The 57,671-nt window shown below is 63.3% G+C and carries 42 protein-coding genes (2 of these 42 cut by a window edge); 14 read left to right on the top strand and 28 right to left on the bottom strand.

Annotated elements, in window-relative coordinates; translation table 11 throughout:
* On the top strand, positions 1–7,787 hold the 3' portion of the coding sequence (locus BLR66_RS13830) for a hybrid non-ribosomal peptide synthetase/type I polyketide synthase (RefSeq protein WP_093288133.1). Its footprint begins 4,897 nt before the window's first position; only the last 7,787 of its 12,684 coding nucleotides appear in the window; the start codon falls outside the window, past its left edge; its stop codon occupies positions 7,785–7,787.
* Between the two features lie 20 nt (positions 7,788–7,807).
* Here the strand turns inward: BLR66_RS13830 and BLR66_RS13835 are convergent, their stop codons facing one another.
* On the bottom strand, positions 7,808–8,626 hold the full coding sequence (locus BLR66_RS13835; RefSeq protein WP_176943887.1) for a methyltransferase, TIGR04325 family: 819 nt from the start codon (positions 8,624–8,626) through the stop codon (positions 7,808–7,810).
* A 36-nt stretch (positions 8,627–8,662) separates the two neighbouring features.
* Here BLR66_RS13835 and BLR66_RS13840 point away from each other — a divergent pair, with 36 nt between their 5' ends.
* Entirely contained in the window at positions 8,663–9,568 is a 906-nt protein-coding gene (locus tag BLR66_RS13840; protein ID WP_093288143.1) for a cupin-like domain-containing protein, read from the top strand.
* 6 nt (positions 9,569–9,574) lie between these two features.
* Here BLR66_RS13840 and BLR66_RS13845 read toward each other — a convergent pair whose 3' ends face one another.
* The 8 genes from BLR66_RS13845 to BLR66_RS13880 form a co-directional block, all read right to left on the bottom strand.
* Positions 9,575–11,089 carry an oligosaccharide flippase family protein gene (locus BLR66_RS13845; protein WP_176943888.1) on the bottom strand — a complete coding sequence of 505 codons (1,515 nt, stop codon included), beginning with the start codon at positions 11,087–11,089 and terminating at the stop codon, positions 9,575–9,577.
* 505 nt (positions 11,090–11,594) lie between these two features.
* Entirely contained in the window at positions 11,595–12,752 is a 1,158-nt protein-coding gene (locus BLR66_RS13850; protein WP_255402609.1) for a Gfo/Idh/MocA family protein, read from the bottom strand.
* On the bottom strand, positions 12,749–13,798 hold the full coding sequence (locus tag BLR66_RS13855) for a sugar phosphate isomerase/epimerase family protein (RefSeq protein ID WP_093288151.1): 1,050 nt from the start codon (positions 13,796–13,798) through the stop codon (positions 12,749–12,751). The genes BLR66_RS13850 and BLR66_RS13855 overlap by 4 nt, the downstream gene beginning before the upstream one ends.
* 113 nt (positions 13,799–13,911) lie before the next feature.
* The gene (locus BLR66_RS13860) at positions 13,912–15,096 is read right to left on the bottom strand and encodes an MFS transporter (protein WP_093288155.1); all 1,185 of its coding nucleotides are present in this window, start codon (positions 15,094–15,096) and stop codon (positions 13,912–13,914) included.
* Positions 15,097–15,131: 35 nt separating this feature from the next.
* A complete protein-coding gene (locus BLR66_RS13865; RefSeq protein ID WP_093288161.1) occupies positions 15,132–15,773 on the bottom strand; it encodes a 3-keto-disaccharide hydrolase in 642 nt (213 codons plus the stop codon).
* Positions 15,774–15,882: 109 nt separating this feature from the next.
* Complete coding sequence (locus BLR66_RS13870) at positions 15,883–16,506, bottom strand: gluconate 2-dehydrogenase subunit 3 family protein (RefSeq protein WP_093288165.1); 624 nt, start codon at positions 16,504–16,506, stop codon at positions 15,883–15,885.
* On the bottom strand, positions 16,506–18,308 hold the full coding sequence (locus BLR66_RS13875) for a GMC family oxidoreductase (protein WP_093288169.1): 1,803 nt from the start codon (positions 18,306–18,308) through the stop codon (positions 16,506–16,508). Before BLR66_RS13875 ends, BLR66_RS13870 begins: the two co-directional genes overlap by 1 nt.
* Positions 18,309–18,327: 19 nt before the next feature.
* Complete coding sequence (locus BLR66_RS13880; RefSeq protein WP_176943889.1) at positions 18,328–19,281, bottom strand: sugar phosphate isomerase/epimerase family protein; 954 nt, start codon at positions 19,279–19,281, stop codon at positions 18,328–18,330.
* A gap of 119 nt (positions 19,282–19,400) precedes the next feature.
* Between BLR66_RS13880 and BLR66_RS13885 the strand changes: the two genes are divergently transcribed.
* The 3 genes from BLR66_RS13885 (at position 19,401) to BLR66_RS13895 (ending at position 22,682) form a co-directional block, all read left to right on the top strand.
* Complete coding sequence (locus BLR66_RS13885; RefSeq protein WP_093288179.1) at positions 19,401–21,086, top strand: GMC oxidoreductase; 1,686 nt, start codon at positions 19,401–19,403, stop codon at positions 21,084–21,086.
* The gene (locus BLR66_RS13890) at positions 21,083–21,712 is read left to right on the top strand and encodes a gluconate 2-dehydrogenase subunit 3 family protein (RefSeq protein ID WP_255402611.1); all 630 of its coding nucleotides are present in this window, start codon (positions 21,083–21,085) and stop codon (positions 21,710–21,712) included. Before BLR66_RS13885 ends, BLR66_RS13890 begins: the two co-directional genes overlap by 4 nt.
* Before the next feature lie 61 nt (positions 21,713–21,773).
* Entirely contained in the window at positions 21,774–22,682 is a 909-nt protein-coding gene (locus BLR66_RS13895; protein ID WP_093288184.1) for a 3-keto-disaccharide hydrolase, read from the top strand.
* Between the two features lie 219 nt (positions 22,683–22,901).
* Here the strand turns inward: BLR66_RS13895 and BLR66_RS13900 are convergent, their stop codons facing one another.
* Positions 22,902–23,819: an AraC family transcriptional regulator gene (locus BLR66_RS13900; RefSeq protein ID WP_093288189.1), complete on the bottom strand. Its 918-nt coding sequence runs from the start codon at positions 23,817–23,819 to the stop codon at positions 22,902–22,904.
* Positions 23,820–23,902: 83 nt separating this feature from the next.
* On the opposite strand from BLR66_RS13900, the gene BLR66_RS13905 reads away from it, so the two are divergent.
* Both BLR66_RS13905 and BLR66_RS13910 read left to right on the top strand, forming a co-directional pair.
* Positions 23,903–24,439, top strand: coding sequence for a carboxymuconolactone decarboxylase family protein (locus tag BLR66_RS13905; RefSeq protein ID WP_093288194.1), 537 nt, complete (start codon positions 23,903–23,905; stop codon positions 24,437–24,439).
* Between the two features lie 108 nt (positions 24,440–24,547).
* Complete coding sequence (locus BLR66_RS13910; protein ID WP_093288196.1) at positions 24,548–24,844, top strand: hypothetical protein; 297 nt, start codon at positions 24,548–24,550, stop codon at positions 24,842–24,844.
* A 24-nt stretch (positions 24,845–24,868) separates the two neighbouring features.
* Here BLR66_RS13910 and BLR66_RS13915 read toward each other — a convergent pair whose 3' ends face one another.
* The 4 genes from BLR66_RS13915 to BLR66_RS13930 form a co-directional block, all read right to left on the bottom strand.
* Positions 24,869–25,546: a L,D-transpeptidase gene (locus BLR66_RS13915; protein WP_093289861.1), complete on the bottom strand. Its 678-nt coding sequence runs from the start codon at positions 25,544–25,546 to the stop codon at positions 24,869–24,871.
* Positions 25,547–25,701: 155 nt separating this feature from the next.
* Complete coding sequence (locus tag BLR66_RS13920; protein ID WP_093288200.1) at positions 25,702–25,968, bottom strand: hypothetical protein; 267 nt, start codon at positions 25,966–25,968, stop codon at positions 25,702–25,704.
* 592 nt (positions 25,969–26,560) lie between these two features.
* Complete coding sequence (locus tag BLR66_RS13925; RefSeq protein ID WP_093288203.1) at positions 26,561–28,306, bottom strand: putative bifunctional diguanylate cyclase/phosphodiesterase; 1,746 nt, start codon at positions 28,304–28,306, stop codon at positions 26,561–26,563.
* Positions 28,307–28,617: 311 nt separating this feature from the next.
* Positions 28,618–29,265: a TetR/AcrR family transcriptional regulator gene (locus BLR66_RS13930; RefSeq protein ID WP_093288208.1), complete on the bottom strand. Its 648-nt coding sequence runs from the start codon at positions 29,263–29,265 to the stop codon at positions 28,618–28,620.
* 138 nt (positions 29,266–29,403) lie between these two features.
* On the opposite strand from BLR66_RS13930, the gene BLR66_RS13935 reads away from it, so the two are divergent.
* The 3 genes from BLR66_RS13935 to BLR66_RS13945 all read left to right on the top strand — a co-directional run bounded on the left by BLR66_RS13935 (position 29,404) and on the right by BLR66_RS13945 (position 31,723).
* On the top strand, positions 29,404–30,297 hold the full coding sequence (locus BLR66_RS13935) for an NAD(P)/FAD-dependent oxidoreductase (protein WP_093288215.1): 894 nt from the start codon (positions 29,404–29,406) through the stop codon (positions 30,295–30,297).
* A gap of 27 nt (positions 30,298–30,324) precedes the next feature.
* Positions 30,325–30,798: a methyltransferase family protein gene (locus tag BLR66_RS13940; protein WP_093288219.1), complete on the top strand. Its 474-nt coding sequence runs from the start codon at positions 30,325–30,327 to the stop codon at positions 30,796–30,798.
* Between the two features lie 73 nt (positions 30,799–30,871).
* The gene (locus BLR66_RS13945) at positions 30,872–31,723 is read left to right on the top strand and encodes an alpha/beta fold hydrolase (RefSeq protein WP_093288224.1); all 852 of its coding nucleotides are present in this window, start codon (positions 30,872–30,874) and stop codon (positions 31,721–31,723) included.
* A 201-nt stretch (positions 31,724–31,924) separates the two neighbouring features.
* On the opposite strand, the gene BLR66_RS13950 is transcribed toward BLR66_RS13945, so the two are convergent.
* Both BLR66_RS13950 and BLR66_RS18985 read right to left on the bottom strand, forming a co-directional pair.
* Complete coding sequence (locus BLR66_RS13950; RefSeq protein WP_143014649.1) at positions 31,925–34,303, bottom strand: exo-alpha-sialidase; 2,379 nt, start codon at positions 34,301–34,303, stop codon at positions 31,925–31,927.
* A 27-nt stretch (positions 34,304–34,330) separates the two neighbouring features.
* Entirely contained in the window at positions 34,331–34,723 is a 393-nt protein-coding gene (locus BLR66_RS18985; protein WP_143014650.1) for a hypothetical protein, read from the bottom strand.
* Positions 34,724–35,010: 287 nt separating this feature from the next.
* Between BLR66_RS18985 and BLR66_RS13960 the strand changes: the two genes are divergently transcribed.
* Entirely contained in the window at positions 35,011–36,978 is a 1,968-nt protein-coding gene (locus tag BLR66_RS13960) for a glycoside hydrolase family 97 protein (RefSeq protein ID WP_255402615.1), read from the top strand.
* 1,659 nt (positions 36,979–38,637) lie between these two features.
* On the opposite strand, the gene BLR66_RS13970 is transcribed toward BLR66_RS13960, so the two are convergent.
* From BLR66_RS13970 to BLR66_RS13990, 5 genes are all read right to left on the bottom strand, one after another.
* Complete coding sequence (locus tag BLR66_RS13970) at positions 38,638–39,228, bottom strand: TetR/AcrR family transcriptional regulator (protein WP_093288242.1); 591 nt, start codon at positions 39,226–39,228, stop codon at positions 38,638–38,640.
* A 77-nt stretch (positions 39,229–39,305) separates the two neighbouring features.
* A complete protein-coding gene (locus tag BLR66_RS13975; RefSeq protein WP_093289862.1) occupies positions 39,306–40,109 on the bottom strand; it encodes an oxidoreductase in 804 nt (267 codons plus the stop codon).
* Between the two features lie 45 nt (positions 40,110–40,154).
* Positions 40,155–43,253 (bottom strand): efflux RND transporter permease subunit, encoded by a 3,099-nt coding sequence (locus BLR66_RS13980; protein WP_093288246.1) that lies wholly within the window; start codon positions 43,251–43,253, stop codon positions 40,155–40,157.
* Positions 43,250–44,353 carry an efflux RND transporter periplasmic adaptor subunit gene (locus BLR66_RS13985; RefSeq protein ID WP_093288249.1) on the bottom strand — a complete coding sequence of 368 codons (1,104 nt, stop codon included), beginning with the start codon at positions 44,351–44,353 and terminating at the stop codon, positions 43,250–43,252. The genes BLR66_RS13980 and BLR66_RS13985 overlap by 4 nt, the downstream gene beginning before the upstream one ends.
* Positions 44,354–44,426: 73 nt before the next feature.
* Positions 44,427–45,044: a TetR/AcrR family transcriptional regulator gene (locus BLR66_RS13990; RefSeq protein WP_093288253.1), complete on the bottom strand. Its 618-nt coding sequence runs from the start codon at positions 45,042–45,044 to the stop codon at positions 44,427–44,429.
* A gap of 310 nt (positions 45,045–45,354) precedes the next feature.
* Between BLR66_RS13990 and BLR66_RS13995 the strand changes: the two genes are divergently transcribed.
* From BLR66_RS13995 to BLR66_RS14005, 3 genes are all read left to right on the top strand, one after another.
* A complete protein-coding gene (locus BLR66_RS13995) occupies positions 45,355–45,933 on the top strand; it encodes a TetR/AcrR family transcriptional regulator (RefSeq protein WP_093288256.1) in 579 nt (192 codons plus the stop codon).
* Positions 45,934–46,021: 88 nt separating this feature from the next.
* The gene (locus BLR66_RS14000) at positions 46,022–46,849 is read left to right on the top strand and encodes an oxidoreductase (RefSeq protein WP_093288259.1); all 828 of its coding nucleotides are present in this window, start codon (positions 46,022–46,024) and stop codon (positions 46,847–46,849) included.
* Positions 46,846–47,847, top strand: coding sequence for an NADP-dependent oxidoreductase (locus tag BLR66_RS14005; RefSeq protein ID WP_093288262.1), 1,002 nt, complete (start codon positions 46,846–46,848; stop codon positions 47,845–47,847). The genes BLR66_RS14000 and BLR66_RS14005 overlap by 4 nt, the downstream gene beginning before the upstream one ends.
* Before the next feature lie 114 nt (positions 47,848–47,961).
* On the opposite strand, the gene BLR66_RS14010 is transcribed toward BLR66_RS14005, so the two are convergent.
* The 7 genes from BLR66_RS14010 to BLR66_RS14040 form a co-directional block, all read right to left on the bottom strand.
* Positions 47,962–49,605 (bottom strand): alkaline phosphatase D family protein, encoded by a 1,644-nt coding sequence (locus tag BLR66_RS14010; RefSeq protein WP_093288265.1) that lies wholly within the window; start codon positions 49,603–49,605, stop codon positions 47,962–47,964.
* The gene (locus BLR66_RS14015; RefSeq protein ID WP_255402616.1) at positions 49,602–50,708 is read right to left on the bottom strand and encodes a hypothetical protein; all 1,107 of its coding nucleotides are present in this window, start codon (positions 50,706–50,708) and stop codon (positions 49,602–49,604) included. Before BLR66_RS14015 ends, BLR66_RS14010 begins: the two co-directional genes overlap by 4 nt.
* Positions 50,709–50,833: 125 nt before the next feature.
* Positions 50,834–54,091 (bottom strand): TonB-dependent receptor domain-containing protein, encoded by a 3,258-nt coding sequence (locus tag BLR66_RS14020; protein WP_093288268.1) that lies wholly within the window; start codon positions 54,089–54,091, stop codon positions 50,834–50,836.
* A gap of 89 nt (positions 54,092–54,180) precedes the next feature.
* The gene (locus BLR66_RS14025; protein ID WP_143014651.1) at positions 54,181–55,182 is read right to left on the bottom strand and encodes a FecR family protein; all 1,002 of its coding nucleotides are present in this window, start codon (positions 55,180–55,182) and stop codon (positions 54,181–54,183) included.
* Complete coding sequence (locus tag BLR66_RS14030; RefSeq protein ID WP_093288274.1) at positions 55,145–55,756, bottom strand: RNA polymerase sigma factor; 612 nt, start codon at positions 55,754–55,756, stop codon at positions 55,145–55,147. The genes BLR66_RS14025 and BLR66_RS14030 overlap by 38 nt, the downstream gene beginning before the upstream one ends.
* Before the next feature lie 489 nt (positions 55,757–56,245).
* Positions 56,246–57,652 carry a sensor histidine kinase gene (locus tag BLR66_RS14035; RefSeq protein WP_093288277.1) on the bottom strand — a complete coding sequence of 469 codons (1,407 nt, stop codon included), beginning with the start codon at positions 57,650–57,652 and terminating at the stop codon, positions 56,246–56,248.
* A protein-coding gene (locus BLR66_RS14040) for a response regulator transcription factor (protein ID WP_093288280.1) crosses the window boundary here: on the bottom strand, positions 57,652–57,671 show its final stretch. It continues 646 nt past the right edge of the window; the window shows 20 of its 666 coding nt (coding positions 647–666); its start codon lies beyond the right edge, outside the window — the gene reads right to left on this strand; the stop codon is at positions 57,652–57,654. Before BLR66_RS14040 ends, BLR66_RS14035 begins: the two co-directional genes overlap by 1 nt.

Here is a 57,671-nt window from a genome sequence, read left to right on the forward strand (position 1 = left end):
GGCCGCTCGCCTACGACGTGAAGAAGGCCTTCGGCGCGATCGCGCGCATCCACAACCATGCCGACGCGATGACGCCCTTGCAGCGCGAACGGCTGGATGCGCTGGTGGCGCGCTACACCTCCAAAACCGGCGGGTCCAAAGCCTACACCGCCAAACACCGTCGCCACATGGCCGATCCTCGCGTGGTCAACGGCTTCCGTCCGCTCACCAAGGAGCTGGCTTACCAGTTGGTGATCGAACGCTCGCGCGGTTCGCGCATGTGGGACCTGGACGGCAACGAGTACGTGGATGTGCTGTCCGGATTCGGCATGAACCTGTTCGGCTGGCAGCCCGACTTCCTGCGCGAGGTGCTGCACCAGCAGATCGAGGACGGCTACGAGATCGGTCCGCAGCACGTGCTCGCCGGCGAAACCGCGGAGCTGTTCACCGAACTCACCCAGGCCGAGCGTGTGGCGTTCTGCAATACCGGCTCCGAAGCGGTGATGGGCGCCATGCGCATCGCGCGTACGGTGACGGGCCGCAACACCATCGCCCTCTTCACCGGCGCCTACCATGGCATCTTCGATGAAGTCATCGTGCGCGGCACGCGCAAGCTGCGCAGCATTCCGGCCGCGCCGGGCATCATGGCCTCGGCTTCGCAGAACGTGCTGGTGCTGGACTACGGCACCGAGGAGTCGATGCGGATCCTGCGCGAGCGGGCGCACGAGCTGGCCGCGATCCTGGTGGAACCGGTGCAGAGCCGTCGCCCGGACTTCCAACCGGTGGAATTCCTGCGCCAATTGCGCGAGCTGACCCGGGAAAGCGGTTCGGTGCTGATCTTCGACGAGGTGGTCACCGGCTTCCGTGCGCACCCTCGCGGCATCCAGGGCCTGTTCGGCATCGAAGCCGACCTGGCTTGCTACGGCAAAGTGGTCGGCGGCGGTTTCCCCATCGGAGTCATCGCCGGCAAGCGTCCCTTCATGGATGCGCTGGACGGCGGCCATTGGGAATACGGCGACGATTCGGCGCCTACGGTCGGGGTGACGTATTTCGCCGGGACCTTCGTACGCCACCCACTGGCGCTGGCGGCGGCCAAGGCCAGCCTGCAGCGATTGCGCGACGCCGGGCCCGAACTCCAGGAAGGCTTGAACCGGCGTACCGCCGGGATGGTCGAGCGGATCAACGCAGCGATGCGCGAACTCGGCGCTCCTTTCAAGCTGGCCACGTTCGCCTCGTTGTGGCGGAACGTGTTCACCGAGGAAATGCCCTACGGCGATCTGCTGTATGTGATGTTGCGCGACCGCGGCATCCACATCCTCGACAACTTCCCCTGCTTCCTCACCACCGCGCACACCGACGAGGACATCGCCCGCATCGTTTCCGCCTACCGCGAAGCGGCGGCGGAAATGATCGAAAGCGGTTTCTTCCCGGTAGTGCCGGCAGAACCGCAATCGGAGATCGCCGCAAGCGGCTCGCGCGTGGTCCCCACGACCGAACAACAGCGGGAGGTATGGCTGGCCGACCGGATGGGTACCGAAGCCTCGCTCGCCTACAACGAATCCATTTCGCTGCACCTGCGCGGAACCCTGGACGTGGAGGCCTTGCGTGCGGCGGTCCGGTCGCTGGTTTCCCGCCATGACGCATTGCGTTCCACCTTCTCCGTCGATGGTATGAGCTTGCAGACGCATGCGGCCCTGCCTGCACTGGATCTTGAGTTGCACGATTTCAGTTCGGGCAGCCCTGCAGAAGCCCAGGCGCAGCTCGCCGCGATAGTCGAACAGCACGTTTCGCAACCCTTCGACTTGTCCGCGGGTCCGCTGGTGCGCACGGCGCTGGCGCGGCTGCAGGAAGCGCACCACGTCCTGGTGCTCACCGGCCATCACATCGTGCTCGACGGGTGGTCGTTCTGGGTGCTGGTCAAGGAACTGGCAGCCGAGTACGCGCGCTTCAAGCTGGGTTCGGGCGCCGCGCTGCCGGCCGCGCCCTCCTTCGCCGATTTCGCCGTTGAAGCCGCCCGCCAGGCCGGCAACGATGTTGAGGATCTCCAGTGGTGGTCGCAGCAGTTCGCCGACGGCGGCCCCGTGCTGGAATTGCCCGTCGACCGTCCGCGTCCGCGTCTGCGCACCCAGACTGCGGGCCGGCTCGATCACCTGCTTCCCGCGCCGTTGGTCAAGGAGATGCGCAAAGTCGGCGCCGCCCGCGGCACCAGTCTGTTCGCCAGCCTGCTGGCCGGCTTCTCCACGTTGCTGCATCGGCTGACCAGCCAGGACGACGTGGTGATAGGCATTCCCGTGGCCGGCCAGGCGGCGGGCAATGAAGGCCTGGTGGGGCATTGCGTCAGCATGCTGCCGCTGCGCCTGCGCATGCAGCCTTCGATGCCTTTCGCCCGGCTGCTGGAGTGCAGTCGGGTGGCGATGCTCGACGCTTACGACCACCAGCGCGTCACCTTCGGGCGCCTGTTGCAGTCGCTGCCGCTGCAACGCGATCCTTCGCGCTTGCCGCTGATCAGCGTGATGTTCAACATCGACCAGGCCATGACCCTGGAGCGCGATGCGGCGCCCGGCTTGTCTTTCGAGGTGCTGGGCAACGCACGCCGGTTCGAGACGTTCGAACTGTTCGTCAATGCCGTGGACCTGGGCGCCGAAGGCATGCGCCTGGAATGCCAGTACAACCGCGATCTGTTCGATGCCGAAACCGTGGCGCGCTGGATGTCTTCCTTCGAGCTTCTGCTGGCCGACGCGGCGGCCGATCCGGAGCGTGCGCTCGGCGCGCTGACGGTGCTGGGCCAGCAAGACGTGCGCAAACTCGAAGACTGGAACCGCACCGGAACGGCATACGCCAACGACCAGCGGGTGGAAGCGCTGATCCTCCAACAAGCGCTGCGTTCGCCTGCCGCCATCGCCGTGCGCGCCGGTGCGGACACATTGAGCTATGCGCAGCTGGACGCGCGTTCCCATGCCATCGCCTGCGCGTTGCAGGACGCGGGCGTGAAGCCGGCAGATCGCGTCGGCCTGTTGCTGGAGCGCGATATCGACCTGATTCCCGCGCTGCTCGGCGCGTGGCGCGCGGGGGCATGCTACGTACCCCTGGATCCGGCGTTCCCGCTGGAGCGCCTTGCCTACATGGCGGAAGATTCCGCTCTGCGCTTCGTGCTGAGCACGCAGGAATTGTCGGAACGGCTGGGCGAGGCGGTGCGAGGTGCGTCCGTCATCCGCCTGCAGGACATTCCCGCTTGCCTCGGCCGTGCATCGGCCCCGCAGGGATCGGCCGACGACGACGCCTACCTCATCTATACCTCCGGCTCCACCGGCCGGCCGAAGGGCGTGCGGGTGACGCACCGCTCGGTAGCCAACTTCCTGCAGTCCATGCGCCTGGCTCCGGGCCTCGATGCGCAGTCGCGCCTGGCGGCGGTGACCACGCTGTCCTTCGACATCGCGGTGCTGGAACTGCTGCTGCCCTTGCTGGTCGGCGCGGAGGTGCTGGTCGTGGGGCGCGAGCAGGCCATCGACGGCACCGCCCTGCGCGCTTTGCTGGAAAGACACGCAATCAACGCCATGCAGGCCACGCCCATGACCTGGCGGTTGCTGCTGGAGTCCGGCTGGGAAGGCGGAACGGATTGGAAAGCGTTGTGCGGCGGCGAACCGATGCCGCCCGACCTCGCCGCGGCATTGCTGCCGCGCACGGGCGAACTCTGGAATCTTTACGGCCCCACCGAAACCACGGTGTGGTCCAGCGCGCATCGCGTGATCGATACGGCCCTTCCGCTTCCCATCGGCAAGCCGATCGCCAACACCCAGCTGCACGTGATGGACGCCGCCCTGAATCGCGTTCCGATCGGCGTGGTGGGCGAGCTGTGCATCGGCGGCGATGGCGTGGCCCGCGGCTACCTGGACCGGCCGCAACTGACCGCCGAACGCTTCGTCGAAACCGGGCACGGCCGCTTGTACCGCACCGGCGACCTCGCCCGCTGGCGCAATGACGGCACCCTGGAATGCCTGGGTCGCAACGATTTCCAGGTCAAGCTGCGCGGTTACCGCATCGAGTTGGGCGAAATCGAACAGCAGTTGGCCAGCCACCCCGACGTCGTCCAAGCCGTGGCGGTTACGCGCACGTTCGCCGAGGGGGATGTCAGGCTGCTTGCGTATGTCGTGCCCGCACCGGGTTCGACGTTGGACGAGGAGGCTTTGCGCGCGCATCTGTCAGTGCGTCTGCCGACCTACATGGTGCCTGGCCGCTTGATCGCCCTGGAACGCATGCCGCTCACCGGCAGCGGCAAGATAGACCGCAACGCGCTGCCTGCGCCCGACCCTGCCGGCGCCACCGAAGAGCAGGACATTGCCGGGGCGTTTTCCGACCCGCTGCAGGCCCGGGTCGCCACCCACTATCGGCGCATCCTGGGTCTGGCCCAGGTCGGCGCATACGACAATTTCTTCAGCGTCGGCGGCCACTCGCTGCTGGCCGCGCAACTCACCGCCGCGCTGGGCAACGAACTGCGGATGAGCGTGCCGCTGCGTGCGGCCTTCGAACATCCGACCATCGCCGCGCTCGCCGGCTGGATCGCTACCGAGCAAGCCATCGACGCCAGCGTCGAAACCATCGTGCGCCTGCCCGTTGCCACCCGCGCACCGCTGTCGCTGATGCAACAGCGCCTCTGGTACCTGGAACAACTGCAGCCGGGCCGCACGGTCTACAACGTGCCTTCCGCGCATCGCCTGCACGGCGCCCTGGAGGTCGCTGCGCTGAAGCGCGCCTTGGCCAGGATGGTCGAACGCCAGGACGTGCTGCGCACCGTGATCGGCACGCACGAAGGCGAACCCTACCAGCAGGTGCTCGCGCAGCTCGACGCGGATCTGCCCGAGGAAGACCTGTCGGATCTGCCCGACACCGAGCGCGAAAACGTGCTCATGCAGCGGCTGCAACAGCAGATCGCGCGGCCGTTCGATCTGGAGCAGGGGCCGCTGTTCCGCGCACGCCTCTACAAACTGGCCAAGGACCAGCATGTGCTGTTCTTCATGGCGCACCATCTGGTCTGGGACGGCTGGTCGTTCGATCTCTTCTACGAAGAGATGTCGGCGCTGTACCAGGCCTATGCCGCCGGTGGCCAGGATCCGCTTGCCGCGCCCGCATTGAGCTATGCGGATTTCGCCGCCTGGCATCGCGACTGGCTGGACGGGCCGGAACTCACCCGGCAATTGCAGCACTGGCAGGCCAAGCTGGCCGATGCGCCGGAAGCGCTGGATCTGCCGCTGGATCACGCCCGTCCCGCGACTCCCAGCAATGACGGCGACACGGTCTGGCTGCGCATTCCGCAGGCGACCGTGGACCGCTTGCGTGTGCAGGCGCAGGCGCAGGGCGGCACGCTATTCATGACTCTTCTGTCGGCATGGTCGATGTTGTTGCATCAGCTCAGCGGACAACAGGACCTGGTTATCGGCACGCCGGTGCGCGGCCGCGGCCAGCCGGGTCTGGAATCGCTGATGGGCTTCTTCGTCAACGCGCTGCCGTTGCGGTTGCGCGTGGATCCCGGCGCCGCTTTCACCGCGCTGTTGCAGGATGTCCGCAACGAGGTCGTGGATGCCTTCGCATCCCAGGACGTGCCGTTCGAGCACCTGGTGCGGGCGCTGGACAAGCGCCGCGATCCCAGCCGCTTCCCGATCTACCAGGCGTTCTTCTCCTACCAGGATGCGCGGCAACGGCCGTCGCGCTGGGGCGGGCTGGCGCATGAAAACCTGCCGGTGTTCCAGGCGGCCGCGGCGCAGGATGTGGCGCTCTGGTTCCTGGAAGGCAACGACGGATTGGTGGGCGGGCTGAATTTCAACACCGACATCCTGCTGCGCCAAACCGCCGAACTGCTGAAGCAGCGCTACCTGTTCCTGCTCGACCGCATCGCCGCCGAACCCGGCGCGCCGGTGCGCGAACTGCTCGCCATCGATCCCCGCGAAGCCGCGCAGCTGGCGCAATGGAACGCGACATCCGCACCGGCGCCCGCCGCTACGGATATCGCCTCCTACCTGCAGGCCTCCTTCCTTGCCAACGCTTCCAGCACGGCAGTGATCCAGGGCGGGCAGACCCTCACCTATGCGCAATTGCAAAGCCAGGCCGAGCGGATCGCCGCGGCGCTGCAAGCACGCGGCGCGGGCGAAGGCACGCTGGTGGCGCTGCACCTGCAACGGACGCCGGCCATGCTGGCCGCCGTGCTGGGTGTGTTGCGCTCGGGAGCGGCGTACCTGCCGCTGGACCCGGAATTCCCCGCCGAACGGCTTGCCTTCATGCTGGAGGATTCCGCTGCCACCCTGCTGCTGCACGACGGTGCGTCGGCGCCTTTCGCGAATTTCAACGGCGCGCAGATCGGTCTTGAATCGCTGCTGGACCGTGGCGATGCGGAGCCTGCGGCACCTTCCGCACTGGGCGGCCTGTCCTCCGATGCGCTGGCTTATGTCATCTACACCTCCGGCTCGACCGGCCAGCCGAAGGGCGTGCGGGTAACGCAACGTTCGGTCGTCAACTTCCTGGAATCGATGAAGTCCGAACCAGGCTTCGATGCGTCCACGCGCCTGGCCGCGGTGACCACGCTGTCCTTCGATATCGCCGTGCTCGAACTGCTGGCGCCGCTGACCGTCGGTGGCCAGGTGGTGCTGGTTAGCCGCGAAGACGCCACCGACGGTGCTGCGCTGCGCCGCATTTGCGAACAGCACAAGGTCAACACCATGCAGGCCACTCCCTTCAGCTGGCGCCTGCTGCTGGAAGCCGGTTGGCGCGGCGGAAGGAAATGGAAAGCCTTGTGCGGCGGCGAACCGATGCCGGTGGAAGTGGCCGAGGCGCTGCTGCTGCGCGTGGGCGAGCTCTGGAACATGTACGGTCCCACCGAAACCACGGTGTGGTCGACCTGCACCCGCATCGTAGCGGGCCAGGGCGACATCGTCATCGGTCGTCCCATCGCCAATACGCGCGTGCAAGTGGTCGATGCCAACGGCAATCCCTGCCCTATCGGCATCGCCGGCGAACTGGTCATCGAAGGCGCTGGCGTGGCCCTGGGCTATCACGCCCGCCCGCAACTGACCGCCGAGAAATTCATCGCCGATAGCGACGGCAACGGCGCCGCGTACCGCAGCGGCGATCTGGGCCGTTGGCGCAGCGACGGACAGTTGCAGCACCTGGGGCGGCTGGACCAGCAGATCAAGCTGCATGGCTACCGAATAGAAATCGGCGAGATCGAAGTAGCCCTGGCCCGACACGCCTCCGTGGCCCAGGCGGCGGTGCATCTCGCGCCCGGCGCCGGTGGCGAGCGCATGCTGGCCGCCTACCTGGTGCTGCGCGACGGGCATGCGCTGCAACCGGAAGAACTGCGCGCCCACCTGCGCCATACGCTTCCGGCCTACATGGTTCCGGCGGTCTTCATCGCACTGGACGCACTGCCCACCACCAGCAACGGCAAACTGGACCGCAACGCGCTGCCGGCGCCGGTACGTGCGGTGGCTACAGCGCCGGCCGCCGCGCACCGGCGGCCATTCACGCCGACCGAAGCCACGGTCGCGGCGCTGTGGTGCGAATTGCTCGAGCTCGAACAAGTGGGCGCGCAGGACAACTTCCTGGACCTTGGCGGCCATTCGCTATTGGTGATGCGCGCCGTGGCGCTGCTGCAGACGCGCACCGGCGCAAGCCTCAGCCCGCGTGCGTTCGTGTTCCAGACGCTCGAGCAGATCGCCGCCGAATGCGATGCGATGGCCGGGGAGAAGCGGCCGGCGGATCAATCCCGCGGTTTGCTGGGAAGGGTCATCGCGCGGCTGGGGCGGAGTGCGCGGAAATGAAATACGGCACGGCGCTGCGATCAGCGCATGGAATCTTCGCGGACGAAGTAGTAACCGCTGTAGGCGTCGATGTCGCGGCCGCGGGTGAAAGGGATGCGGCAGTACTGCTCCCGATTGCTCCAGTGGTCGACGACGCGATAACCCAGCCCGGTGACCGAAGCCACGAATTCATCGCGGTTGTAGATGCGGTAAGGATGGAACGCGCGCCCGGTGGATTGCACGGTGACGAAGGTTTCGCCGTCGTACAGCGGCATCTTGTTGATCAGCAGGTGTTGCGGACGGCTGTTCATGCCGTCCAGGAGCTGGGGCATGTCCATGTCCACGTATTGCAGTGAGCCGGCCGCCAGCAGGACGTTGCACCGGCTTCCGTCGGCTATCGAGGAAGTGAATTCCAGGCCGGTCGCGCCACGCTCCTGCGCCAGCCGCGCGCCTTCCTCGATGATCGCCGGCACGTCGCATACGCGCCAGCGCATCCCCGGCGGATAACCCAGGTACTGTTCCCAACCGTAGAAACTGACGCCCACATGCCCGCCAAAATCGAACAGCACGGTGTCCGCATCCAGGATGCGCTGCAACCAGAACAGGACGGCGTAGTCGCTCTGGCAGGCGCGCTCCATCCGGTTGCGGTACATGCCGGAGAGGGCGTCGTGGTCGTAGCCGATACGGCGGCCGCGGAGGATGGACCGCTCGGCCTCGGCGAAGCCGGGAAACACGCCACGGAACTTGTTGGGGGGCATGCGCGCGAAGCTACGGGCGTAGTCCCAGGCCAGGACTTGGCCAAGAACGGGAATCCGCCATGCGTGACGGGCAATGCGTTCGCCGGTGTCGATGAGCCCCATGCGCCAAGGATAACAGCAGATGTATATTCCAGAGCCATGGCCGGACCGCTGATTTCCCTCGAATCCGATAGCTTCGATCCGTGGAAGCTGCAAGCCGTCAGCCACCGCTTGTGCGGGCATCCGCTACTGCAGATCGAATCGCTGGTGGCGCTGGGCCGCCGCCTGGAATCGCGCAAACTGGTACGTACGCACAGCGATACCGCCACCGCCGGCACCGCCTTCGGCGACGCTCCCTCGCTGCATCCCAACCAGCGCAGCGCGGAGGAAACGCTTGCGGGGATTGCCGAGGCGCGCGCCTGGATGTCGCTGCTCAATGTGCAGGCCGATCCGGTCTACCGCACGCTGGTCGATGAGGTGCTGGACGCGGTGCGGCCTTTCGTCGACCGCGTCGATCCGGGCATGAGCTTCCGCGGCGGATGGATCTTCGTCACTTCACCGGGAGCCGTCACCCCGTTCCACATGGACCACGAACACAATTTCATCCTGCAGATCCGCGGCAAAAAGCGTCTGTACACCTGGGACCCGCTGGACCGCGGCATCATCAGCGAGCGGGCCCAGGAACTCTTTCACGACCAGCATTCGCGCGAGGAAGTCCGCTGGGACGAATCCTTCCGCGCCAGGGCGCGCGTGTTCGATCTGGAACCGGGAATGGGCGGCTACATGCCCTCCACCGCACCGCACATGGTGGAGAACGGCGACGAGCCGTCGATCACCGTCAGCTTCACCTACTACACGGCGGCCACGCGCCGGCGCGAGTTGCTGTACCGCGGCAATGCGCGCATGCGCGCACATGGGATGAGCCCTTCACCGGTCGGTCAGTCGCCCTTGCGCGACAACGTCAAGGCCGCGGTCCTTTCCGCGTATATGGAATCCCGTGCGCGCCTGCTTCGCGCGCTGGGGCGCGGCGTGCGCGACAACAAGCTGGATTACGCGCCCACCTGAGCGGCGCTATTCGGCCTGGCGCCGGCCCAGGCGTCCACCCGAAAGACGATGCAGCAGCGCACGCGCGTAGGCCGCATCGGCTTCGTGCAGGCAACGCAATAGCCAGAGTGCGGCCACATAGGAAATCAGGAACAGCACGCCGCCAGCCGCCAGTGCGAGCAGCGGCGGATCCAGGCGCGTCGCAGGCCAGCTGCAAGCCGCAGCCAGCGCGGCCGCCAGGCCGATGCGCGACAGACGTCCCCAGTGCAGGGAAGAGCGCGTTTCGCGCAAGGCCAGCTCCAGCGTGGAGCCGGTGCCCAGGATCGCCAGCACGGCGCACGCCACCACCGCGCCGTGCAGGCCGAAATAGAACGTGCCCACGCCCGCTCCGGCGAACCGCAGAACGGTGAACAACAGGGTGAGCTTCATCAATGCGGTCTGGCGGTCGGCGCTCACCAGATAGGACGAGGCCCCTTGCCCCAGCGTACTGGCCACGCGCGCCACCAGCAGGATGCTCAAGGCCTGCGCGGCCGGCGCGTAAGCCGGTCCGTACAGCAGTGCGATGAGCTGCTTTGCGAACACCGCGCCGATGGCGATCAACGGCGCCCCCAGCACGAACAGCCAGGCAGTAGCGCCTGCGATCAGCGACGCCGCTTCCTGCCGGCTGCGCCCGTAGGCGCTGGCCATCATCGGCAGCAGCTGCGCGCTGACCACGCCCGGCGCCAGCAGTGCGGCGCCCATCGCCAACGCGTTGGCGACTTTGAACATGCCGGCCTGGTCGGGCCCGGCAAGCAGGTTGAGAAAAGGCAGTTCGATTTCGCTGGTGCCTATCGAACCCAGGATGATGGTGAAGGCGACCACGCGCAGATGATGGGCCACGCGTGCGGCCAATTCGGTGGGCAAGTGTGCCTCGCCCGCGCCCGCGGCGCGCAGCACTTCGGCTGCGCGCCAACGCGAAACCAGATAGAAAACGACCCCGGACACCGCGTAGATCGCGATGAATACGGGAAGCGAAGAACGCCACAGCCAGGCCACCGCGATCATCGCCAGGTTCAAGGTCGCGCTGACGCCTGCGATGACCGCGACCGAACGGAAATCCTGCGATCCTTTGGCCAGCGCGATGTTGAACATGTAAGGCGCGCGCAACAGCACAGAGGCCACAATGAGGCCCAGCACCCATAGTTCCTGACCGGCCGCGATGCGCGAACGCGTCGCGAAGAGCAGCACGCCGACGCTTGCCGCCACCACCACCAGCATCAATCGCTGCAGCCGCTGCAGCTTGCGTACCAGCGGCCCGATCAGATCGGTCCGCCTCGCCCCGTTCAATTCGGCCACGAACTTGATCGCAGCGGTGGTGATGCCCGCATTGGCCACGATCACGGCCGTGGACACGATCCAGACCAGCAGGCTGTAGACGCCCAGGTCCGCCGGGCCCAGGGCGCGCGCCACCAGGATCGAGGCGATCAGCCCGAACAGGTATTCGATGTAGAGGCCGGCCGAAGAATAGACCGCATTGGAAAGGGTCCTGCCGCGCTCGTTCATGCGCTCATCGCCCAACCGCGACAGCCAAGGGACAAGGCCGCGGGACAGCGAGGTGGCGCGGTACGCGCTGAAGCCATAACCCCTTCCCCGAGTCGTCAGGAGATTGAGTCTACCGGTCGGAAACCCATTGCTGCTACACGGCAGGAATGCGTCGAATGCTTTAACGCACGATGAGGCAGGGAGTTCTGGACCGACCACCCCCCCCGGTAAAGCGTAGTAAAGCAACATCGGCTCAAAGCGTTCGCTCGGCCAGGGTCGAGCGACCAGGCCTGTTGCTTTCAAGGGTCAATGCATCGCTTCCCGGCAGTTGAGCGGGTGATGCGTCATGTTCGATGACCAGGAGCATGGTCCGCGCCGCTGCCCTGCTTTCATCCGGTGTCCACTTTAGGTCGCGGATTCAACCAGTCGATACAGCATACTGAAGCTGCTCAGGCGGCTGGGGTGTGCGGCTAGCCGGTCACAACGTATGGCGCCTGTCGTTGCTCCCGCTGTTATGGAACGATTGCTACGAGGCGATGGGCACCCAGACCGCTCCTATTCGCGCGCTGGCCACCGCAGCCTCGATGAAGGCCATGCCGGCGACGCCGTCGTCGATGCCGGGGAGATCGAGATCATCCGGCGGCGGCTCGCCAGCGACTTCCGCGGCGATCGCACGGAAAGCTTCGCGGTACAGGTTGGCGAAGGCCTCCAGATAGCCTTCCGGATGTCCGGCCGGTATCCGCGTGACGCGTTGCGCGTCCTCGCCGACATAGCCGTTGCCGCGGCGCAGGATTTCGCGCGGGCGATCCGGGTATTTGACGATCAATTCGTTGGGATGTTCCTGTTGCCACTCGAGCGAAGCCTCGCTGCCGTACACGCGCAGGCTCAACTTGTTTTCTTCCCCCACCGCGATCTGCGAGCTGTGCAGCACGCCGCGCGCGCCGCCTTCGAAGCGCAGCAGCAGATTGCCGTCATCGTCCAGTCGGCGGCCGGGCACGAAGGTGGTGAGGTCGGCACACAGTTCGGCGATTCGCAAGCCGGTGACATAGCGCGCCAGGTTTTCCGCGTGCGTGCCGATGTCGCCCATGCACCCGGCCGCGCCGCTGCGAGCCGGGTCGGTGCGCCAGGAGGCCTGCTTGTGGCCGCCGCTTTCGATGTCGCTGGCCAGCCACCCTTGCGAATACTCCACCACCACCTTGCGCAGCGTGCCGAGCGCACCGCCACGCACCAGTGCGCGCGCCTGTTTCACCATCGCATTGCCGGTGTAGTTGTGGGTCAGCGCGAACACCTTGCCGCTGCGCGCGACCGTCTCGCGCAAAGCGCGCGCTTCGGCCAGCGTCAGCGTGACCGGCTTGTCGCAGACCACGTTGAAGCCGTGCTCCAGGAACAGCGTCGCGGCCGGGAAATGCTGGTCGTTCGGGGTGACGATGACGACGAAGTCCAACCGCTCGCCAGGCGGGCGCGCCGCCTCGGCCACCGCCATCTCACGATAGCTTCCATACGCACGATCGGCCGCCACGAACAAGTCGGCCGCCGAATCGCGCGATCGCTGCGGATCCGATGAAAAGGCGCCGGCGACGAGTTCGGCCTGTCCGTCCATCTGCGCGGCGATCCGGTGCACGGCGCCGATGAACGCGCCACGTCCGCCGCCGATCATGCCGAAGCGCAGCTTGCGTCCTGTCACGCCATTCCTCCGCGCCCACGACCCTCGAAAGCCGCGTCGAAGGCCACCGCGCTGGGCGGGAAATCGAGCCGGCGCACGAAGGCCGCGGCCTCGGTGGCGCCGTGCACGCGATCCATGCGCGCGTCCTCCCATTCCACCGACAGCGGGCCGCGATAACCGATGTCGTTCAAGGCGACGATGATGTCCTGGAAGCGCACGTCGCCGCGCCCGACCGAGCGGAAGTCCCAGTGGCGGCGCGCGTCGCCGAAATCGGTATGGCCGCCGAACACACCCACGCTGCCGTCGCCGCGCCCCCACCAGACGTCCTTCATGTGGACGTTGAAGATACGGTCGCCAAAGGTACGCAGGAAGCGGATGTAGTCCACGCCCTGGTAGGCGAAATGCGAGGGGTCGAAGTTGAAGCCGAAGCGCGGGTGGTGGTCGACCGCTTCCAGAGCGCGCTGCGCGCTGGCGATGTCGAATGCGATCTCGGTGGGATGCACTTCCAGGGCGAAATTCACGTCGACCGCGTCGAAGGCGTCGAGGATCGGGCGCCAGCGTCGCGCGAAGTCATCGAAGCCCTGCTGCAGATAGGCCTGCGAGGTCGGCGGGAACGCGTAGACGGCGTGCCAGATCGACGAGCCGGTGAAGCCGGTAACCGTCGCCGGGGAACCGATCGCCGCACCCGGCCGCGCATCGAAGAACGCGCGCGCGGCTTTGGCCGTGTCGATCATCCGCGCAGCGGCGCGCTGGCGCACGCCTTCCGGCTCGCCGTCGCCCCAGATTTCCGGCGGCAGGATCGCGCGGTGGCGCTCGTCGATCAGGTCGCAGACCGCCTGCCCGACCAGATGGTTGGCGATCGCATGACAGCACAGGCCCTGCGCCTGCAGCACGCTCCAGCGTTGATGCACGTAGTCCGGCGAAGCCAGCGCGCGTTCGACATCGAAGTGGTCGCCCCAGCACGCCAGTTCCAGACCGTCGTAGCCCATGGCGACAGTCTGTTTGGCCAGTTCGTCGAGTGTGAGGTCGGCCCATTGCCCGGTGAAGAGCGTGACAGGACGTGGCATGTGGAACTCCTGTTATTGGCGATTTGGTGTTTTCACACAGAGAACGGGGAATAAAGAATTGGGAATGGAAGTTTCACCATTTCCCCATTTCCGGTTCTCCATTCCCGCTGTTCTCATGCACCGACGCGTTCGATGCGATAGCCACCGCGGGCGCGATCGACCAGATGGAGAATGCCGAAGATCAGCGCGATCAGCACCGGCAGCACCGCCCACACCGGCAACACATTCGTTGCGCCGTAGTTGTTGTTGATCCACCCCATGACCGGGCCGGCGACCGCAGTCGAGAACGCGCCGGCGGCGCCGACCATCGCCAGCGCCAGTGCGCCGCCACGAGGGAAGCGCTCGGAAGTCAGTCCCAGCATGGTCGGCCACCAGAATGCAGTGCCTACCGCGAGCAATGCCGCAGCGGCGAACGCCAGCACCGGCGTATCGGCACGCCCGAACAGCCAAAGCCCGAGCGCCGCGATCGGCGCGGTCACCGCGATCAGCGTCACCGGCGACAACCGGTGCGCCAAGACTCCGCCGAACTGCCGCAGCGCGTACATGATGCCGTTGATCCACACCAGCAGCAGCACGCCGGCCTGCAGTGTGCTGTGCATGACCTCGTTGAAGATATTGCTGACCCATTGCCCCGGGCCGAGCTCGGTGGCCGCGGTCAACCACATGCAGACGAACACCACCAGGAACAGCGGGCGCTTGAGCTCGCCATACATCGCCGCAGTGGAAACGCCCGCCGCTTTGCGTTCGCTGTCGGGAAAACGCTGGGCGAAGAACATGGCTGCGTAGATCGCCGACGGCACCAGCATCAACAGCATCTTCGACTGCCAGCCCAGGCCCAGCTGGGTGAAGGCGAAGGCGAGCACGCCGCCGATCACGATGCCGCCCGGGAACCAGGCATGCAGCTTCACCAGCCGCGCGGTCTTGTCTTCGCGGTACAGCGTGGCGATGAGCGGATTGATGCCGGCTTCGACAAAACCATTCGCGATGCCGATCACCACCGTGGCCGCGAACAGCATGGTGAAATCGGTGGCGAACACCGTAAGCAGCACGCCTGCGATATGTCCTACCGCCGCAAGCTTCAGCAGCCGCCCCATACCCAACAGATCGCACAGCGTGCCGCCGAACAGGATCGACAGGCCGAAGCCCCAGAACGCGGCACCGCTGATCCAGCCCAACTGGATTTTGTCGAGCCCGAACGCGAGTTCCAACTCCCCCATGATGTCGCCACGGATGGCGAAGGACATCGCCGTGGCCAACAGGGCGATACAACTGGCGACGAACAGGCGCTGCGGGTTCATAGGTTTCTCCGCGAATGGCGAATGGGACGAAGGCTTCAGGGCAACGCACGCACCTTGATGTTGCGGTAGCGCACTTCGCTGTCCGGATCGTGCGCCTGCAGCGCGAAGGTGCCCGAGGATAGCACCCGGCCGCTCATGTCGGCCGGTCGCTCCGGTTGCTCGGGCTGCGTGTAGTCGACGATCGGCTTGTCATCGACGAAGGTGCGGATGCGGCGACCCTCGACGCGTATGCGCAGGGTGAACCAGACGTCGTCCTTGGCCGGCGCCTGGTAGTTGTCCTTGACTGCGTACAGGCCGCCGGTGCGCTTGGGGTCGCTCTGGCTGTTGTTGACCTGCACTTCATAGCCTTTGGCTGGCCAACCTTCGTCCTGCCAGGCAGTATGGAAGTAGACGCCGGAATTGGCGCCGGGCTTGGTCATGACTTCGAGCTGCAGTTCGAAGTTGCGGAAATCGTGACGCTCCACCGCGCCGACGTAGTACAGATGCGAACGCGGACCCCGCACCACGATCGCGCCGTCGCGCACGCTGAACGAACCCGGCGCCTCGCTGGCACGCCAGCCGTCCAGCGTCTTGCCATCGAACAACGATTGCCAGTCCTGACTCGCCGGTTCTGCGGCGTGCGCACTCGTGCAAATGGCCAGTGCCAGCAGGCAGGCGCCGAGTAAACGAAGGTACATGCGATATGTTCTCCAGGTAGACCGGCGCGCGGCCGGCATGGATCGGCACGATGCCGCGGTCAGCGTGAACATTGCGCTCATTGCGGCACGCGGCGTGTGATCAGCGTCATCAGCCCACTCCCACCAGCTTGAGCACTTCCGGTGGCGGCCCGTCGAAACTGGCCAATGGCACGTTGCCGACATAGCCCAGGTACTGCCGGCCCTGCGGCGATGTGCAGAACCCACCGATGGTCAGGTCGCGATAACGGGCGAAGAATTCGGCGGCCTGTTTGAACTCGGCGCGTGCCCTGGGCAGATAGCTGATGTCGTCGCAGATCGCGCTGCGCTGGCTCACGCTCGCTCCGCTGAAGCTGCGCGAAAAACGCTGCTCCGCCTGCTCGTCCAGCCAGTCGAATCCGGCCAGGATCAGCTTCCGATCGGCGGTCTGTTGTGGATACGGCGCGCTGACCCATTCGTTGATGAAATCGACCACGCCGACCGCGACCGCGCCCGGCCCCTCCGCATCGGCCGGGACGATCAGGTCGCACAGCGCGGTGGCGGTGCGCCGCTGCTGCTCGTCCAGCGTCAGCGGCCAGACCGAACCCGGTCCATAGACCTTGAGCAGGTCCGGGTCGGTGCCGTAGCCCACGCCCGAAGGCAGCTTCGGCGGCGGCTCGGAACTGCAGCCGGCCAGATGCATCATCGGCAGCGCGGCCGCGCTCAACATCCATTTCAGCGAAGTGCGGCGGTCCATCAAAGCTCCTTGCGGCGCATGCGCGCCAGCATGTGATCGGAGGCGCGCCAGGCCAGCGCCATGATCGTCAGCGTCGGGTTTTTGTCGGCATTGGACGCGAAGACTGCACCGTCGGTGATGTAGAGATTGTCAACGTCCCAGGTGCGGCACCACCGGTCCGTGACCGAGGTCTTCGGATCGGCGCCCATGATCGCGCCGCCCAGTTCGTGAATGATATAGCCGCCTGGTTTGATCGCCTTGGCGCCGTCCGTCTCGACCTTGCCCTGCACGCGCCCGCCCATCGACTCGATGATGTCGGCGAAGGTGCGTTGCATGTGCGCAGCCTGGCGGGTTTCATGCTCGGACCACTGCCAATGGAAGCGCAGCACCGGGATGCCCCACTTGTCCTTCACCTGCGGGTCGATCTCGCAGTACGAATTCTCGTTGGGAATCATCTCGCCGCGGCCGGCGAAACCGACGAAGGAGCCGTAGTAGCGACGCACGTCTTGCTTGAACTTCTGGCCGTAGCTGCCGCCTGTGAGCCAATCGAGCCCAGCGCCGGTGTTCAGCCCGGGCATGCGCCGGCCGCCGCCGAACTCGATGTGGTAGCCGCGCGCGAAACCGAGCTTGCCGGCCAGTTGCTCCTGGTAGAGCCACCACGGCGAATACATGTGGCCGCCGTCGGCACCGTCCTCGTTGTGCAGCGGCAGGTTCTCCAGCAATGGCACCTGCCCGCTCAGATCGGCGCCGACAGTGTCCATCAGATAACGGCCGACCTTGCCGCTGGAATTGGCCAGGCCGTTGGGGAACGAGGTGGACTTGGAGTTGAGCAGGATCCGCGCCGATTCGCAGGCGCTGGCCGCGAGCACCACCACACGCGCGGAGGCTGCGAACTCCTTGCCGCTGGTCCTGTCGATGAAGCGCACGCCATCGGCCTTGCCGTTCGCGCCCAGCACCACCTCGCGCACCATGGCATCGCAGACGATGTCCAGGCGGCCGGTCGCCAGCGCCGGCGGCAGGTGCACGGTGGTCGACTGGTAGTTGGCGCCGGTCGAGCAGCCGCGACCGCAAGGCGTCGCCCACCAACAGGCCGCGCGGCGCAGCATCGACTCGCGCAGGATGCGCTGCGCCTCCGGGTTGCCCGGGTGCAACTTCGCCGGCAGGTTGTCCGCATCCAGACGCCGGGTCAGCACCGCACGGTGGCCGGCGACCACCGGCACGCCCAGGCGCCCGGCACGCTGCTGCACCAGCAGGTCGCTGACCTTGGGCTTGGGCGGCGGCAGCAATACGCCGGCAGGCGAATCGGGCGTGTTCTCCAGGCCATCGTTGTCGCCGTACACGCCGATCAGCATCTCGACCTTGTCGTAGTACGGCGCCACATCGGCGTAATCGATCGGCCAGTCGAAGCCCAAGCCGTCGCGGCTGTAGGGTTTGAAATCGTAGGCGCCGTTGCGCAGCGAGATCCGGCCCCAGTGATTGGTGCGGCCGCCCAGCATGCGCGCGCGCCACCAGTCGAACCGGCCGGCATGGTCTTCCCGTGCGTTGACATACGGTTCGCCGGGCACCTGCCAGCCGCCGTCGATGGTGGCGTCGTAGAAACCGAACGCTTTTTCCGGTGTCGAGGTGCCGCGCAGCGGCGCCTGGTCCGGAGTCTGGAACATCGGCGTTTCGGTTTCCGGCGTGTAGTTGCGCCCGGCTTCGAGCATCAGCACCCGGGCGCCTTCCATGCACAGCGTGTAGGCGGTCTGGCCTCCGGCTGCGCCGGAGCCCACCACGATCACGTCATAGGTTTGTTTGATGGCGCCCGCAGTCAGGAAAGGCACGGCATGACCTCGGCGCGCGTCATGGTTTCAAACGGCTCAGGTAATCGAAGCTCAGCTTCGCGCTTTCCAGCGGCGGCCGCTCGAAATTCTCCTGCTCCACGAAATAATGCCGGATGCGCTGCGGATCCATGGCCGCGAACAGTTTCGGCCAGTCCACGCGACCGCTGCCGACCTCGGTGGTCTGGGTATCGACGCGGTCGACGCCCGTTTTTGCGTCCTTGCGCACGTCCTTGACGTGCAGGGAGGAAATACGGTCCGCATGGCGAGTGAGCAGCCGCAGCGGATCGGCGCCTGCAGCGGTAACCCAGCCGATGTCGAGCTCCATCGTCACCAACTCCGCATCCGTGAGCCGCAACAATTCGTCGTAGGCCACCACGCCGTCGTAGGAGCGGAACTCCATGTTGTGGTTGTGGTAGCCGCAGGTGATGCCCGCCTTGCGGGTGAGCTCGCCCATGCGGTTGAGCTGCTCGGCGTTCCATTTCCAGTCGTCCAGGGTCATGCCGGCGGCGAGCGCATTGCCGTCCTTGAAACGCTCGTCCGCGGTCGATGGAAACGAGATCACGAGGTATTGCGAGCCGATCGCCTTTGCGTAGTCGATGCGCTGCTGCAGGTCTTTCTGCGCGTCGGCCATGCCGCAGTGCATGCTGGGGGCGGTCAGGCCGTTGTCGCGAAGCATGGCCAACACCTCGGCGGCGGGCGCGTTCGGCACGCCTGCGAACTCGACCTCGCCATACCCGATCGTACTGACCGCCTTCAAAGCGCCCGCAAGGTCCTTTGCGACATCGTCCCGGATCGTCCACAACTGCAACCCGATCGGCTTGTTGAGCGGCCCGATGCGCGGTTTCGCGGCAAATGCATTTAGGGAAGTCATCGCCATAAGCGCAAGTGAGCCGTGTTGGAGAAATGCACGTCGGGTCAACATCGTGTGTCCTCGCCCCTCAGAAAAATATATCCGCTGGCATTCATCGAACAATGCTGCATTGCGACAACGCCTTCGCATTGCAAATGTTCGACGCCCGTCTTGATTGGCGTTTCGATATTACTCACTTTTCGCGGTAGAGTTCCATCGAGCTAGCTCGAGGAAACGAAAGTATGGCGGCTGGGAACAGTTCCTTTGATGCGATCGTGGTCGGTACCGGCATCAGCGGCGGATGGGCCGCGAAAGAGCTGACCGAAAAAGGATTGAAAACACTGGTGCTCGATCGCGGGCGCATGGTGGAACATGGCGACTATCCCACCGCGAACCTGCAGCTCTGGGAGCTGCCCTATGGCGGCCGCCCCACCCAAGAGGATATCGACAAGCAATCGGTCGCCGAACGCGGCGGCGTGCTCTCGCAAGCAACCAAGCACTGGTTCGTCAACGATATGGATCATCCCTATATCGAGAAGAAACCTTTCGCCTGGGTGCGCGGTTATCACGTCGGCGGCCGTTCCATCATGTGGGGCCGGCAGTCGTACCGCTGGAGTCCGATGGACTTCGAGGCGAATGCGAAAGACGGCGTCGGCGTGGACTGGCCCATCCGCTACGAGGAACTCGCGCCGTGGTACGACCGCGTGGAGAGCTTCATCGGCGTGAGCGGCCAGGCCGAAGGCTATGAGCAACTGCCGGACGGCAGATTCCTGCCGCCGATGGAGTTGAATTGCGTCGAGCTGCACCTGAAGCAGCAGATCGCCGACAAAATGGGTCGCGCGCTCACCATCGGCAGGACCGCGAATCTCACCGCGCCGCTCGCGCACAGCCCGCAGCGCGGCACCTGCCAGTACCGCAATCTGTGCTGGCGCGGCTGTCCGTTCGGGGCCTACTTCAGCAGCAACTCCAGCACGCTTCCTGCGGCGGAGAAAACCGGAAACATGACGTTGCGGCCCAATTCGATCGTCTACGAGCTCATCCATGACGCGAAGAACGATCGGGCCAGCGGCGTGCGCGTGCTGGATGCGGAAACCAACGAGCAGATGGAATTCCACGCCAAGGTGATCTTCCTGTGCGCGTCCACGTTCGGTTCCACGCAAATCCTGATGAATTCCGTCTCCAGCAGGTTTCCCGACGGTTTCGGCAACGACAGCGGCGAGCTCGGCTGCAACATCATGGATCATCACCTGGGCGCCGGCGCCTCGGCGGTTGCCGAAGGTTTCGACGACAAGTACTACTCCGGTCAGCGGCCCAACGGTATCTACATTCCGCGTTTCGTCAATATCGGCAAGGACAAGCGCGACTACCTGCGCGGTTTCGGCTATCAGGGCGGTGCCGGGCGTTCGGGATGGACCCGACTGCTTGAAGATTCCACGCTGGGCGCGGACCTGAAAACGAAGGCCGCGGAGCCTGGGCCGTGGCACATGGGGCTGACCGGCTTCGGCGAAACCCTTCCCTATCACGACAATCGCGTCACCCTCGATCGCACCCGCAAGGACAAGCATGGGCTTCCCGTGCTGGCGTTCGATGCGGCGCTGCGCGAGAACGAACTGAAGATGCGCCAGGACATGGCGGCCGAAGCCGCGACGATGCTGGAAGCGGCGGGATTCAAGAATGTCCACGAGTACGACGGCGGCGATGTACTGGGCATAGGCATCCATGAGATGGGCACCGCGCGCATGGGCCGGGATCCGGAAACTTCCGTGCTCAATGCCTGGAATCAGGTGCATGCCTGCAAGAACGTGTATGTCACCGATGGTTCCTGCATGACGTCCTCGGCGTGCCAGAACCCATCGCTGACGTACATGGCGTTGACGGCGCGCGCCGCCGATCACGCCGTCCAGGAACTGAAACGGATGAATCTATGAAGACCGACATCAACCGCCGAGAAGCGATACGCCGGGTCGCCTTGCTGATGGGCGGCGCCGTTTCGGCGCCGGCCATCCTTGGCGTGCTCGCCGGCTGCTCGGCCGAGCCGGACGCGGAGGCCGAATGGAAGCCGACCTTCCTCACCCAGGCGCAGGCCGCGCTGGTGGCGGAAGTCGCCGAGATCATGATCCCCCGCACGGATACGCCGGGCGCGAAAGATGTCGGTATTCCGGCTTTCATCGACAAGATGTTGAAGGATGTCTACCCGAAGGATGAGCAGGCGCGCTTCGTCGCTGGACTCGCTGACTTCGAAACCCAGGCCAGGCGCGAACACGGGCGCACCTTCGTTGAGCTGGAACCGGCGCTGCGCGCGGCGCTGGTCAAACAAGCGCATGACCCGGCCGTCGAGGTGGAGCGTGAGGCCACCCAGCCCGCCGCCGAGCGGGGCCGTCCTTTCATCCTCATGACGAAAGAACTGACGCTGCTCGGTTACTTCACCTCCGAACCCGGCGCCACGCAGGTACTGCAGTACCGCCCCGTTCCGGGTGCGTATCACGCCTGCGTTCCGCTGAAGCAGGCGGGGAAAGGCAAGACCTGGGCCACCGAGACGAGCTATCGATTCTGATTCGTTCAACGGGACGGAAGCGACTAACGCGGTAGCCCCACCTCTCAAACAGGACCGACGGATGAATTCGCATCCCAGACCCATCGCGCGCTCGCGCTGCTGCTTTCTCCTTTTCGCCGCACTGTTCGGGGGCGGCGCGGCGGCAGGCACCCCTGCCGATAAAGAGGAATGGATAGCGTTGTTCAACGGCCGCGATCTCGACGGATGGACAGCGAAGATCACCGGCCACGCGCTTGGGGACAACTTCGCAAACACGTTCCGTGTCGAGGACGGGCTGCTCAAGGTGCGCTACGACCAGTACCAATCCTTCGGCAACAAGTTCGGTCACCTGTTCTACAAGGATCCGTTTTCCTACTATCGCCTGGTGGTGGAATACCGCTTCGTCGGCGAGCAGGCGCCGCATGGCCCCGGGAGCTGGGCCTTGCGCAACAGCGGAGCGATGTTGCATTCGCCGCACCCGCGCACGATGGGGCGCGACCAGGATTTCCCCATTTCCATCGAGGTGCAGTTCCTCGGCGGCCTGGGCGACGGCAAGGCGCGCTCGACGATGAACCTGTGCACGCCGGGGACGGAGGTCGTGTATCAGGGCTCTATTTATCCCGAGCATTGCCTCAGCTCCGCTTCGAAAACCTTGGACGGCGACCAATGGGTACGCGCGGAAGTACTGGTCCTGGGCAGCGGGCAGATCACCCATTTCGTCAATGGAGAGGAAGTGCTCGAGTACGCATTGCCGCAATTCGGCGGCGGCGGCGTGTCGGATTTCGACCCAGCGGCCAAACCCGACGGGCAACTGATCGAAGGCGGCTATATCTCGTTGCAGAGCGAATCGCACCCGATCGACGTCCGCAAGGTGGAACTGCTCAATCTCGCCGGCTGCATGGACCGCAGCGCAAGCAGCTACAAGCGCTACTACGTCAAGTCCGTGCCTGAAAGCTGTGTGTATGCGAAAGGCGCGAAGCCGGAAAAATAGCACCGGCGTTATTCGTGCGCCGCTGCTCCGCAGCGGCTGCCACAAGTTCGTTACCCGGAATCGCAGCCGGCGCTTTGGATCGAGGGAAGGTCCGTGACGACCACAAACGCCCTTGGAACCTGAGGGCGCCAAAGTAGCCAAGGAGGGCACAGAACTATCCGCGGGCACAGCGATGAAGGGTTTTGAGCCTGGGTATTATCTTCCAGGACTTGAATATCTCTAAGCAGCACTGAACTGATGCAGGGCGAGCCATTCGCGTGGAGAAGAGCCGGTCCTTCTACGGAAGGCACGCGAAAGCGCCGGCGTGTCGGCGAATCCTAGACTTAGCGCGACCTGCTTCACCGATCGCCCCTCGCGCAGAAGAGAAGTGGCGACATTGAGCTTCCAATCCAGCGAATAGGCCGCCGGCGTCGTTCCGGTGGCCGCCTTGAACGCCGCCGCGAACGCGCTTCTCGACATCCCGGCGTTCGCGGCCATGCGCTCAAGCGTCCAATCCACGCCAGGCGCCTCATGCAAAGCAATGAGCGCTTTGGCCAGCCGTGGATCCGACAGGGCCACCATCATTCCTTGCGATACATGCGCCTCGTTCGGATGGTCGATGATCCAGCGCAAGAGCTGGATCAACACCACTTCGAACAACCGATTGACAAGGAGCTTGGAACCGCACCGCACTTGGTCCGACTCAGCGAACAACAGATCCAACGCCGCCCCCAGTCCGTCGATTCTCGCCAGTGGCAGCGTAATGACGTCAGGCAGGGACTGGACAATCGGATTTCTCGCGCCGCCGTCGAAATCCAGCGTAGCGCAGGTGAAATCCGAGCCCTTGATCGGCGGGTTGATGAATTCGTGGTGCACGGCCCTCGGGAAAAAAAGCAGCGTGGGCTCAGACAGACGGGTGCGTGCCAGTCGAGAACCATCCCGATGAAGCATCTCCATCTCGCCACGCCGCAACACGTGCAGGAATCCCCGGCCGGGCCTCGCATCAAAGACCTGCTGACCGCAAAGAGGGCCTGCATGGAAGAGCGAAGCCTGCACCCGGAATCGCTCCAATACCGGAGTGAGGCGGTCGATCGAGGGGGCGACAGCCTCAGTAACGCTGCCGGCAGAATTGGACGAAATGCCATCTATTAGCGACATAAAACCACCAAACGTCCAGATCTGGTTCCTATTATGGCTGCAACCATCCACCCCGGACGGTCTCTCAACAGGAAATACCTCTCATGTCCCGTGTACCCCTCATCAACCCGGAAGACACCGCCAATGAACGCCAGGTCCTCTTGGGCCAGATACATTCGGCCTTCGGCGCTACCCCCAACATGTTCCGCGCTATCGCCAACTCCACCGCTGCCCTGAAGAGCATGTGGGGTTCGTTCGGGGCGCTGGGCAACGGTGTCGTTCCGGCCAAGCTCGGCGAACAGATTGCCGTTGCCATCGCCAACCGCAACTCTTGCGATTACTGCCTGGCAGCGCATACCGCCTTGGGTCGCAAAGCAGGCGCGAGCAGCCAGGAGATGGCCGCCGCACAGGCTGGCGAGTCCGAAGATCCGAGGACGGCAGCCGCGCTGCACTTCGTCCTGCGCGTGGTCGAAGATCGTGGTCAGATCGAAGACGCCGACGTCCAGCAGTTGCGAGCCGCCGGCTACAACGACAAGGAGATCGTCGAAATCCTGGCACACGTGGCCCTGAACCTTTTCACGAACTACATCAACGTCGCCTTGGCGGTGCCGGTAGATTTTCCCGGCGTCAAGCTGCGCTGACACGGGCGCTTCGGATGCTGGCCGGGAAACACGCCTGGCCAGCGCACGCCAGCAGGTTCTCTGTCTTCCAAAGCAGGTCCACACTCAATGAGCGCAGAGATTCATCATATGAGCCAGACTTATGTACCTATCGACTGCGAATTCCACGATGTTCTGGAAGCAGTCGCAGTGCGTCGGCGCGTCGTCTCCATCACGTACCTGGAAGAATCGGGACAGCGGAAAACGGTGGAATCGCGTATCGCCGATATTTACGCGAAGGACGCCATGGAGTTCATGCGCCTCGACGATTATTCCGTCATCCGCTTGGATCTGGTTGTCGATGTGGATGGAGTGGATCGCAGCGCCTTCTCGAAGACATGCGCCATCCCTGCGCGACCGGGCTTATCACCCGACTCACAGCAATAAGGCAACACGCCGGCCCGCCTTTCACTAGCGGGCGGTCCGTGCGCGTCTTCCAGCTTTGCGTTGCGTAGTCGCGCGGCTTTGCGCGAACTCCGGGAAGGTCTCCTCTATCGAGTCCGCATCCGGCAAGATGTAGAACACCCCGCCCCGTTCGAACGTCGGACGGATGATCTGCTCGTAGAATTCCGGCGAGACGTTGATGCAACCATGAGTGATGCGGTTGTCGTCCGGCGAAGGCGATGCAAGGCGTTCGGCGCGTCTCTCGGCCGGGACGCCAGTAGCGGTAGGATGCATGGAGACCGAGGAATCGTAGTCCACCCACAGCACGCGCCCCGCGTCGATTGACGGACCGAAACCGCCCACAAAGCGACCAGCAGGCGTCGTGCGATCCCGGCCCGGAATCTCGCGAAGCGCCAGACCGGCGATGCCGGGGGCCGCATGATCGCCGATCGCCGAGCCAAAGAGCCCAGGTGCCGCGCCGCGAAGCCGGCCGTCGCCGCCGAACACCAGGATCTGTGCGGCGGCCTTGTCTATGACCGCGAACGGATAGCCTTGGCTGTCCTTGGCGGCGACAACCCAGCCGGCGAGCTCAATCACCGCGCCGGACACCTCTTGGCTTGGGGGAAGCTGGTCGACGGCGGCGACCGGTTGCGCGGCGGCCTGCTCGGCACTGGCCACGTCGAAGCTCGCGAACGCCAGCGCCAGCGCCAGCGCACCATAAACGGCCCGGATCGCCGGGTGTGTGCACGTACGGATGGGACGATTCCTCAGGACGAAGACTGGGTAAAGAGAAGGAGACCGGTGGCCACAAAGGCCACCGGTCACGTTCAGGCTGGTCGTCGCGAATTGTGCAAGAACGATTAACCGCGCGGCACGCGGCGCGGCGCAGTTTCGAGCTTCTGGACGCGGCTTTCTATCTGATCCAGCCGTTGGTTGGCCTGCTGCGCGGATTGATTGGCGGATTCGGCGCTCTGGGCCGCGCCCTGCACCTTCGTGTCGAGTTGATCGAGGCGTGAGTTGATCCCTGCAAACTCGTCTTTATAGGTGGCGCAGGCGCCAAGGCTCAGGGCGACGATCGCCACGCCGAGCGTACGCGCCATCACCAGATGTTGCTTGGTCAGAAACATTCCAATCTCTCCTTCGTCTGTGGAATTGGGAATATAGCGGTCTTTTGGCCGGAGTCATGACTCGTCTTCAGCTGAAATTGGGATACGTAGATGGATTGTGAAGATGCGGCAACCAGTAGGAGTTGCGGCCTGAATCCAGCAGTTTCCACGAGAACCCGCAGCATTTTGATCGACTATGACAACCTTGTCCGCAATCACCGATCCCCGCCCAAGGTGAACAGCAGACCTTAACAGGCGAGCCGTTTTGCACCGATTGATCTTCAGAGACCTCTTCGACTCCTCCAATTCCTCAGCAAGGAAAGCGCCCCTCCAATGCGTCTAGGCGGCCGACATAGTCTTTCCCGGCATCACTACTGCACTGCGCGCAATGTCCGCTTCGGGTCGGAAGCGGACAGTAGTGGATGCGGCGATGGGCAAGAAGAAGATGGAGAGCGAAATGTCGTCCGTGGAGAAGATCAAAGTGATCGACAGCAACGGCGACGGCAAGCTTTCCGCCGATTAACACAGCGTCGGCTCCCGGGCGATGTTCGAGAAGATGGACACCGAAAAGCTAGATTCCTCAGATCCGAAGTGCGCAACGAAGCCGCGGAAGCTATGCGGGCGCGGCAGCGCGGAGCAGCCGAGCCAGCCGCTCGGGATCGATGGCATCGAAATGCATCTCGACCAAGCCGGCCGAGGCCGGCTCGCCCAGCAAATAACCTTGTAGTTCATCGCACCCTACGGTATTGAGAAACTCGGCCTGGGCAGTCGTCTCCACTCCTTCGGCTATCACCCGCAATCCAAGTTCGTGTCCGATCCCGACAATGGCACGCGATATCGACGCGTCGAGCACGCTTTGCGGCAGTCCGTGGACGAAAGTCTGATCGATCTTCAATTTATCCAGATCCAGTTGTTTGAGATAAGCAAGGCTCGAATAGCCCGTGCCGAAGTCATCCAGCGTCAACGTGGTGCCCAATGACCTGAGCATGGCGAGCTCCTCTTGGACCCGCGTCAGGCTCTCCATTACCGAACTTTCCGTGAGTTCTATTTCTATCATTTCCCCCGGCACCCCGAACTCGCGCAATGCATCGCCCACCGCACGGGCCAGTCCCGGTCGCCGCAACTGTTGCGGCGATACGTTCACCGCGATGGTGAAGCCGCTATGACCGGCATCCAGCCAAACGCGCGCCTGACGACAGGCCTCGCGCACCACCCAGTTTCCGATTTCGGACATCAACCCCAACGCTTCGGCGATAGGAATGAAGCGCGCAGGCGAAACCTCACCGAGCGATGCGCTGTGCCATCGCAGCAGCGCTTCGAAACCCGTGAGCCGCAGATCGGAAGTCGCGAACTTCGGTTGGAAGTGGAGCGCCAGTTCCCCTGCCTGCACCGCACCCCGCAGCAGGCCGCCCTTGGTGAGGCGTTCTTCAATGTCGTGCATGTCCGCGGTAAGGAAAGGACAGACGCAGTCCCGACCCAGGCCCTTGCCTCTCTCCGCGGCCGCCTGAGCACGGCGCAGCAGATCCAGCGCTATGTTCCCGTGCGCGGGCGCGCAACTCATACCGATCGTGGCGGTCAGCAGCACCCGGTAGTCGTCGGTTCCGAACGGTATGGACAGCAGGGTCCGAATGCTCTCGGCGAGCAGCATGGCCGAAGTCGCGTCGCCGCCCTGCTGGACAACGACGAATTCGTCGCTCGCAAAATGGCAAACAGCGACCTGCTCGCTGGAAAGGGCCTGAAGCCGAACGCCGACGGTCCTCAGCACCTCGTCTCCAAGCGCATGCCCGATGGATTCATTGATTCCGAAGAAACGATCCAGATCGATCAGCATCACGGCGACGAACGTAGTGTCGTCTGCCAGCATCCCGATCAGGCGCGGCTCAAGCACGACATAACGATCCAATCCCGTCACGATATCGCGCCTGGCATGATCGGCCACCGCTGCCTTCAACCGATACTGCTCGCTCAGATCCCGGATGAAGGCGGTGAAGCATGGGCTTGCTTCGATATCGCTTCGCGTCACGGTCAGTTCGATCGGAAATCTCTCGCCACCCGCGCGGATGGCGACGAGCTCCAGTCTCCGGTCCAGCAAGGTGGCTACCCCGGTCGTTATGTGCCGCATCAATCCTTGGCGATGACCTTCCCGTAGATCGGGCGGAATTACAACGTCTGCGATATCCAGTCCGACGACCTGCTCACGCGCCCAGTGGAACATATGCTCGGCGGCCGGGTTGAATTCCCTGATATGCCCAAGACCATCGATAACGATGATCGCATCGAGGGCCGACTGTACTATCGCCCGATATCTCGCTTCGCTGACTGCATGGGCAGCTTCGCCGTGGAATGTTGCAATGTGCATTGGCCCCCCTCAGGGGCTGCTCTGCGCGGTGCCGAGCACTGTCTGCAACCTGTATACGCCTATCTGTGCATTTCAGGGGGAACGGTCGGATCGCAGGTTTTGCGCCATCTCATCCAGGCATCCGTCCCGTGAGGGAGCCGTGACGCGCAGTTCCGAACTTCCAACCTGGTCCATATCAAGCCACAAAGCTGGTAACCGTGAGTTTCCGGATTCCGATTTCGCTGTGCGCGAATGACCGCTTTGGGTAGGAAGCGGACTTCGGCGAACCACCAACAGCGAATCTGTCAGCGGCGATCAGAATAGCGACGCGGCTATCCGCCCGCGTGGTCGTTGCCACCGTGCGCGGCGATGAACATGGCGACGGCCGACCGGCAATAGGATTCGATTTCGTCGTCGTCCTCTGCTCTTGCCTCATCGAAGCGTGCGATCATCAGCAGATCGGATCCTTTGAAAAGCGCGGCAAACAAGCGGGCGGACCGGAGAGGATCGGGCACGTTCAGAACCGCCTTCGCGTGCAACTGACGCAAGAAGGCCTCGATTTCGGCGATGACATGGGCGGGGCCGGCTTCGTAATGGAGCTTGCTTAGCGACTTTTGATTCGTCTTGTCGGCCATGACCATGGCTTCGACACTGCGCACGTCCTGGCTCAACAGCGTGCGAAGCAGGGATGATCCCACCGCCATGAGCTGATCTTCGGCCGAACCGTCGATGCCTTCAAAAAGGACCTGTGGTGCAAACTGACGGCACCGGGCCGTAATGGCCGCGCTGAACAGCGCCTCCTTGTTCTCGAAGTGCCGATAGATGCTGAGCTTGGATATCTTCGCCCGCTGGGCGACCTTGTCCAATGTCGTCGCTTGAAAACCCAATTCCATAAAGAGTTCGCACGCTGCGTCGACTATCGTTTGGCCAAGCGCCTCGTTGGCGGGCCGGCCACGCCGGCCCTGGCTTTTTTCGGTCACGAGAATTGTAGTCCTTGACAGTATCCTAATTATTTAATTACGATACCATCAAGTACCCGAAATGCGCAAGCCAACTGGACGATATTTCGCCCCAAGCCCGGCCCAACCCCTTCCATCCACAACACGGAGCCCATCACTATGGATGACGTCATCATCATCGGCGGCAGCTTTGCCGGCCTCGCCGCCGCCCTGCAGCTAGGCCGTGCCTGCCGCAAGGTTACCGTTCTCGATACCGGCCTGCCGCGCAACCGCTTCGCCGACCACTCGCATGGCCTGCTCGGCCACGATCACAAGCCACCGCTGGATATTCTGGCCGAGGCGCGGCAGCAGCTGGCGCGCTATCCCACGATCAGGCTGGTCAACGCCCGGGCCGAGAGCGTCTCCGGCGCCATCGACGATTTCTCCGTCCTCACTAGCGATGGTGAAAGCCTCAGGGCGCGCCGCCTGATCCTGAGCTATGGCGTCGTCGACCAGATGCCTGATGTTCCGGGCTTTGCCGAAGGCTGGGGTTCGACCATCGTGCCCTGCCCCTACTGCGACGGCTTTGAAGTCGCCGGCCGGCATTGGGGCCTCATCTGGTCCGGCCCGCTGTCGCACAACTATGTCAGGCTGTACCAGGACTGGACCGACACGTTAACGGTCTTCGCCAACGGTCACGACATTCCACCCGATATCCGGGCCGATCTGGCGCGCCGCAATATACCTGTCGTCGATGGCCGTATCACCGAAATCGACCATTACGAAAGCCATAACGCCACCGTCAAGCTCGATGCCGGCCCCAATGTCGCGGTCGACATCCTGTTCGCGCATCCGCGCAACAAGCCGTCCGCAAGCCTGCATGAATCACTGGGTCTCGCCACGGTCGATACGCCCCTCGGCATCGCCCTCAAGGTCGACGAGCGCCGCGAAACCAGCATGCCCGGCATCTACGCCGCCGGCGATCTTGCCAACCTCCTCATGCCCTCGGTCACCACGGCATCATGGCAAGGCGCGATGGCGGGTATCTTCGCGCAGCAGTCGATGCTGGTTTGAGAGTAGAACAGAAATTGGAGAATGAGCATGGCCGTGGAACCGGACAGTGCGGGTGTGCGTTTCCCCCCGCCCTTCATCTATCTGGGAGCGCTGCTGTTGGGGCTGGCGGTGGAGCGCTTCGTCACCTTGCGCTCTTTCGGCATCGACTGGCGGTTCCTGGTCGCGACGGGCGCGCTGCTGTTCGTCGCCGGCGCGGCGATGCTACTCGCGGCGGCGGGGCTATTCCGGCGGCTGGGCACCAACGTTCCGCCGTCGCGGCCAACGACCCTCATCGCAACGGCCGGCCCCTATCGGTGGACCCGCAATCCCATGTACCTCGGCATGGCCCTTGTTTATGCCGGCCTTGCGATCGGCTTCGACGGGCCGATCGCCTTCGCCTTGCTCCCGTTGGTGCTCATCGCGATCCAGACGCAGGTGATCACCCGCGAGGAGCGCTATCTCGAAGCGAAGTTCGGCGACGACTACCGCCGCTACAAGACCGAGGTTCGCCGCTGGCTCTGACCATAAATCCGGAGACACCGAAGCCAGCATCAGCATCTCTTATCCGACCGCTCCTGAAAAAGCCACGACACACATGAAGTTCGAACACCTCACCTTCGACCTGCCACACGGCACCTTTCATGCGCTACAGGGTGGCGATCCCAATGGGCAACCGACGCTCGTCTTGCACGGCTTCCCGGACCATCCGCCCACCGCGAAACCTTTCCTCGCCGAGCTTGGGCGCCGCGGACGTCACGTCGTCGCCCCTTGGCTTCGCGGTTACGCGCCGTCCCCGACCGCGGGGCCGTTCGACATGGCAGCCCTCACCGGCGACGTGCTCGCGCTGATCGACCGCTGGTCTCCCGGGCGAGCCGTAGAGTTAATTGGCCACGATTGGGGCGGCGCGGTCACATACGATGTCTGCGTCACCGCGCCGGAGCGGATCAAACGCGCAGTCACGCTAGCATTCCCCCACCCACTGACGTTTCTGAGCCAGCCGCGCCTCGCGCAGCTACGCCGGAGCTGGTACATGGGACTCTTCCAACTGCCGGGTAGCGGCTGGATCGTCAGCGCCCGAGATCTCGCCCTCATCGACCACCTATGGCGTCAGTGGTCGCCCAGCCTCTGGCTCGATCCAACCCTCCAGGCGGAGCTGCACGAGACCCTGCGGGCGAGCATGCCTGCGCCCTTGCGCTACTACCGGGGGCTGCTACGACCCGCCATGCTTGGGACGATGCGCCGCCTATCTCAGCCGATCTCAACGCCCCTGCTGCAGCTCCACGGTTCCGACGATGGCTGCATCTTCCCCCAACAGGTCAACGACAGACATCGGTTCGCCGGCCCACACGCGCTGGAAGTCGTCCCTGACGTCGGTCACTTCCTGCATATCGAGGCCCCCGAGGCGATCGCGGAACGGATTGCGGCATGGGCATCGCGGCCCTACTAACGACAATCACATAGTTCGTTGCGCGAACTGGTGCAAGTGGAAATGTCCGCTCTGGGTCGGAAGCGGACATTAGTGGATGCGGTGCTTCTTATAGCGACCGCTATCGGCCATAGCAGCCATTCGAAAAACTATGCGCAGCGCCGTTCTGGGACCTGGTGGATGGCGGGTCGGTTCGCGTGCTCATACCGGGCATCTCCTCGTTCACCTGGCGCGCTCGACTTTGAGCGACTCGCTGCGCAACCGCACGTTTTTGGTCAGGCTCTGTCCGCCCGCTTGCGGCGCCACCGGTGCTCCGTAGACGATGCCGCGCCCGACGGTGCTCATGTAGACCACACCTTCGGTGTTCATGTCGCCGACCACGAACTGCGCGTTGCCCGGGCCGCCGAACTGATGGGCGTCGTCGTTGATGCGGATCCAGTTCGCGCCCTGATCGGTCGATCGATACAGACCGCGCTTGCCGCCAGCAACCGCTCCCCAAATGAACACGGTCGGGTAGCTTGCCCCGCTCATCGGCCTGCCGAAGCCCACCGCGCTGCAGTCGGTCACATTGGGCAGCTTGCCGAAGGATGCGCCAGAGTTGGTCGAACGGCTCAGCCCGCCCGAACGCAGCGCCACCCACACATCACCTTCGCGGCCGGGAGCCGCGCGTATCAAGTTGGAGCCACCGGTCGCGAGCGTGGCCGCCACGCCGAAGCTGGCACCGCCGTTGGTACTGACGAGCACCGCGCCGTTGCTGTTGTCGTAGGCATAGAACTTGTTCGCATTGATCGGATCGGCCGCCGGGCGCAGGGCGTTCGTACCCAGGCCAGTCACCGCGGTCCAGGTCGGACTCGCGCTGGCGAAGTTGGTCGAACGGTAGGTAGTCGTGGTGTCGCCGATCCGGATCCCGTGCAGCAGCGTGCTGCCGTTCGCCGAAAGGGCGACTACGCTGTCCCTGGTGTTGCTGCTGTCGCTCGGAAGCATCGTCGCCACCGCGGTCCAGGTGGCGCCGGTGTCGGTCGAGCGGAACACCTGCTTGATGCCCGCGCGCACCACGACCGGCGTGTTGGCGGCAGCCACCGCCAGCCCTTGGGTGGTGCCCATGCGCGGTGTGTGGATCGGCGCATAGGCGTCGATGTTGGTATGGCGGAAACCGTCGTAGTCGCCGATCACCGATAGCAGTGGCCCGCCGGGCACGCTGACCAGCCCGAGGGGCACGGTCTCTTCCAGTCCCCTGACCGCAAACGTCCAGGTAGCCGGGTTGGCTTCGATGTTGGCGCTGCGGAAGATGCCGTTGCCCGAGGTCACCCACGCCGACCGGGTGTCGAACGGATCGAATTCGATGCTGCTCGCCCAATGGATGCTGTTCCCGCCGATCCAGGTCACGCCGTCGGTGTCGAGCACGAAGCCGCGCGCCACCACGTTGGTCCAGCTGCCGCCGCCGTTGGTGGTGAGCAGAAACTGGTCGCCCCAGTTGTTGCCTTGCTGCATCCAGGTGTTGATGGTCGAAACGAGCACGCGCTGCGGATTGTTCGGATCGACCGACACTCCGGAGAACGCGCCGTTGATGCCGGTGGGCGTCACATTGGTCCAGCCGCCACTGGCAATGTTGTATCGCCACACCTGGCCGGCATCCATGGGCTCGGGCTGGCTCCCGTTGCCGTGCGGGCCGGCTCCGTTGCCATAAGTGAGGTACAGGTTGCCGTCGCCAGCCAGCGCCGCGCGCTGCGGCATGTAGTTCGCTGGCGCGCTGGCCACGGGAGTGAAGGTACTGCCGGCGTCGTCGCTGCGATAGAGGTTGGTACCCACCGAGCCGTAGCGCGACACGCCCACGAAGATGCGCTGCGCCACGCCGCCGGCGACGCTGGACGGGTCCGGCAGCACGAAGCTGATGCCGGCCTCGTTGGGTGTGGTGGTAACCGGCAGCGAGCCCATGCGCGCGAAACTCACGCCGGCATCGGTGCTCTTGAACAGCCCGTTGTTGCGCGAGCCCACATACAGCACGTTGCTGTCGCCCGGGTCGACCTGCATCTTCTCGCCGTTACCGCGGCCCATGCCGTTGCCGTGGACGCGGAACTGCGCGGTCACGTCGGTCACGCGCGAGAAGTTGGCGCCGTAGTCGCTGGAGCGCATCACCGCGGTCTTGCCGCCGCTGAAGTACGAGGTGCCGGCCAGCATGTAGACCACGGCCGGGTTCTTGGGATCGAGGGCAATCGACTCGATTCCCATCAGGCCTACGTCCTCTTCCGACAGAAAGTCATGCAGGGGGATCCATCGGCCCGTGGCGTGGTCCCATCGGTAGGCGCCGCCCACATCGGTACGGGCGTAGACCAGGTTCCGCTCCGTCTTGCTCGGGATTACCGCCGACACGTAGCCGCCACCCCCCATCGCGACGTTGCCCCAGCGGTAGCCGGTCGGGACCAACCGCGCAGGAAGTGGCCCCGCCATTATCCGGGGTGGCGAAGTGGCGGGTTGCGCAGCAGCGGCTGCAGTTGCGGTTACGGTTGCGGCGGCTGGTTTGCCTCCGCAGGCCGGCAGGCCGGACACCATGCAAAGCAGAACGGACAGGGCCACCATGCCCCGCAGATATCGCTGTGTCATCGCTTGTTCCAATTGCGAGAGAATCAATCATGGTTCCGGGATGGCGCCGCGGCAATGACCGTGGCGACCGGAGCGCGGAGCCTGGTGTTCGTTGATCGGCCGGCTCCAGAATAACGGCAGCCCGCCCGCTGACGACATGCGCAAAACAGGATCATTGAGCGCGGTCACGATACGTTCGCTACGCAGGACTTCATTTGGCGCATCGCCGTCTTCCCAGACCATCGCGCGGTAGCGGCCCTCTGACAGGAAGTCCAACGATGCGTTGCAGGCAGGCATGTAGGCGCCATGCAGATTCAGCAGCAGTCCTGCGTTTGGCGGTGGCCGCCGCGATGCGCTCGTGGAACTCGACCATTTCCTGGTCGTCGCGCTCCATGAAGACCTTGACGCCGCGGATGCCTCCGTGTCCAGCACCTCGTCCATGCGCTACCAGTGCGCCCACAGCAACCCTATTCGCTTACGGAATAGCAGGTGTTCATTATTTCATTTGTCGTATATGACCCGTCAGGTGAAGCTCGTTCCGGGCATTGCGACTCTCAAGTCGACACGAACGCTCGTCGTAACGCGGTCCTACTGCTTTTATCGGAAGCCGTCATGATGAGTAACGGCCGCACTGAGAACAGTTTGAAACACAGTTCGCTTCACGGTCATCCAGAGAGGCACTTCCAGTCATGCGTCCCCTATTGATCAGTATCACCTCGGCAATTCTTATGACCGCGCCGCTATCGTCCTGGGCGCAATCGCCGTACACCGTCGAGTCGCCCGATCAACGTATACGGCTGGAAGTCATCGCGCACGAAGGCACGCTTTCTTATGCGGTCAGTCGGGATGGCGTCGTGATCATTTCGCCATCGCCACTGGGGCTTGTCACCAGCGAGGGAAGCATCGACGGCAACTCGATGCAGGCAAAAGGGGCAGAACGCAAGACCGTGGACGATGTCTATCGTCCTGTCGTGGGCAAAGCGTCGAGCGTTCCCGATCGTTACAACCAGCTTGAATTGACGTTTTCCGGCAAGGGTACCTCCACGAATCTGCGCCTGGTCGCCAGGGCCTACGACGAAGGAGTCGCCTTTCGCTACGTCCTGCCACAGCATAAGGACGTCAAGGATCTGAATATCATCTCGGAGTCGACGGGCTTCTTTTTCCCGGCCGACTACCGTTGCTGGGGCTTCAACCCCGGGCGCTACGAGAATTCGCACGAGGGCGAATTCGATCCGATCCAGGCTTCCGCCATCCGCGCATCCCATCTCTTCGATGCGCCGTTGGTTTGCAAGACGGGGACGGGGCAGACCACATTCGCCATTGCCGAAGCCGACAAACGCGATTACGCAGGCGCTTACTTCAGCGGCCGCGGCGACGGCGGGCTGGGGCTGCAGCTGGCGCTGTCGCCGCGTGCCGAGGTCGACCCGAACGCTGGATATCTCAAGCCGGCAGTTCATGTATCGCTGGCCGAAAAGCCGCTGGTCAGCCCATGGCGTGTGGTGATGATGGCCGACACGCCAGGCGGGCTTACCGCTTCCAACCTGATTGCGGCGCTGGGCAGCCCATCGGCGCTCGCAGACACCAGCTGGATCAAGCCGGGCAAAGCCGCTTGGGACTGGTGGAACGGCTGGGCCGTCAACATTCCCGATGCGGGCGTGAACACGGCTACGTACAAGGCGTATATCGACCACGCCGCTTCGATGGGCCTGGAATACATCTTGATCGATGAGGGCTGGTATGAAGGCAGCTCCGAGACCCCATCGCCGGGCAACGTCACCGAGCCTATCGCGCAGATGGACATGCCGGCCATCATTGCCTACGCGCGAGAAAAAGGCGTTGGCGTCTGGGTCTGGCTGCAATGGAAGCAACTGGACCGGCAGATGGACCAGGCGCTGGCCCTGTACGAGTCGTGGGGCGTCAAGGGCATCAAGATCGACTTCATGGACCGCAACGACCAGGATATGGTCGGCTTCTACCACAAGCTTCTGAGCAAGACGGCGGCGCATCGGCTGATGGTCAATCTGCACGGCGCCTATCCGCCCGACGGCCTGACGCGCACCTATCCGAACTACATGACCCAGGAGGGCGTGCTAGGCGCCGAGTACAACAAGTGGAGCACGAGAGTCACCGCGACCCACAATGTCACCTTGCCGTTCACGCGAATGATTTTGGGGCCGATCGACTACACGCCCGGCGGCTTTCGATCATTGACGCCGGAACAATTCGCCGTTCAGAAGCGTTCCACCCAGCCGTTCGTGCAGACCACGCGCGGCCAGGCCGTGGCCATGTACGTGGTCTACGACTCGCCGTTGATGATGGTTGCCGATAGTCCGGACGCGTACAAGAACGCGGACGGCAGCTGGGCCGATGGCGCCCGCTTCATCGGTCAGGTGCCGACCACCTGGGACGAGACACGGGTCCTTGAGGGCGACATCGGCCAGTACATCGTCACCGCCCACAGAAAAGGGCGCGACTGGTACATCGGCGCCATGACCAACGAGACGGCGCGCGTCCTTGACGTGCCACTGACATTCACGGAGAACGGCGTGACCTATCGCGCCTCGATTCTGGAGGACGGCGAAGACATCAATCATCTGCGCTCCAGCGAGAAGCAAGTGACGGCGAAAAGCAGGATCAAACTGTCGCTCGCGGCTTCAGGAGGGTCGGTGGTCGTGCTGTTGCCCGTGCCGAAATAGGAAATGATATCTGGACGCGGCCATGAGGGCTGACGACCGCTACCGGCCAGTCGCGGACATCGACCATCTGAACTACTAACGCAGATGGCCTTGGCTCGCACCAGCGCGAGCTATCTGTGGACCATAAATATCTAGCCAAGTTTGTTGCCCTGCAGACACACAAACGGCCGGTCTCTTTTCACTCAACTCTACCCCTAAAGTCTTGAGCTTAAGCAGCGATCTAATATCAGAAGCTGCATGGCCGGGAAGCACCTCTGGTTCGAACATGATCAACTGAAATATCGCCGGTCCAAAGACAATAACTCGGTGAACAAACCTCTTGCTGGGACGACCGTAGCTAATGCGAACAAGAAACGGATTCGTGATCCCGGAACCCTCCGCCAAGCTGACCATAGCCGGAGGAGGCGACAAGTGATTCTTCAGGAGTTCTGGCGCAGCTAGCGACAAGAGGCATGCCACCCGATATCGAGGCGGAGCCGGGGCGCAGCCTAGAATAAAAGGAATGTGGCCCTCAAAGATTGGAGCGTGCACACCATCTGTGCGGGCAGAATTGAAGGAAACCTTGAGGAGCCAGCGAAGTAGCAACGAATAGTTGTAGGTGAGAGTTAGAGTCTTCTTTGTGTAGTTTCTGACTAAGAGCCCGGAATAGGTCAGCAACTCCTTGCCATAAGAGTCAAGTTGGCTGAGGGGGCCATTGTTGCAGTAGCCACAGACGTCTCTGATTTTTGCCTCGCCCACCACCATTCGGTTAGCCACTTCGTTCCAGCCGACCACCGATTCTGCGGTCTTCTTTTGAAAGTCGTATATGAAGGCGGGTATGACGTGTTCCCGGGTTGCAGGCCTGTCCTTTCGGCAGTACGCACAGATGGCCATGAAGGGCTAACGCTTGCGCTAAGCCGCGCCGTGAAGCGGCTTCGAGTAAAATGAGTTGTTAGGCCGCCCCACGCGCGACCTACAAAAAATCGTTTCGTTGTGTGGCGATGGCCAGCGCTGCGTAGTCGAGCTCCTTTATCCTTCCCAATGCGTCCTTTCCATAGTTCTGAGGCTTCCTATCTGTCAGGTAGTAAGGGAACTTATGCAAACTGATATCGCCCGATGACAATGGAGTGAGACGCTCCATAACGATGAACCTTCCGGACCAACTCCAAGAGAATATTTCGGCTAAGTCATCGCCATCCTTAAACTGACTGTAAACCAAGATTTCCATCCAATTTGAAAAGTTGGATTGGCGATTCGAGACTTTGAGAACTTTGTCGGGATGCCCTGGGATTTCGTATACGTCTCGACTTGTGCCACGGGCGATTAAGTTCGGGCACTCAAGCCATAGAGATTCGAAGCTACAGTCGGGAGACGTGTGTCGCGGAATTTCGATTGTCATGAGTTCTTAGCAATTGTTTGGTTCGCGATTTTCTGCTTGTGCAGCGTAACCACCTAATAGCCGGATCCCTCGGCCCGTTTATCCGAGCTAACCACAACGCACGATAGGTGCGCGCCCGTTTTGATACAGCTCGATCTTAGGGCGGCCGGGCCCGGCTAACAAGCCGACGTAAACCAGACCAAGCAGAAAGCAAGTGCTCGGGCTCCAGCGGATGTCCGCTTTGGGTCGGAAGCTGCCGCTCCTACAGGCGGACTGTGCAAAGGTCACCGGGTAGTCTGGACCTACCGGGATCGCGCAGTCGTTCTGGAGAACGCCTGATGAAAGAGCGTCAAAGTTGCTTCCGTGTTTGGCTCAGGTGCCCGCGCGGTATGCAGGGAGTTTGCCTGCAGCATGAGTTGTATATAGAGGTCGGCATGATGTTCGGCCAACTCCACGCCCTCCCGGGTCAGGGTAGCGACAACATACTGCCTATAGGGTGCCAGGTAGGCGTTCCATCGCTCGATGTGGAACTCCACCCCGCTAGCCGAGCGCTGAAGCGTGGTACAGAAGCGTCGGCACGCGCGTACGTCAGCCAGCTTCTGGATCTCCAGCGCAACGTACGCCAGCTCTTCTTTCAGGCTTGGCAGGGGGCTGTCAGGAACAGTCGGCACCGGGAAGTTCGAGACATGCATCTCCATCACCGCCGTGAACAGCCAGGTTTTGTCCCGGTAGTGGGCGTAAACGGTAGCTTTGGTGAACCCTGCTATCTCCGCGACCCGGTGCATGCAAGTATCGGCATTGCCCGACTCTTCGAAAGCCTGGGCCGCAGCTTCCAGAATGCACGCCCGTGTGTGGGCCCGCACGCGCTCCCATCGCCTTGAAGATGCGCTCATGCCGGCTTCGCCTTGGACTGAGCCAGACACACAAGAGAAGCCTTTGCATCACCGGATCTCATACCCGCTTCCGTTGGTCAAGCGAGCCCAAAGGTTTTTCGCAGACTTGCGTCGATAGGACCCGATGGCATGTAGCGCCGCAGCTTCGCCAGTAAAGAGGCCTGACCCGCCGGGGCCCGCCGCATCTTCCATTTCCCGAGCACGGCCTCGACGATCGTATCGGCCACGAGCGCCGCGTCCGGCGCATTGCTGGATGCACGCTCGATAGCCCCAAGCGCAAGATTCCTCTCCCGGTCGTAGTCGGGCACCGTATTACGAGCCAGCTGTGTGTTCATCTTGAAACTGGTGTTGGTAAAGGAGGGCTGCACCAGCGTTACGCGTACGCCAAACTGGCGAAGTTCATGATCCAGGCTCTCCGACAGCCCTTCTACCGCATGCTTGCTGGCCGAATAGGCTCCCATGTAGGGGGCAGGAAGGAATCCCAACACGGAGCTGACGTTGATGATCCGGCCGGAACGTCGCGCGCGCATGTAAGGGAGGACGGCGCGTATCGTTCTCACCATGCCGAACACATTGGTGTCGAACAACGACTCGATCTCCGGGATCGCGGTTTCTTCCACCGACCCGATCAGGTTTTGGCCGGCGTTGTTCACCAGCACATCGATTCGTCCTGCCTCCGCGACGACCCTTGCAACGGCATCGTCAATGCTTGCCTGTTCACGGACATCCAGCTGCACAAGCTTTACCCCCTTGACCGGCTCCGCATGCTCGAGCTGACGCATGCTGCCGAAGACCGTACAACCCTTGCCGGCAAGGGCCTGAGCGCTGGCACGTCCAATACCTGATGAAACGCCGGTCACCAGAACGACTTTCTTTTCCATGTTTTCTTCCCTAATCAAGTTCATTGCAAATCCCGAGGCTGCTGCTTAGTGCGAAGCGGCCAGCCGCGGATCCGGGTCGCCGGCAAGTTTGGCGGGCTTGATCTTGAACCAGATCGAGTACATGGCCGGCAGGAAGACCAATGTCAGGATGGTTCCTGCGAGCGTGCCGCCGATCAACGTGTAGGCAAGCGTTCCCCAGAACACCGAATGGGTCAGCGGGATGAATGCCAGGATCGCGGCCAACGCGGTCAGAATCACCGGTCGCGCACGCTGCACGGTGGCCTCCACGACGGCGTCGAAGGGGCCTAGTCCTTCCTGTTCGTTGTGATGGATCTGCCCGATCAGGATCAAGGTGTTGCGCATCAGGATTCCGGACAACGCAATCAGTCCGACCAGCGCATTGATGCCAAACGGCTGCTGGAAGACCAGCAACGTCGGTACGACACCGATGAGCCCAAGGGGGCTGGTGGCGAAGACCATGATCATCGCTGCGATCGAGCGCACTTGCAGGATGATGATGAGCAGCGTGAGCGCGATCATGATCGGGAACAAGGGCAGCATCGCCGTGGTGGCTTTGCCAGATTCCTCGATCGAGCCGGCCTGCTCGATACGGTATCCTGAAGGCAGCCGCTCGATGATCGGCTGCAACTGCTTCATGACGGCGGTGGAGACATCCGGCGGCTGCAAACCTTCCGCAATGTCGCCGCGCACGGTGATGGTGGGCGTACGGTCGCGGCGCCGCAGGATGGGATCTTCCATGCGCACCTCCACCGCACCCACTTGTGAAAGCGGGATGCGCTGCCCGGCAGATCCCACCAGCGTAAAGTCCGCGATCTTTGCCGGGTCGAGACGCGTGTCGCCCGCCGCGCGGCCGACCACTTGTACCGAGCGGATGTCCTCGCGCACCTCCGTCAGCGGCGCCCCGCTCAGCAGGAACTGCAACTGCAGGGCCACCGAACTGGAGGTCAGCCCCACGGCATTGAGGCGGTCCTGATCCAGCGTGAAGCGCAGAGTTGGAACGCGCGCGCCCCAATCCGTATTGACGGTACGCATCATCGGGCTGGCGTTCATGACGCTGCCGACTTCAGCCGCAATCGTACGCAGCTTGTCCGGATCCGGCCCCATGACGCGGTAGGCCACCGGAAACGGCGAAGGAGGTCCAAATACGATTTGGGTGACGCGCACCCGCGCCTCCGGTGCCAGTCCATCGGCTATCGCGTGTCGAAGCCTGAACTTGAGGGCTTCCCGCTCCTTGTCGTCTCCGGCGAGGACCACGATCTTGGCGAACGACGAGTCGGGCAGTTCGGGCGACATCGCCAGGAAGAAGCGCGGGGCACCCTGGCCGATGTAAGCAGTGACAATGCGGGCTTCCTTCTGCTTCGCAAGCCAGGCCTCGACCTTCGCTGTCGCAGCACTCGTTTGTTCGATAGAGGTGCCATACGGCATCTGCACCTCGACCAGCACCTCCGGTCGGTCGGACGTCGGGAAGAACTGCTTCTTGACCAGCCCCATGCCGACGATGGCCAGGGCGAACATACCGACTACCGCACCGGCCACCAGCCATTTGCGTGCGATCACGCGCCCAAGCAACTCCCGGAACCGGTTGTAGTTGCGCGTGTTGTAAATGGCTTCGTGCCCACCTTCCACTTTCTTGATGTCCGGCAGCAGCTTCACTCCCAGATAGGGCGTGAATACCACGGCCACGACCCAGGAAACGATCAGGGCGATGCCGACGATCCAGAACATGTTGCCGGTGTACTCGCCAGCGGTGGAGCGGGCGAATCCATTGGGCATGAAGCCGATCGCCGTGACCAGCGTTCCGGAAAGCATGGGCGCGGCCGTGTGGCTCCAGGCGTAGGCCGACGCGGTCACACGGCTGTACCCCTCCTCCATCTTCACCACCATCATCTCGATGGCGATGATGGCGTCGTCTACCAGCAGACCCAAAGCCAGGATGAGCGAGCCGAGCGTGATGCGGTCGAAGTTCTTGCCGGTGGCCGCCATGATGACGAACACGGCCGCCAAGGTCAGTGGCACGGCGGCCGCGACCACAATGCCGACCCGCCACCCCATGCTGATAAAGCACACCACCATCACCACGAGCAGCGCGACGAAGAACTTGACCATGAACTCGTTTACCGCCGAGCTGATGTTCACAGCCTGATCGGTGACTTTGGTGAGCGTTATGCCCAAGGGCAGCTGCGCGTTGATTTTGGTGACTTCTGCTTCCAGGGCCTTGCCCAGGTCGAGTCCATTCCAGTCGTCGCGCATGACGACCCCCAGCAGCAAGGCAGGCTCGCCGTTGTTGCGGACCAGGAAGCTGGCCGGATCTTCATAGCCGCGTTCGATGGTTGCCACATCCGACAGCTTCAGCGTCCGCCCTTGCGCGACGACCGGCGTCTGTCGAATCTTCTCCAGGCTGTCGAATGCTCCTTCCACGCGAAGGAAGACCTGCGGCCCCTTGGTCTCGATCGAGCCAGCGGGAGTCAGTACGTTCTGGCTGTTGAGCGCGGCAAAGATGTCCTGCGGGCTGACGCCCAGGGTGGCCAGCCGGTCATGGGAGAATGAAACGTAGATGCGCTCGGGCTGCTCCCCGATGATGTTGACCTTCTTCACTCCGGGCACATGCAGCAGTTGCTGGCGCAACTTTTCCGCATCGCGCACCAGCAGTCGTTGCGGCTCCCCCTTTGCTTTGAGGGCAAAGAGCGCAAACGTCACGTCCGCGTATTCGTCGTTGACGATCGGCCCAATGACACCTGCGGGCAGCCTCTTGGCTTCGTCCCCCATCTTCTTGCGAACCTGATAGAACTCCTCCTGGACCTCTGCGGGCGGCGTGGTGTCCAGCAAGGACACCATCGTGAAGGCCAGGCCCGGGCGCGTGTAGGTCTCGGAGCGGTCGTACCATCTCAGCTCCTGCAGTCGCTTTTCCAAGGGTTCGGCGACCAGGTCCTGCATCTCCTGCGCCGTCGCTCCCGGCCACGCCGTGACGACCGTCATCTGCTTGATCGTAAACGGCGGGTCTTCTGCCCGGCCAAGTTGGAAAAAAGCAAAAATGCCCGCCGCGGAGATCAGGAAGATCAGGAACAGCGTGATAGAGCGCTCACGCACTGCGAGCGACGAAAGATTGAAGCGCCCTTCGCTCATGGCTGAGCTCCGGAGGGCTGCGCTTCGCCCTCACCGATCGGCGTGACAATCTGCCCTTCCCGAAGAAGGTGCGCGCCGAGCGATACCACCCGATTGCCGGCTTTGAGGTTGCCCTTCACCTGTGCCACGTCGTCCGAAAGCCCCAGCACCCGGACCGGGCGCCACACGGCTTTTGCGGGTTTACCCTCGAGGGCCCAGACGCCCGGCCCTTTTCCAGGATCGAACAAGGCGCCGATCGGAACTTGCAGCGCGGCGGCGGATTGGGTGCCATCCGGAATCTCGACCGTGACGGTGGCGCCCAGCGGTGCTTCGGCAAGCGCGCCATCAAGCACATACCTGGCCTCGTAGGTACGCGTCACCGGATCGGCTGCGTCGGACAGCTGCCGCAATTTGGCCGATACCGTGGTCTGGCTATCGCCGTACAGCTTCGCCTGGGCCAACGATCCCACCGCCGGTCGCAGCGTCTCGGGCAGGTACACGACGGCCTCGCGCTCTCCGGTGCGGGCCAAGCGCACGACAGGCTGGCCGGCGCTCACCACCTGGCCCGGCTCGGCCAGTGTTTCCATCACCACACCGTCCACGTCGGCGATGAGCTCCGCATAACGGTTGGCGTTGTTCGCAACCTGGGCCTGGGCTTGCGCAGCGCTCAGTTGCGCTCGGGCCGCGTCGGCCGCCGCTTTGCTCTGGTCATACGAAGAGGCCGAGATTGCGCCTGTACCGAGCAAGGCGCGGTACCGCGCTTCATCTGCGATCGCCTGCTGGGCCTGTGCGCGTGCGGCTGCCACTGCTTGCAGTTGCGCTTGAGCGGAAAGCTGCAGATCCGCGGGATCGATGCGCATCAGGAGCTGGCCGCGCCGGACGGTCTGCCCGGCATCCACCAGCCGCTGCGCCACCTTGCCCGCGACCCGGAAGCCAAGATCGCTCTGAACCCGGGCAGCCACCGTGCCGGTGAACGCACGCGAGCTGGAGTGGTTCCCCACTACTGCCGCAGTGCGCACCAGGGGCGCTTGCGTCCGGGGATCGGCCGGTGGCTCGGCGCCACAGCCTGCCAGACCGCCAACGAGAGCGATCGCTAATGATTTCTTAACAATCTGAAGCATGGGAGTCCCGTCGGGTCAAACCTGGACGGGTACTTTGATCCTAGTGACTATATTAGTCAATAGTCACTATCGGCTATGGCGAAAGACTCCGCAGCACCAGGCTGGAGAGCAGGGCCGGCGCCTGCTCCGTGTATTCAAGGCTGTGTTGCAGCATCAGGGGATTCAGATAGGGACGCAGGACCAGATAGACGGCGTTGGTGGCCTCATCCAATGGGGTCTTACGCTCGAAATCACCGCAATCCCGGCCCTGCTGGAGAATTTCCTGGAGCAAGGAACGCAGCCGGTCCTCGTAGGCCAGCACCGATTGCCAGCGCCCGGCGGCGGCCGATTCCGCGATCTCGTAGAGCTTGCGATCCTGAAAGAACAGCCGCTGGCTGGCCTCTACTGAGACTTTGAACATTCGCCGCAGCTTCTCCGCGGGCTGGTCCGCCCCCTCGACAGCTTGCTGGATCTCGCCCTCGATCTTCGCCAGGCAGTTGCCGCAGATCATCTCGCCAATGGCCTGCTTGGACTCGAAAAATTTGTAAACGTAGGCTTTCGAGAAGCCGATAGCCCTGGCCAGGTCGGAGACGGTGGTCTTCTCGTATCCGTAGTGGCTGAAATGCTCCGTAGCCGCGGCCACGATCTGATCGCGGATTTCGTGAGCTGCCGGGCCACGTCCGGCTGTAACTTGGGCAACTTGTGTATTCATGCGAGCAGCTTACCCTCGCCCCTCTGAACCATCAACGCGTGACACCTTATGACATTGGTCACTTCCGGAAGAATGGTCTGCCGCGTCTAGTTAAAGACAGGCGCCAGACAGCGCACTGCACGGAAGGCCCGCTTCTGGTTACGGCTGGAGGCCAAGGCTGGCTTCCACGCAAGCGTGTCGAAGGCGCCGAATTGGCTTTGCGGATGTCAGTTCCCCGCCAGAACGGCCATTCGCGGCTTGGCGATCAGCCCCGGTAGCACGCCGTGACCCTCTTGCGGCCGGTGCCAGCAACATATATGATGATCATCATATGAAGAAGACCGCCACCCCTTCCAAGGCTGCCACCCATGAGCGCATCGTCGACGCCGCGGCGCGCGCGATTCGGCGCAGCGGCTACAACGGCACTGGCGTCGCGGACATCATGAAAGCCGCCGGCCTGACCCACGGCGGCTTCTACGCCCATTTCCCCTCGCGGGATGCGATGCTCGCCGAAGCCGCGGATCGCGCCGGCAGCGAGGCCGTAGTGCTGATGGAGCGCGTCGCCGCCACTGTGCCGCCGCAACAGGCGCTGCAGGCGATGATGCAGGCCTATCTGTCCGAAGACCATGTAAAAAGCATCGAAACCGGGTGCGCAACCGCCGCCCTCGGTTCCGAGATGCCGCGCCAGGCGCCTGAAGTTCGGCGTGCCGCTACGCGTCGCATCAAGGAGATGATCGATCTTGTCGCCCGCCATTCGAACGATTGGGGACAGTCAGAAGCACATGAGCAGGCCCTGGTGGCGGTGTCCACCATGGTCGGCGCACTCGTGTTGGCTCGCGCCGTCGACGACGCCCGACTCTCCGACGCATTGCGCGAAGCAGCCCTGAACCATTTCACTCAAGCTGACTGAGGCGGCACGCCCATGACTTCTTTCCGCCCATGAATATGATGTTCGTCATATTACTATGTCACAGCCGTCCTACCAATAAGGCATTCCCATGAAACCCAACAGACCCATCGCGCTTGTCACCGGCGCCTCATCGGGCATCGGCAAGGCCACCGCAGAGCGCCTCGCAGCCGCCGGATACACCGTCTACGGCTCCAGCAGACGCGGAGCGCAAGAACGGCAGCTGCCGTTTACGATGCTGCCCCTTGACGTCACCAACGATGAATCGGTCGAAGCCATCGTCAGCAAAGTGATCGAGCTGGAAGGCCGTATCGACCTGCTGGTGAACAACGCCGGATTCGGCGTTGCTCCCGCTGGCGCGGAAGAAAGCTCCATCAAGCAGGCCCAAGCCATCTTCGATACCAACTTCATGGGTATGGTGCGGATGACACGCGCCGTCGTTCCGCACATGCGACAGCGTGGCAACGGACGCATCATCAACATAGGCTCGGTGCTGGGCTTCCTGCCGTTGCCTTTCGGAGCGCTCTATGCCGCCACCAAGCACGCCATGGAAGGTTATTCGGAATCGCTGGACCATGAGCTGCGCACCCGAGGCATCCGGGTTTCGGTCGTCGAGCCGGCCTATACGAAGACCCAGTTCGACGCGAACTTCATGGAACCGGACGCGAAGCTAGAGGAGTACCGCCAGATCCGCGCTTCTCTTGCCTCGACGCTCAAGGCCGTGATGGACATCGCCGACCCGCCCGATGTCGTGGCGGACGTTGTGCTCAAAGCGGCGACGACGGCACGTCCGAAGCTTCGGTACACGGCCGGCAAGCTCGCCGCACGTTTGAGCCTGCTTCGCAGGTTTGCGCCTGCTGCTGTCCTGGACTCCGGAATCCGGAAAGACCTGCGGCTCGACGCGAGGAGCGCATCATGAAAGCCTTCATTCTGGATCGCTATGGAAAAACGGTCGGCTTGCGGATGGGTGAAATGCCGGAACCAGAACTGCGTGCGGATGACGTGCTGGTCAAGGTCCGCGCCGCGGCGATAAACGTCCTGGATTCGAAGATCAGAAACGGCGAATTCAAGCTCCTCCTGCCCTATCGCCTACCTCTGGTCCTGGGAAACGACGTCGCAGGCGTGGTGATTCGCGTCGGGCCCAACGTGCGGCGGTTCAAGCCCGGTGACGAGGTCTACGCCAAGCCGCCCACGGAGCGGATCGGCGCATTCGCCGAAATGATCGCGATGGATGAAAAGGCCGTAGCGCACAAGCCCGAAGCGCTGAGCATGGAGGAGGCTGCGTCCTTGCCGCTGGTTACGTTGACCGCGTGGCAGGTATTGGTCGAACGGGCGAATCTGCAAAAGGGACAGAAAGTCCTCATCCACGCCGGCTCGGGCGGCGTGGGAACCGTTGCCATCCAGTTGGCGAAGCATCTCGGGGCGTTCGTCGCCACCACCACGAGCGCGGCCAACGTGGACTTGGTGAAACGACTCGGCGCCGATGTGGTCATCGACTACGGCAAGGAGGATTTCGAGCAGGTACTTCAGGGCTATGACGTCGTCCTCAACAGCCTCGGCGCAGACGTGCTCGAAAAGTCGCTGCGGGTGCTGAAACCCGGAGGCAGGCTCATTTCGATTTCCGGCCCGCCCGATCCCGGGTTCGCAAAGGAGATCGGCGCTTCCTGGTTCATGAGGCTGGCCATGCGCCTGCTCAGCTACGGCATCAGGAAGAAAGCCAAACGTCATGGCGTGAGCTATTCGTTCCTCTTCATGAGGGCCAGCGGCGATCAGCTGCGCGAGCTTGGCCCACTCATCGACGCCGGAGCGATCCGGCCGGTGATCGACAAGACGTTTCCATTCGCGTCGACCAACGAGGCAATGGCCTACGTCGACAAGGGTCGAGCGAAAGGCAAGGTCGTTGTCACGATGGGATAAAGATATCGCTTGGCAAGGGGTGTTTGCTTTGGGTCGGAAGCGGACACCCGCTACGGCCAGACTGTCGATTCGGAAGCCACGCTTGGCGGCAAGCTCACGACCGCTTGCAACCGATCAGACCGAGAACTTCCGTCGCCCCCGCTCGACCGACATGCGGTGGGCGCCCGCTAGGGCCGTGCTGCGCGACTTCGTCGTTCGCATGAACAGCCACTCGCCTGCGACACGCTGCGGAGTGATGTCGATCATCATGTAGCCGCGCTGGCTGGTGTCGGCCCAAACCAGCTCGGGATTCGTGGCGACAAAGGCGCCGGCGACGTCCTTTGGGTTCGCCGCCAACTGTTCTTCCATGCCATTGGAAGTAACGCTATGGCCGGCGAATTCGACACCGGCGGGTTGTCCATCTTCCGCCAGCGAATACGCCCAGGCATTGTGGCTGTCGCCCGACAGCATCACCAGATCCGCATCCGCGTGCTGGGCCGCCCGCAGCAGGCGCGAACGGGCCGCGGGATAGCCGTCCCAGCGATCCATCCACATCGGCAGGCCGAGTTTGGAAGCGCGCACGTCTTTCTTGAACTTGTCCACGGCCCGCTCGCCCGCTTCAGGGCGAACCCAGTCCGGCATCGCTTCCGGCATCAAGGTGCGTCCGATGATCGTTCCCATGCCGACCATCTGCCAGGTGGAAGCGGGCGCGTTGCGCTTCAGCTCGTGCGCCAGCCAGGATTCCTGTTCCGAGCCGAGCATGGTCGCCGTGGGATCGCGCCAGGCGCCATCGCGGAAATTGCGCAGCGCCGCTTCCGGATCGCTGGCCTGGTGCGCCTGGGCCAGCTCCGCCGACGCCGGTCGCGTGCGCGCCAGAAGGCGCGATTCGGTGCGGTACAGCGTGGCGAGTGTACCGATGGAGTAGGCCTTCCACGGCTCTTCCGATACAGGCATCCACTCGCGGTACGCCTGCATCGCGGCCGCGCGGCGCGTATTCCAATCCCCTTCGGACTGCGGCTGGTGATTCTGCGCGCCGCCTTCCCAACTGTCGTTGGTGATTTCGTGGTCGTCCCACAGCGCGACCATCGGGGCCATCTGATGGAGCTTCTGCAGATCCGGATCGGCACGGTAGCAGGCGAAGCGCAGGCGATAGTCGATCAAGCTGATCATCTCGTGGTCGTGCGCGGGCATGACTTCCCGGCCTGCGACACGATCCTTGTCCTTGTACGAAGCGATTCCGTACTCGTAGATGTAATCGCCCACGTGCAACCACAGATCCAGATCGTCGCGCGCCGCCGCGTGGGCGTAGGCATTGAACCAGCCCATCGGCAGGTTGGAGCAGGAGAACAAGCCCAGCCCGAAGCGGTCGACGTCGCCGACCGGCAGCGTCTTGGTGCGCCCGACCGGAGATTTGCCGCCGTCTGGCGCAATGAACCGATACCAGTAGCTCGTGCCAGGTTGCAGACCCTCCATCGTCAGCTTGGCCGTCCAGTCGCGGTACGCGCCGGTGCGCACGCTTCCACTTGAAACCACACGCGTGAAATCGCGGTCGAGTGCGACTTCCGCGTCCAGTCGGACTTCGTCGACGCTCGCAGCCGGTGCGTAGCGTGTCCACAGCAGCATGGAGTCGGAAGCCGGCTCGCCACTGGCGACGTTGTGGGTGAAACCCCTGGCTCCCAGCACTTCGGCGGAAAGACTGCGGCCGACAGGGAGCATCAACGCCCCCAGGCCAAGCGCTCCGCCGACGACAAGACGCCGACGTTCGATGTTCACCGTCATGGCATTCCCTCTTCTTTCACCGGAACCAGTGGCTGTTGCGCATCTCCCGTCCATCGCATCAAGGTGAGATCGGAGGTTTGCGCGCCCTTGTTGCCCGAGCTAGCCGAGAGATAGAACAATCCCCGACCCATAGGCTGGAAACCCACATCGGACTTCTGATTCCAACCGCGTACGCCGGTGGCAGGATCCTTCAAGCCGTCATCGGCCAGTTCTAGCCGTTGGCCTTGCTCCCAGCCATCGCCGCCGGCGCTCGGCACGCCGACCAAGTCGCCCATCACCGGTTGCGTGCGCGCCTCGACCGCAAACAATTGGTAGTTGGGGAAGGATTTTTTCTTGCCCCGGTAGACGCCCATGAACCACCGCTGCAGCGTTTCGTCGTAGGAAAGGTTCTGCACGCCGTAGCTGGTGTTGCCGGTATGGACGAAGTACTTCCCTCGCGGCGCAGTCGGGCCGCTGCGGTGCGGTTCCCCCTCGGTCAGCGACCTGACGTACTTGGCCCAGTCACCGATGTCGTACTGAAGAAGCACTTGATGGTCGTTGTCGGCGCGCGCGGTGTCGCCGTAGATGCCATAGGCAACGGTGAGGTAGCGCGGACCATCGGCACGGCCGAAGGCAGGACCAAAACCGATGCCGTCTATTCCGGAGCATCCGTAGCGGTGGTCCCGCGTACCGGCTGCGTTCTTATCGAGTTTTTGATCGCCGTCCATGTCAGCGGTGTAGTCCTTGACCACTTCCGGAAGATAGACGGTGCGTAGAATCTCCGTCCCGCTCGCTTCGATGCCGACACGGTCGATCCGCTTCGCGTCGATCACGGCAATGTAGAAGGCCTCGTCCTCTTTGTATTCGAGCGAGCCGTAAACCTTCCCATCGGCCGGATTGAAATCGAGGTCGCCCAGGTGACCGGTCCAACCGACAAGCGTACCGACGAGCCTGCCGCTGAAATCGTATTTCGCCAGCAGATTGGTGAACGAGTAATAGATATAGCCGCCCTCTGTATCCACGGCGATACCTTGCACATGACCGGAAGGCCAAGTGCCGCCGTTCTGTTCGAGCGGCAGGCGGACCGATGGCGCTGTGGCGGCGGACTTGGCGGCCGCCGCCACGAAGATGGTGGAGAACAGAGTTGCAGCGACGCAGATCACGGATAGGGCGCGGCGTGCGGAACGCGCGCCGCATGGCAGGTAGCGATGCGGAATGGTCATGGTGTCATCGGTTCCGGGAACAGGCTTCAGAATCTCGCCTTGATGCCGAAATTCCACATCGAGCCGTAGATGGTGTACTGCTGAACGCGGCTGGGGATGTTGGAGTAGATGATGTCGGGTTCGTTGAAGATGTTGCGCCCCGCGAGTTGCAGTTCGACGTTCTTCGAGAGTTTGTAGCTGGCGCTGATGTTCCACAGCTCGCGCGCGGTGTGGTAGAGAACGCCGTTGTTGGCGGTGGTGGGCGTGTTGCTCAAGGCGCTGACGCGATACTCGCCCTGCCGGTTGCCGTTGATCTGCAGGTCGAAGCGGCCGTAGTTGTAGCGAAGCCCCCAGTTGGCCGCCCGCTCGGGCATGTTCTGGCGCTCGCCGTCGGCATCGATCGAGGTGATCGAGCCGTAAAGACTGAGGCCCTTGAGCGCGCCAGGCAGGAAGGTCAGCTGCTGGCTGTACTCGAAGGTCAGGCCTTCGTTGGTGCTGGTTCCAGGCAGGTTCTGCGTGCTGCGGAAGGTGTAGCCGGCGTATTCGTCGGGGTCGAAGCCGACATCTTCGGGATCGACGGTGACGCCGGTGACCTGCATGTCCGTCATGTCGAGCTTGTAGTAGGACAGGCCGAGGATGCCGGAGGGCTCCAGGTAATACTGCAGACTGGCGAAATACTTGGTGGAGTGTTCGGGTTTCAGCTCCGGATTCGGTACCGTGACGATCATCGTGTCGTCGTTCACCGAGACGACGCCACCCAGATTCCCGTAATCGGGGCGCAGGATGGATTCGCTGAAGGCGAGTTGGCCGACCAGCTTCTCGGTGAAGTCGTACTTGACCCCGCCGCTGAGGAACCAGTCTTCGTATTCGCCACGGCGGGTGGAATAGGCGCCGTTGTTGTACTGGTACAGCAGGCCCTCGACGGTGTTGACCGAAAGACCGGCTTCGGTCACTTCGCTCACCGGGCGGACGTCGGCGATCCTGGCGGCCGTCTTGGTCTTCTCGTAGCGCAAACCCAGGTCGAAGCGGGCATCGCCGATGCGCGTCTGGGCCTCGAGGTAGGCGGCGTCGATCTGTTCCTGGATGCGCTTGTCGTTGTCGAGCTTGCGCTTCAGGTTGCCCACGGTGTCGGGGATGAAATACTCGGGGTGTTCCTTGTAGATGTCGTAGGTCGCATAGTTGCTGTCCGCGCGCCAGTTCTGGTCGTTCATGTTGCCGGCGTCGAAACCGTTGATTTCGAACTGGTAGTTATGCGTCCAGGGAATGACGGCCGCAGGATCCCTCTGGGTCATGTCGCGGTTGGGTCCGACGTACTGGAATTGCTGGAAGGAACCCTCGTTGGTCCTCCAGTCGTTCTTGCGGCTACCCAGGCCGCCCATCAGCGTGACCGGCAGCTCCTGGATGGTGAGCAGCTTCTTCAGGTCCAGATAACCGCCGTACTGGTCGTTGATGGCGTCGGACTCGGCGGTGCGGACGTTGTTGCCGATATCCGCGTCGCGATTGAAGTTGGCCGGGTCGCCCCAGGGACGACCGGCGGTCTGCGTGAGCATCCACTCGTTCGAGTCCTCCGAGGGGCGGTCGAGGGTGAAGCCGATGCCGGTCAGCCAGCTGTCGGTGCGCTGGAAGAAGCCCTCGCTGGTGTCGCGGAAGTTGAACTCGGATCTGGAATAGCTGCCGCGGAGCGTGGCCTCCAGGGTGTCGTTCTTGAATTCGAGCTTCGGGGCAACGGTATAGGTAGGGGTTCCTGCGTAGCGGTGCGAGTATTCGGTTCTCAGGCGGGTGTTGGTACCGTTGGGGTTCACCACGATGTGCGTAGGCGTGGAATCCGGCGTGGCGTAGGTTGCTGTAGGAGTGCCGAAGTAGAGAAAGGTGTACTGGTTGAAATACTCGACGTCGTAGAACGAGTAGGTGCTGCGCAAAGAGAAGACGAGTTCGTCCGTGATCTGGTAGTCCGTGCTCAGGTTGGCGGCCGTGCGGCTCGTCATCTTCGGGCCGGGGCGCCACATCAGGCGATACGGCATGACCCGGCCATCGGGGAGATAGGACCAGTCGGTCTGGATACGGTCCTGCTGAACGTAGTTGGCGTTGTAGCTGGTGTTGAACTCCACGCCCAAACGACCGTCCAGGAAAACGTCGCCGAAGCCGAACTGGCCGGAGGGGTAGATGGTCGAATGCTTCCTGTCGTCGGGGAAATACTTGCGGGAGAGCGTGGAGTCGGAGGTGCCGACGCCGCCGAGCTGGAAAACGAGCTGGCGGCCGGTGCGATTGAAGGCGTACTTGCTGCGCAGGTTGATCTGTCCGCCGGGGGAGTCGGCGTCCATGCGGGCGCTGAGCGTGTTGTTGAGTTCGATCGACTCGATGCCGGTGATGGACATCTGCTCGAAGGAATTCTGGCGGCCGCTGTTGTTGTTGGAAGTGGCGGTGGCCATGCGGGCGCCGTCCACGGTGAAGGTGGAATACTTCGGGTCCAGGCCGCCGATGCGCACGGCGGTGGCGTCCACTTCGGTGTAGTCCAGGGAAATGCCGGGCATGGACTTCATGAACTCGCCCACATCGCCCATGGTGAGGGCACCGTAGTTGTCGGCGGCGACCACGTTCTTCGCGTTCATCGCGGCGCGGCGTTCCATGATGGCGCTGGCCTGGCCTTCGCGCTTGGCGGTGACCTGGATCATGTCCATCTCGACCGCGTCGCCGCCGCCCGGGGCGGTGTAGGAAGGCACCCTCAGTTCGAAATCCAGCGTTTCCACCTGGCCTGCGACCACGTCGACGACCGTCTTCGACTCCTGCAGACCGGTGTACTTGGCTACGACGGTAACTTTTCCGGCCGGCACGCCGGCGAGGCGGAAACTGCCGCCATCCTCGGAATAGGCGACGATCGTGGTGCCCTCGACGCGGATCTCGGCATTGCGCACGTATTCCCCGGTTGCGGTGTTGAGGACGCGGCCACGCACACTGCCACTGCCTATCTGCTGCTCCGACCGCGTACGACCGGATCCGCCGCCGGCTTTCTGCAGCAGAATGACGTTGCCTTTATCGGACTTTATTTCCAGGCCTGTTCCTTGCAGCAACCGGCGCAAGGCTTCGCGCGCATCCATTTCGCCGACGATCGCCGGCGTGTTGATGCCTTCCAGCGTTCCTGCCGGCGCGATGATCTGCACCTGCGCCTGGCGGGCCAACTCGGGAATGGCGGTGACCGCGGGCTGCGCGGAAACTTCGAACTTGCGCTGTTGCGCCATCGCCTGGGAATTGAAAGCCAGCGCAGCGGCGACGGCAGCGGACAGCAGGATTTTGTTGCGACGATTCATGGTCTAAGTTCTCAACAGGGGCCGCGTGCAGTCGGCATTGAAAACAGAGAGTCCCGATGAATGCGGTTTCCGCTATCTGTCAAAAAAAATTAATGTGCGCGGGCAACGATGATGCGGCCGTCTTCCTGCCGCACTTGCGCGTCGAACACTTCCGCGACGGCACGACTGAAACCAAGCGGATTGTTGACCGCGAACAATCCGGTCACCTGCATCCGCGCCAGATCCGGGTCGGCGATGACGATGGGCGTATCGCTGTAGCGCGCATAGACGGCCGCTGCTTCGGCCAGTGTTTCGCCCTGGAGGGCGATCTTTCCTTCCCGCCATGCCAACTCGCGGCCCATTTGCCCGGAGGAAAGCGGCGTCGGATTCCACTCGTCCCCTTTTCCTTGCGGTAACGACAAACCGGTATTCGGCGTCAGCGGAGTTTTGGACGACTGCGTCGCTCCTGCCAGAACGACACTGCCTTCCTGCACCAGCACCTGCGCGGGCCGGCCTTCAAGCTTGCGCACGACGAAGGTGGCCGCCGTGGCCTCCAAGCGACTTCCATCGATTTCCACCAATGTCGGCACCGCCGCTCCGGCGCCTTCGATCAGCACTTCGCCTCGCAGGACGCGTATCCGCCGCCGCCCTTCCTCGCCGTACACCTTGATGCGGGTATCGGTGTTGAGCGTCACCGTGGCCCCGTCTCCCAGCGGCACCGTGCGCATCTCCCCTTTGGCAGTGGCGTAGGCCGTGGGCATCTGCAACGTGGCCATCAGCATCACGACCAGCACCAGCGAAGCGGCCATGGCGCCGCCCCATTCCACCAGGCGCCGCCGGCGGCGCCCGGCGTGGGGGCCAGGCGAGGTAACGACTACCGCAGGTCGAAAGTCCTCAGGATCGTATTGCGGGCCCAGCGCGCGCGCGGACTCGCTGCGCATCCATACGGCCCTGGCGCGCGTGAACGCCCCACGGCGTCGCCGGTCGCCCGCCAGCCATTGCTTCAACTCCCGGGCTTCGCTGGCGGACAGGGGCGCACGATCCATCCTCGCCACCCATTCCGCGGCGATCCGGTCAATGTCCTGGCTGGTTTCGCGTTCTTCCACTGGCACGCCTTTTTTCCCGCTCCAACTGACTAGAGGTTTTGGCGGGTGGGTTTCCGCCACTGGCGAACCAATCTCCCAACCAGCGGATCCCCCGGACGATGTGTTTTTCGATCGTATTCTCCGAAAGGCCCATCCGGGCGGCGATTTCCCGCTGCGACAAACCACGGACGCGACGCAGGACGAAGGCCTCGCGTGTCTGCCCCGGCATGCTTGCGATCACTTTGGCCAGTTGGCGCAGGTCGTCATGCGCAATGGCGCTTTGTTCCGGGGTAGCCGCGTCGTCGGCGAAATCCACCATCCCCAGATCTTCGACCGCAAGGATCGACACGATCCGTGCCCGCCGGATATTGCGGACCACCAGCGAATGGGCCACCTGGAAAAGATAGGCGCGCGGATTCAGGATGTCGTCCACGCGTTCGCGCTCGGCCAGCAGCGCATAGCTTTCCTGCACGATATCGTCGATGTCGAATGCAGCCGGCGCCCATCGGCGCGACAACCAGCCTCTGAGTGCCCCCTCATGCGGCAGGACGTGATGCATGAACCAGCGCGTTCGCTCGACATCCTCCAGAGCGTCCTCCATGCCGCTCTCTACTTCAGTTCGATCAGACACCCAGATTCCCCAGCATCCGCCACTTGGCAAAGGCCAGAAGATGCTATTCGGCACGCATGACATCCATGTTTCAGCTGCTCGCGGATCACACGGCGGGACGGATCTGGCGCAGCCTAGCTCAGGCGTCGATGTCTGCTTCGACCGAGAACGGACATCGAAGAAGCAGCTTGGCCGAATGCTCGAGACCACTTACGAGCCGCTTCAACTCAGCCGGGCCTGGGCGAGCCGTTATCCTGCGACACAACCAAGGATATTCCCGCATGAGTCATTGGTCATCCAAGTCGGCATGACCCGAGCTAGGATCAAAGCTTCTGCAAAAAGGTCGAGCTCTCGGCCGACCACCGCTGCAAGCCTCCGGCCTCCAGATACGCTCCCTGCTGTGGGGGGAATCACAAGTTGGCCGCTCATGGAAAGCATAAGTTGGCCGGCCTGACTCATGGATGGGCCGGTGTTGCCTTCCTACGCTTTACCAGGAGCGGCCGGCTCGGGAATTGCACGCGGCGCGGGCAGCCAAATCTCGATCCCAAAACCACCGCCATCGAGTCCGACACCACAGCGCAGCCGTCCCCCATGTGAATTGACTACACGTTCGACCAAGGACAGGCCCATGCCGCTGCCCAGCGCGCGGTGGCCATCTCCGGCGCGGTAGAAACGCTCGAACACCTGCTGGTGCTCCCCGTCGGGAATGCCTGGACCATCGTCGGCAACGACCAGAGTCGCCATTCGCGCGCGTCCCTCGCCCTCCACCCCGGTTTTTAGCCACACACGCGTGCCGGGGCCGCCGTGGCGCAGCGCGTTGTCGAGTAGATTGCGGACCAATATCCCAAGATCGTCGATGTCGCCATACACTGGGGCGTGCCCGGCCTCAACCTCGATTGACTGATCAGAGCGCAGCGCGACCAATTCGAACTCGTCGGCGACCATACCGACGACCATCGCCAAGTCGACGTTTGCCGCGCGTGCGGCGCTACCGCCGGCCTCTACTCGCGCGGCGTCAAGCAGCTGTTGCGCCAAGCGCGAGGCGCGTTCGATTCCGGTAATAAGATGCTCAAGCGCTACACGTGCTTCTTCGCGACCTCCTGCATGTTGCAGCACTTGGGCCTGGGCCAGCAACGCAGCCAAGGGAGTACGCAGTTCATGCGCAGCCTCGCTAACGAACTCACGTTCGTGCTGCAAAGATTTTGTCAAACGCGCCATCAAGTGGTTGAACGACCGCACCAACGGCATGAACTCGTCAGGCAACTCCCGCTCCGGCAAGGACGCCAAGTCTAGCGGTCCACGCGTGGCAAGCGCCTCGCTGACCTGTAGCACTGGTCGCAAGGACCAGTGGATCACTAACCAGATCGCGATGCCGATGCCCAACAAAAGCATCAGCGCCGTGCCAAGGCTCGCACCCAGCCAACGCATTACCTTGGCGTGCACCGTTGATCGTGGCGTGCCAGTTTGCACCTGTATTCGTCCACGTGCATCGCTGACCGCATATACACGCCACGGGACGCCAGAAATAGTCGTTTCCCCAAAACCATCTATGAATCTCGGCACCATCGCGTGCGTCGGCGCGGCTCGCGACGACATCAATCGCCGCTGGGTGCCGCGCTCCCAAACCTGGAAGCCAAGCGCATCGAACTTTCCGCCCGGCGGGGGCGCCTCCCCTCCAAGCGTGAACTGCCTTTGCTGCCTTCCCGCAGTCACCATGTCTTCCGGTAACGATTGCAAGATCTGTTCAGCGATATTGCGCAACATGGCGTCGGTGTCGCTGCCTTGCCGTGCCGTCATGTCTAGATACTGGATCGCGAACCAGCTGCTCCATGCAACGAACACCACAGCGGCCAGCGCAAACAGAAGTCGGGTCCGCAGAGCGCGCATCACTCCTCGTCCCCAGCGC

This window comes from Pseudoxanthomonas sp. CF125 (assembly GCF_900104085.1).
In the GTDB taxonomy this organism is placed as follows: Bacteria; Pseudomonadota; Gammaproteobacteria; order Xanthomonadales; family Xanthomonadaceae; genus Pseudoxanthomonas_A.

Bases quoted from the DNA above. Each gene is read 5' to 3' on its own strand.
- BLR66_RS13835 (WP_176943887.1), bottom strand. From the start codon at position 8,626: ATGGGGCTCATCGACACCGGCGAACGCATTGCCCGTCACGCATGGCGG.
- BLR66_RS13840 (WP_093288143.1), top strand. From the start codon at position 8,663: ATGGCCGGACCGCTGATTTCCCTCGAATCCGATAGCTTCGATCCGTGG.
- BLR66_RS13845 (WP_176943888.1), bottom strand. From the start codon at position 11,089: ATGAACGAGCGCGGCAGGACCCTTTCCAATGCGGTCTATTCTTCGGCC.
- BLR66_RS13855 (WP_093288151.1), bottom strand. From the start codon at position 13,798: ATGCCACGTCCTGTCACGCTCTTCACCGGGCAATGGGCCGACCTCACA.
- BLR66_RS13860 (WP_093288155.1), bottom strand. From the start codon at position 15,096: ATGAACCCGCAGCGCCTGTTCGTCGCCAGTTGTATCGCCCTGTTGGCC.
- BLR66_RS13865 (WP_093288161.1), bottom strand. From the start codon at position 15,773: ATGTACCTTCGTTTACTCGGCGCCTGCCTGCTGGCACTGGCCATTTGC.
- BLR66_RS13870 (WP_093288165.1), bottom strand. From the start codon at position 16,506: ATGGACCGCCGCACTTCGCTGAAATGGATGTTGAGCGCGGCCGCGCTG.
- BLR66_RS13885 (WP_093288179.1), top strand. From the start codon at position 19,401: ATGGCGGCTGGGAACAGTTCCTTTGATGCGATCGTGGTCGGTACCGGC.
- BLR66_RS13890 (WP_255402611.1), top strand. From the start codon at position 21,083: ATGAAGACCGACATCAACCGCCGAGAAGCGATACGCCGGGTCGCCTTG.
- BLR66_RS13895 (WP_093288184.1), top strand. From the start codon at position 21,774: ATGAATTCGCATCCCAGACCCATCGCGCGCTCGCGCTGCTGCTTTCTC.
- BLR66_RS13900 (WP_093288189.1), bottom strand. From the start codon at position 23,819: ATGTCGCTAATAGATGGCATTTCGTCCAATTCTGCCGGCAGCGTTACT.
- BLR66_RS13905 (WP_093288194.1), top strand. From the start codon at position 23,903: ATGTCCCGTGTACCCCTCATCAACCCGGAAGACACCGCCAATGAACGC.
- BLR66_RS13910 (WP_093288196.1), top strand. From the start codon at position 24,548: ATGAGCCAGACTTATGTACCTATCGACTGCGAATTCCACGATGTTCTG.
- BLR66_RS13920 (WP_093288200.1), bottom strand. From the start codon at position 25,968: ATGTTTCTGACCAAGCAACATCTGGTGATGGCGCGTACGCTCGGCGTG.
- BLR66_RS13925 (WP_093288203.1), bottom strand. From the start codon at position 28,306: ATGCACATTGCAACATTCCACGGCGAAGCTGCCCATGCAGTCAGCGAA.
- BLR66_RS13935 (WP_093288215.1), top strand. From the start codon at position 29,404: ATGGATGACGTCATCATCATCGGCGGCAGCTTTGCCGGCCTCGCCGCC.
- BLR66_RS13940 (WP_093288219.1), top strand. From the start codon at position 30,325: ATGGCCGTGGAACCGGACAGTGCGGGTGTGCGTTTCCCCCCGCCCTTC.
- BLR66_RS13945 (WP_093288224.1), top strand. From the start codon at position 30,872: ATGAAGTTCGAACACCTCACCTTCGACCTGCCACACGGCACCTTTCAT.
- BLR66_RS13950 (WP_143014649.1), bottom strand. From the start codon at position 34,303: ATGACACAGCGATATCTGCGGGGCATGGTGGCCCTGTCCGTTCTGCTT.
- BLR66_RS18985 (WP_143014650.1), bottom strand. From the start codon at position 34,723: ATGGACGAGGTGCTGGACACGGAGGCATCCGCGGCGTCAAGGTCTTCA.
- BLR66_RS13960 (WP_255402615.1), top strand. From the start codon at position 35,011: ATGACCGCGCCGCTATCGTCCTGGGCGCAATCGCCGTACACCGTCGAG.
- BLR66_RS13970 (WP_093288242.1), bottom strand. From the start codon at position 39,228: ATGAGCGCATCTTCAAGGCGATGGGAGCGCGTGCGGGCCCACACACGG.
- BLR66_RS13975 (WP_093289862.1), bottom strand. From the start codon at position 40,109: ATGGAAAAGAAAGTCGTTCTGGTGACCGGCGTTTCATCAGGTATTGGA.
- BLR66_RS13980 (WP_093288246.1), bottom strand. From the start codon at position 43,253: ATGAGCGAAGGGCGCTTCAATCTTTCGTCGCTCGCAGTGCGTGAGCGC.
- BLR66_RS13985 (WP_093288249.1), bottom strand. From the start codon at position 44,353: ATGCTTCAGATTGTTAAGAAATCATTAGCGATCGCTCTCGTTGGCGGT.
- BLR66_RS13990 (WP_093288253.1), bottom strand. From the start codon at position 45,044: ATGAATACACAAGTTGCCCAAGTTACAGCCGGACGTGGCCCGGCAGCT.
- BLR66_RS13995 (WP_093288256.1), top strand. From the start codon at position 45,355: ATGAAGAAGACCGCCACCCCTTCCAAGGCTGCCACCCATGAGCGCATC.
- BLR66_RS14000 (WP_093288259.1), top strand. From the start codon at position 46,022: ATGAAACCCAACAGACCCATCGCGCTTGTCACCGGCGCCTCATCGGGC.
- BLR66_RS14005 (WP_093288262.1), top strand. From the start codon at position 46,846: ATGAAAGCCTTCATTCTGGATCGCTATGGAAAAACGGTCGGCTTGCGG.
- BLR66_RS14010 (WP_093288265.1), bottom strand. From the start codon at position 49,605: ATGACGGTGAACATCGAACGTCGGCGTCTTGTCGTCGGCGGAGCGCTT.
- BLR66_RS14020 (WP_093288268.1), bottom strand. From the start codon at position 54,091: ATGAATCGTCGCAACAAAATCCTGCTGTCCGCTGCCGTCGCCGCTGCG.
- BLR66_RS14030 (WP_093288274.1), bottom strand. From the start codon at position 55,756: ATGGAGGACGCTCTGGAGGATGTCGAGCGAACGCGCTGGTTCATGCAT.
- BLR66_RS14035 (WP_093288277.1), bottom strand. From the start codon at position 57,652: ATGCGCGCTCTGCGGACCCGACTTCTGTTTGCGCTGGCCGCTGTGGTG.